Genomic DNA, 55867 nt, shown 5'->3' with positions numbered 1-55867 from the left:
TCGCCCGCCATGTCGAGAAACGGCTCGGCCGGCTGGATGATCGGCGTATCGACCCGATCCGTCCTGCGGGCGGCAAATTCAGCAATGAGATCATTGGCGAAATCGGGAAGATTGATCAGGGGCATTTATTCCGCCCTCTTGCGATCTTCTGCCTGCGCCGCCAAAATCGCCTGCACCTTGGTGACCAGATCGGCCTCGGGCACCATCTCCTGCGCAACGCGGGCTTCGCGCCAGCTGGCATTGTCCTCGATTTCACCGGAGAGGCGCTTGCCTTCGATCAGGTCCTTGAGTTGCACGACGCCCTCTGCGCGCTCGTCGCCACCCTGGATGATGGCGATGGGGCAGCCGCGGCGGTCGGCATATTTCAGCTGGTTGCCGAACTTCTTCCAATTGCCCTGGAACATCTCGGCACGAATGCCGGCGGCGCGCAGCTGCTGCGTGAAGCGCTGGTAACGGCCCATGGCCTCGACATCGCCGTCCATGACGGTGACGAGCACGGGCGCGATCACCTCGTCCTGACCAAGCTTGCCAAGATTTTTCAGCGCCGTCATCAGGCGCGATACGCCGATGGAGAAGCCCGTCGCTGGAACCGGCTGACCCATGAAGCGCGAGACGAGCCCATCATAGCGTCCGCCACCGCCGACGGAGCCGAAGACGACCTTCTCACCCTTTTCGTTGGTGACATCGAACATCAGTTCGGCCTCGTAGACGGGGCCGGTGTAATATTCGAGGCCGCGCACGACGGAGGGATCGATCTTAATGCGGTCGGACTGATAGCCGGCGCTGGTGACGAGGCTGCCGATGAAGTTCAACTCCTCCACGCCTTCGCCGCCTTTGGACGTGCCGGCGACCAACTCGGCGAGCTGGACAGCGCTTTCAGCATAATCCTTGATACCGACGAAGAAGAGCACCTTGCCGATCTGCTCGGTATTGAGCCCGGCGCCCTTGGTGAAATCACCGGATTCGTCCTTGCGGCCGGGACCGAGCAGCAGCGCGACCCCTTCCGGGCCGAACTTGTCGAGCTTGTCGATAGCGCGCAGCACATTCAGACGCTGGCCGGCCTTGTCGTCGCCTCCGAGGCCGATGGCTTCCAGCACGCCATCCAGAACCTTGCGATTATTGACGCGGATCACATAGTCGCCGCGCTTGATGCCGAGCGCTTCCAGCGTGTCGGACATCATCATGCACATTTCGGCGTCAGCCTGCACGCCCGGCGCACCGACGGTGTCGGCATCGAACTGCATGAACTGGCGGAAGCGGCCCGGACCGGGCTTTTCGTTGCGGAAGACATAGCCGGCACGATAGGTGCGGTAGGGCAACTGGATCTCGTTGAAATTCTCAGCCACATGGCGGGCAAGCGGCGCCGTCAAGTCGTAGCGCAGCGACATCCACTGCTCGTCGTCATCCTGCAGCGAGAACACACCCTCGTTCGGGCGGTCGCTATCAGGCAGGAATTTGCCGAGCGCATCGGTATATTCGAACAGCGGCGTTTCGACCGGATCGAAGCCATAATGCTCATAGACAGCCCGGATCTTTGCGGTCATCTCGTTGACGGCGCGAATATCGCTCGCCGAACGATCGACAAAGCCACGCGGCAGGCGGGCCTTGAGCTTTTGTGGTTTCTTCTGTTTGTCGCTCATTTGCTGGATAATCCGGTACGGGAACAGTGGCGGTTAACTAGCGGATACAGCGGGATGCGGCAAGGATTGTTGTATGATGTCGTTCGACAAAACCGACAGTGACCGAAGATCAAGGATAGAAAAGTGACGGCCTACGCAATCAGCCTGAAATGCACGAACGATACCGCCAACCCGGTTCTCGATCTCTGGCGCGAGGCAAGCCGCTTCGAAACCGTCCCATCGATGCAGGCTTTGAACTACCCGCCGCATCTGACGCTTGCCATCTACGGAGGCATCGCACCGGAACTGCCTCTTAAGGCCGTGCGCAAGATCTTTCGCGACATGCCGACACTTTCAGTTGAATTTGCAGGCATCCACCATTTTCCAAATCAGACGCTGGTGCTTTGGGCACGCCCGGTCGATGACAGCGCCTTGCGCCGCATGCACCAGGCCATTCATCAGGAGATTGATCCTATGTTGTGTCATGAGCATTATCGCCCCGGCCATTGGCAACCGCATTGCACGATCGCCATGAGCATTCCGAAGGAGGCGGCGACGGCGGCGCTGAGATGGGCGGCTGAAACATCGGCAAGATTTGCCGTGACGTTCGATGTTGCCGATTGCATCGGATTTCCCCCTGTCGAAATCCTGGAAGAGGTCAAATTGCTGCCTTGATACCGCGCCAGGATCGGTGCAGTGCAATTTGCACTTGCCTTTCACGGGCATGCACTTAGGGTTTACCCATGCGCGTCTTCGCCACTCTGACAATGCTGATTGCCTGGCTGATCTACGGTGCCATGCCCGCACTGGCGGCCTGCCCGATTTGCGATGCCGAGATGCCGGTTGCTGTAAGCATGGCCGAGGATAACGCAATGGCCGGCATGGATCATGGTTCGATGGCCATGCACGCCGACTCCGTGATCCCCGACGAGAAACCGGACAATCCCTGCGCCGGCGGCATGGCGCATGTACCGTCCTGCGCGGCCTGTCTTGCTGTTGCGCCTGCGCTGACGCTGGATGACGGCCGTGTGCTGGCATTCTCCTATCCGGCACCCACGCATGGTCAACGGCTCGCCGATTCCCGCCCCGCGCCGACGGCACCCCCTCCCCGCTTCACCTGATACGCATCTGACTTCATCCCACTTGCGAAGCGATCCTTCGCCAGAAACTCAGATACCGTTTTGAAACGGAAGGAACTCACATGTCTATTTCCAAATCCATCATCCTCGCCGGCGCTCTCGCTCTCGCGCTCGCCTTCTCCATCCCCGCCCTTGCCGAAGACATGCATAACATGGACATGAGCAAGCCGATGGGCGACCAGGGCGCGTCCAGCAAGGCATTCAACGATGCCATGGGCAAGATGCACAGCAACATGATGATCACCTATAGCGGCGATGCCGACACGGATTTCGTCCGTGGCATGATCCCGCATCATCAGGGCGCCATCGACATGGCCAAGATCGAGCTCAAATACGGCAAGGATCCTGAACTGCGCAAACTGGCGGAAAACGTCATCAAGGCGCAGGAAGCCGAAATCAAGGGCATGAATGCCTGGCTGAAGACGCACGGCAAATAAACCGGATTGAAACAGAACGAGGGGCGGCATTTCCGTCGCCTCTCATCGCCGCTAGGCCTTTGGGCGATGCAATACCTGGTCCAGCCATGTGGCAACCGCCCGAATGCGGGCGGCGTTTCGAAGCTCGGCATGGGTCAGCAGCCATACTTCCCGCACCGGCAAGCTCTTGTCGTCGGTTTCAACGCGATAAAGCCCCCGACGCGCTCGACCAGAATTGTGGGTAGTAGTGCCCGCCCCAATCCGGCGACGGCAGCCTGAAGCAGGGCTTCCGCATCATTCACGGCGAGAGCGCTGCCGCCTGATTTTTCCGCCTGCGCGGCAATCCAGCGGGCGTGCGGCAAATGCATCATCCCCTCCTCATAGACCAGCCAGGGAAGCCTTTCCCCATCGCCCTGTTTCCCGGCTGCGACGTAGATTGCGTAGTCAAGGCTCGCGATCCTCCGCGCCACGACTTTGCTGTTGGCGATATCGGCAGGCCGGGCAAGCCGGATCGCCATATCGGCCTCGCGGCGGGTCAGATTGAAATTACGGGCATCGCCGATGAGTTCGAGCTGCAGCCCGGAATGCTGCGACAGAAGCTCGGCCGCAGCCGGGATCAACAAGCGGCTGATGAAGGAAGGCGGCGCCGTCAGGCGCACCTTGCCGAGTGCCGTGATATCCGCGGCCTCCAGTGCCCCTGAAAGCGCCATCACCTCCGCCTCGACCGCCTCGGCCCGCGCGATGGCGATTTCGCCCACAGGCGTCGGCGTCATTACGCCGCCCGCGTCGCGCTGAAAGAGCGCTACACCGAGCCTTTCCTCCAATATGCGCAAGCGGCGGCCGACCGTCGTCGCGTCCGTCTTGATCTCGCGGCTCGCCGCCGCAAAGGAGCCACCCCGCGCCACGGCGAGGACATAGCGCAGATCGTTCCAATCGATATCGTGCATTTTTGCAGCCTTTATCCGCAATCTTACCGCATGCAATCGCATTATTGCAGCCATAGGCTCCGAAGGTCCAGCAAGGAGGCTACAATGACATTATTCGCTGTTTTGTTTGAAGACGATCGGCACCACGCCGCCGAGATACGGCAGAAATACCTGGAACGTCATTTCGACTTCCTGCGGGCGAATGCGGCCCGCATCAAGACGGCCGGCCCACTCAGTATAGAGGGCGAAGCGTTTGCGGGTGGCCTGTGGCTTGTCGAGGCACAGGAAGCTGCCGAGGTCGACCGGCTGGTGAAAGCGGATCCGTTCTGGTCCGCCGGGCTCCGGAAATCGGTGCAAATCCTGGTCTGGAACCGGGTCTTTGCCGATGGTGCCCGCTTGCCACGATAATAGAAGCCGCCGCCTTCCGTTACTCCATGACCTGCGGCAGCCGGGCGGCGAGCAGATCGATGACCGCGCGGGTCTTGAGCGGCAGGTGCGGCGTCTGCGGCCAGACCGCATGGGCATGGAAGGTCAGGCCGGACAGATCCGTCAGCACAGTCGAAAGATTGCCGGCCAGCACCTGACTTCGTATCAGCCAGCAGGGTAGCAACGCGGCTCCCATTCCAACGGCGGCGGCATCGGCCATCACCTCGAGATCGTCGAACCGCAGCCGCGTCTTCGGCATATATTCGATGTCGACACCATTGGCCTGTGGGAAGGTCCAGCTCTTCACCTCGCCTGCGCGCGCGTAAGCGATGAGATCATGATCTTCGAGGTCGGCGATCGCCTGCGGTGTCCCCCGCTTTGCGAGATAGGCGGGCGATGCGCAGACCACCATGCGATGCCGTGCCACACTGCGCGCCGTCAGCCCGGTGCTATCCCGCAGCGGGCCGTTGCGGATGGCGAGATCGAAGCCCTCGTCGAGCAAGTCCACAATCCGGTCGCTGAACGAAAGATCGAGTTCGAGGTTCGGATGGGCACGCGCAAGCTCCATCAGCAACGGCGCGATACAACGGCGGCCGAAGAGCACGGGCATCGAGATGCGCAAGCGTCCCGCCACCTCGCGCTTGCCCGATTCCAGCATCGCCTCGCCCGACTGTATCTCGTCCAGCGCCCGGCGGCAGCGCTCGTAAAAGGCTTGGCCCTCATCCGTCAGGCTTTGCGTGCGGGTGGTGCGGTGAAATAGCCGAACGCTCAGGCGTCTCTCGAGCTTGGCGATGGTCTTGCCGATCGCCGAGCGCGACAGGTTCATGCGGGCCGCTGCCGCTGAGAAGCCGCCGGCCTCCACCGCCTCCACGAATTCCGGAATGCCGTTGAGCATGTCATTCATCGCTATTGTTTCCAAAGAGGAACCAGTCAGTGGAAATCATATCGCCACTGGCGACCAGTGCGCAACGATATAGTGGCCTCCGTGCTTTCAATTTCTCGCAGGAGATCACTATGACGAAGACCATGCGGCGCTGGACACTGGGCACCGTCGGCATCAATGCCCCTCTCAGCCTCACCGAGACCGAGGTCCCCTCGCCCGCCCGAGGCGAAGTCCTGGTGCGGGCTAAAGCCGTTTCGCTGAACTATCGCGACAAGTTGATGCGGGAAAGCGGCATGGGCCTGCCCATCCAGTTTCCTTTCGTGCCCGCTTCCGACATGGCAGGTGTGGTGGAAGCGGTTGGCGAAGGCGTGACGCGATTTGCGCCCGGCGACCGGGTCATCTCCACCTTTTCTCCCGACTGGATCGACGACAAGCCGCTCGGCACTGCGCGCAATCCACCCTATCGAACGCTCGGCGGCTTTTATCCCGGCGTGCTCTCAGAATATGTCGCCTTTCCAGAAGACTGGTTCGTCGCCGCGCCGACAAGCATCGACGATGGCGAGGCAAGCACCTTGCCCTGCGCCGGCCTGACGGCCTGGTTCGCGCTGGTCGAACGCGGCAAGATCAAGCCCGGCGACACCGTGCTGGTGCAGGGAACCGGCGGGGTATCGATGTTCGGGTTGCAGATCGCGGCGGCGCAAGGTGCCGACGTCTTCGTGACGTCATCCGGCCCCGAAAAGCTGGCGCGGGCAAAGGCGCTCGGCGCCCGATATGGCATTGATCGCAACACCGGCGACTGGGTGGAGGAAGTCTATCGCCTCACCAACGATCGCGGCATCGACCATATCTTTGAAATCGCCGGTGGGCCGCATCTCGGCCAATCGCTGAAAGCGGTGGCCGTGCATGGCCGGATCTCGGTCATCGGCGTGCTCGAAGGATTTGACCTGTCGGGACCGGCCGGACCGCTGCTGCTGAAGTCTCCGGTCATTCAGGGCATCTCTGTTGGCCATCGCCGTGCGCTGGAGGACTTCGTTCGCGCCGTCGACCGGATCGGCCTGAAGCCGGTCATCGACCATCGCTACGCCTTTTCCGAGGTTCCCGCCGCCTTCGATCACCTCGATCGCGGTGCCTTCGGCAAGATCGTCATCGAGCTGTGACCAACAACGCCGCCGCCTCACCCATCGCGAGGCGGCGGCGCTTTCATTTCTGGCTCAGGCCTTCGGTTCGAAAGGCTGCGGCACGCGAGCAGCGCCCTGGCGGGCGAGCATCCAGCCGGGATATTCCGGAGCAAGCGCGCTGACCTCGTCAAGCTTGGCGATATCCTCGGCATCGAGCTTCAGCTTGACGGCGGCGAGGTTCTGGTCGAGCTGATCGAGACGCTTGGCACCGATGATGATGCTGGTGACGAAGGGCTTGGCCAGGATCCAGGCCAGCGCCACCGTGGCGACGCTGGCGCCGCGCTTTTCAGCCACTTCGCGCATGGCGGCGACGCAGGCCCAGGCGCGGTCCTTGTCGACCGGCGGGAAGTCGAAGCTGGCGCGGCGGCCTTCGCCATTGCCCGGCGCACCGGGGCCGAACTTACCGGACAGAAGACCGCCAGCCAGCGGCGACCAGACCATCAGACCGAGCTTTTCCTCCGCCATCAGCGGAACGATCTCGCGCTCGAGATCGCGACCGGCGATGGAATAATAGGCCTGCACCGTCTCAAAGCGAGCAAAGCCGCGGCGTTCGGAAATGCCGAGCGCCTTGGCGATACGCCAGGCCTGCCAGTTGGACACGCCGACATAGCGCACCAGCCCACGCGAGACGAGATCGTCCAGCGCCCGCAGGGTTTCATCGATGGGGGTGACCGTATCCGTGGCGTGGATCTGGTAGAGGTCGATATGGTCGGTCTGCAGCCGCTCGAGGCTTGCCTGGACCGAATCCATGATATGGCCGCGCGAGGCGCCGCGATCGTTGGGCTTGTCGCCCATGACGCCATAGACCTTGGTGGCGATGACGACCTCCTTGCGCGGCACGCCGACATTCTTCAGCGCCTGACCAAGCAGCTTTTCCGAATTTCCGAAGGAATAGACGTCGGCGGTGTCGATAAAGTTGACGCCGGCGGCGAGCGAGTTTTCAACGATCTTGTCGGCCAGTGCCTGGTCGACATCGGCGATGGCGCCCCAGTTGCTATTGGGATTGGCTTCGCCGAAGGTCATGGTGCCCAAGCAAAGTTCGGAGACGAATAGGCCGGTATTACCGAGCTGGTTATAACGCATCTGAGAAAATTCCCTTGTGGTCCGCCGGAAGATGGCTTCCGGCCGGTGAATCCTGATCTCTTGGTTATTGGCCTCGGCATGACAGCCGCTCATCCGCGCTGTCTTGGGGAGGTCCGGAGATGATCGTCGAGGGGCGGTCCTGCCGCTACCTTGATGATATCGACATAATGCACCGAAATCCGATTTCAACGCGAGACCCGGCGCCGATCACAATGCGGTGACCGGCGCTTTGTTCTTGCCTCCACATCAGTGTGGGATAGAATCCCACCTTCATCCAATCCGCAAGGACGGACAGGCCCATGCCGCAACGCCCGTTGACCACGATCGGCTTCGATGCCGACGACACGCTCTGGCAGAACGAACAATTCTACCGGCTCACCGAACGGCAGTTCGCCGAACTGCTTGCCGACCATGCCGAGAGCGAGAATATTTCCGAGACACTGCTGGAAGCCGAGAAGCGCAATCTGAACCACTATGGCTTCGGCATCAAAGGCTTCACGCTTTCGATGATCGAGACGGCGATCGAGATCACCAAGGGCGAGGTGCCGGCAAGTGTGATCGCGAAAATCCTCGACATCGGCCGCGATCTGCTCACGCATCCCGTCGAAACGCTTCCCGATGTTCGAGAGACGCTTGAAACGCTCTCTGGCAACTATCTGCTGGTGCTGATCACCAAGGGCGATCTGTTCGACCAGGAGCGCAAGCTCGCGCAATCCGGCCTCGGCGACCTCTTCGATGCCGTCGAAATCGTCTCCGACAAGAACGCCTCCACGTATCGCCGCATCTTCTCCAAGGTCGGGGATGGGCCGGAAAGAGCGATGATGGTCGGCAATTCGCTCAAATCCGACATCGTGCCCGCGCTTGCCGCCGGCAGCTACGGTGTCTTCATTCCGCACGAACTCACCTGGATCTTCGAACATGTCGAGGAACCGACGCAGGCGCCACGCTTCCGCAAGATCGGATACCTCGGGGAACTACACGGTATCATCGAGGGGCTATCCTGAAGCCCTCACTGTCCCTGCTTCGACCTCGGCGGGAATAATGACGGGCCCTGATCGGCAGGCTTGTCCTGCTGCTGCCTGGCTGGCGGATTGGGATCGATGAGAATCTCATAGGGTGCGCCGAGGCCACGGCGGCGGGTGACGCGGGAATAATAGGGCTTGATCAGCCATGTCGTGTCTTCGTTGATGGTGACATCGGCGGTCATGCCGTCCTCGTCCGTGCCGAAGAAGGATTCGTCGTCGTTCGAGGAGAGATCGAAGATCGCCATGAAGGCGTATTTGCTCTTCGAACTGAAGGTCACCCGGACGTGCTGGCCCTTCTTCAGCGGCAGCGTATAGACCTTGCCCTTGCCGAATTTCGTCCAGCCGGTGAGCTTCTCCAGCACGGCGGGGAAACCAAGCTTTTCCACGGTCTCGCCACGGTCGAGCTGCGGAAGCTGGAGCGGCGGCTCGCCACTCTTCGGGCTGTCGTTGCTCTGGGCCGCCTGCGCATGGGCGGCCTGACCGACCGGCAGAGCGAAAGCGAGCAGGAAAAAAGCTAGAACCAGACGTCTCATGGTCGCACCAATGCGTTGCGCATCGCCTCCACCTCTTTCCGGCAATAGCAGCCCTCGATGTGATCGTTGACGAGGCCCATGGCCTGCATGAAGGCATAGACCGTGGTCGGGCCGACGAAGGTCCAGCCGCGCTTTTTCAGGTCCTTCGAAATACGCACGGAGACCGGCGTCGTCGGATTGGCGGCGATGGTCGCATAGTCAACCAAGGCGGGGCGCTCCGCGACCGTCGGCTCAAAACCCCAAAAATAGCGGGCGAGCGAGCCGAATTCGGCACGCAGTTCGATGGCGCGGCGGGCATTGTTGATAGTGGAGACGATCTTGCCGCGATGGCGAATGATGCCGGCATCAGCCACGCAGCGCTCGATATCGGCATCGCCAAACGTCACCACCTTGTCGAAATCGAAGCCGGCGAAGGCCGCGCGGAAATTCTCGCGCTTGCGCAGGATCGTCAGCCAGGACAGGCCCGACTGGAATCCCTCCAGGCAGATCTTCTCGAACAGCCTGATATCGTCGATGACGGGCCTGCCCCATTCCTGGTCATGATAGCGCAGATATTCCGGCAGATTGCCATGCCAGTGGCAGCGATCCTTGCCGTCCTCACCAGTGATGATGCCCGTTCCGGCCATATTCGTGTTTCGTCCCCTATTTCAGAGCGTGATCGCGAAAACAGCCAAACAGCTATCGGATAAGATCAGGCCAATCAAATGCTTAAGATCGAAAGGACGATTCGAAGGCAAATCATCTCGATTCACGGTTTACCATTTGCAAACCGTCTTTCCAAACCAAGTCGTAACCCTGACAAAAGGTTTATCGGTTTCGCGGCATTTTGATGAACAGGCATTTACCATTCGCTGGCGCGCAAATGTCACCATATTCGGGACCGGGCGCAATTACGCCCATCCTCGGCCCATTTGTAGAGAGTTTGTCCGATGATGAAACAATGTATTTTACTCGCCGCTGGCGCCCTGACCCTGTTTGCATCCGGCGCTTTCGCCAATGATCGCTACCAGTCGCGCCCGCCCGTCATCGTCAGCCCCGACCTCACCGCCCCGTGGGTGATGCAGCTCGGCGGTGGCAGTGTTCAGCCGGCTGTCTATCCCGTTCGCCCGGCGGCGCGGCAGGCGGCCAACCCGCAGGGCCAGCGCGTGATCCAGCAGCGCGGCCTGTTCGCACGCCCCGCCGTCCAGCAGGTGGCCGTCGTCCGGCCGCAATATCCGGCGATCCGTGGCCAGCTCGATCCGCAGTTCCTGCCGCAGGTGGTCGATTACCAGACCAAGGAAAAGCCGGGCAGCATCGTCATCGATACCAATAATCGCTTCCTCTATCTGGTGATGGATGGCGGCCAGGCGCGGCGCTACGGCGTTGGCGTCGGCAAGCCGGGCTTCGAATGGGCCGGCGCCCATACCGTTACCCGTAAGCAGGAATGGCCGGACTGGACACCGCCATCGGAAATGGTGGCCCGTGAAGCGGCCAAGGGCCACTATCTGCCGGCGCGCATGGATGGCGGCGAAGCCAACCCACTCGGCGCCCGCGCCATGTATCTCGGCTCTACCCTTTACCGTATCCACGGCACCAATGCTCCCTGGAGCATTGGCAGCGCCGTATCCTCCGGCTGCATCCGCCTGCGCAATGAAGATGTCATTGACCTTTACAACCGAGTGAAAGTCGGGACGCGGGTCATCGTCATGTGATCGGCAACAAGATTGCTGCAAATGCGGAGTTGATCTCGCCCTTGGCGGGCGAGATAGGTCTCGGCATCCACAGCAAAGATATCTTCCATTATTGGGCACTATATTATCCCGACAATAAGCTAACACTCGTCGGAATAGACAGCCGTTCTCGCGGCGCGGTCTTTATCATACGCAATTTGATCTTGATCCTCTCCCGCGTTTCGTTACTTTCTTAGCGGGGTAAATTGAGAGGGGAATCACGGATGAAATCAATACTACCGGTCGTGGCGGCGGCGGGCATCGCCTTGTCGTGTCTCACGGCGGCGTCGGATGCTGCGGCCTTCACAGCCTCTGCGCCTCATGCCGCACAGGCGCTGCCCAGCAATGTGATCCGCGTATCGACTGCACCGCAAGGGCAGATCAAGCCGCAGTTTCAGCGGCGAATGGTGCGGCTGGTAACCAACGAGGCACCGGGGACGGTCATCGTCGATACCAACAACAAATTTCTCTATCTCGTCGAGGGCAGCAATCGGGCGCGGCGCTACGGCATCGGCGTCGGTCGTGATGGCTTCGGATGGTCGGGGGTCGTCAAGGTCGGCCGCAAGGCGGAATGGCCGGGCTGGACGCCACCACCCGAAATGCGCATCCGCGAGGCCAAGAAAGGGCATAAGCTGCCCGCCTATCAGGAGGGTGGCGAAGACAACCCGCTCGGCGCCCGCGCCATGTATCTCTATCGCAACGGCAACGATACGGCGTTTCGAATCCACGGCACCAATCAGCCCTGGAGCATCGGCCTGAACATGTCGTCCGGCTGCATCCGCATGATGAACAAGGACGTCACAGATCTTTACGAACGCGTCCCCATCGGCACCAGGGTCATCGTCGTCGGCCCCGGCAACAAGCAGGGCGAAATCAGCTACGAGGATCGCGGCGTCGACATCTTGCGGACGATGTTCGGTGGGTAATTAAGCGACGGAGTGGTCGCATACCAGTGCGGCCACCCCACTGTTGCGCAGGTGTAACATCCCCAAACTTATCGGCTGAGAGACCCGCAAGACGGCCCGTTCCATTCAGTCCGATGTCAGTTTTCGCGCCTAAGCCGACGCAAGCCACAGCGCGCCACAATAGAACTGTCACAGAAGCACGCTTAGATGGCGGCATCCGCATTCGGGGGCCTCATATGCGTCGTGCATTTCGCATCAAACAGCCGGCTGTTGCCGCGCTTGCGCTTTCAGCTTTTGTCTTCGCCGCCAATTCTGCTTCGGCGGAAATGCAATTTTCAGCCTATGGCGGCATCCAGGGGGCGACCGGCAGCAACGTCAAGACATCGGATGGTGCCAATTTTGATCCCGACTGGTCGGGAAAATCCTTCAAGATGCCGCCCTATTTCGGCTTTCGCGGCATCTTCTGGCTCGACGACTTCAACAAGTCGAACTGGGGTGTCTCGCTCGACTACACCCATGCCAAGGTCTATGGCGATCTCGGCAATACGCCCGGCTGGTCGCATTTCGAGTTCACCGACGGCCTGAACATGCTGACGCTGAATGCGCTCTATCGCTTTCAGGATCCGAGCCGCAAGTGGACGCCCTATGTCGGCCTCGGCGCCGGCATCAACGTGCCGCATGTCGAAGTCACCCGCGCCTCCGGACGGACCTTCGATTACCAGTTCGGCGGCGCCTCGTTGCAGGCGCAGGCCGGCGTCAGCTATCAGATCAGCCAGCATTGGGCGACCTTCGTCGAATACAAGGGCAATTACAATTTCGTCGACAATGTCTCGATCGACAGCGGCGACACGTTGAAGACCAAGGTCTTCACCAACGCCATCAATTTCGGTGTGTCATTCAACTTCTAAAAAATTTGACCACGCGCCCTGCCTGACCCCCAAAGCGATTCCCGCCTGGGGGTTCCTATGCTAAGCAATAGCGCATGAGCTTTTCCTATTACCAGTGCGACTGGATTCATCCGGAAAACGATGAACCCGTCATGATCTATTACGAGGTGGACGACGCAGGTGTCGTTCCCCGGCTGATCGACGTGTTCGCCGACGGGCGCCGGCAGTGCATGTCTGTCACCGACTTTTCCGGGCAGAAATACAAGACGGCCAGCATCACCAGCCTGGTGGAAGGCTCGTTCTATGACGGTGTCGCCGGCTTGCTCGATGGCACCTTCTTCGAGGAGGGGCAGGACGGAATAAGCCTGACGCCCATCGGCGCCGACGTTTTCGAGATGGAGTGGCAGTCGCACCGGCCGTCTTCGTCGCACTAGATATTCTAGGTAGTCGGCGTCAGCCCTTTCAGTTTCGCGGGCATCTCGCCGCCATAGGCCCATTCGAGCAGTTCGACCGTATGCAGGATCGGTATGCCCGTTCCCGTGGCGATCTGCGTGATGCAGCCGATATTGCCGGTGGCGATGACATCGGCCTTCGTCGCCTCGAGGTTCCTCACCTTGCGCGCCTTCAACTCGGCGGAGATTTCCGACTGCATGATGTTGTAGGTGCCAGCCGAGCCGCAGCAGAGATGCCCTTCCGCCGGCTCGCGAACGGTGAAGCCCGCCGTCTTCAACAACTGCTTCGGCGCCATGGTGATCCTCTGGCCATGCTGTAGCGAGCAGGCGGAATGATAGGCGACGGTGATGCCGCGCGGCATGTGCGCAGGCAAGTCGAGGCCGGCGAGATATTCGGTGATGTCCTTGGCAAGCGCCGAGATCTTCGCGGCCTTGTCCGCATAGGCCGGATCGAGGCGCAGCTTGTGGCCATAATCCTTGATCGTCGTGCCGCAGCCCGAGGTGGTCACGATGATGGCGTCGAGGCCACCGGCCTCGACCTCGCGCATCCAGACATCGACATTGGCGCGCACGCTCGCCAATGCCTGCTCCTCGCGGCCCATATGATGCACCAGCGAGCCGCAGCAGCTCTCGCCTTGCGGCACCACCACTTCGACGCCAAGGCGGGTCAGCAGCCGGATGGTGGCCTCGTTGATCCCTGGATCGAGCACCGGCTGGGCACATCCCGTCAAGATAGCCACCCGCCCGCGCCGTTCCGCCTGCGGCTGATGCAGCCCAGGCTTGGCAAAAGGCGACGGTGCCGGGATGGAGCGCGGCGCGAGATCGAGCATGGCGGCGAAGGGTTTCAGGGCCGGAATGCGCTTCAGCAGACCCTTTAACGGCCGAGCTAGCCGCGCGAGGTTGAGCGCCAGACGGAAACGGCCGGGATAGGGCAGAACCGCAGCCAGCATGTTGCGCGTCAGCCGATCGAGCAAAGGCCGCTTATAGGTTTCCTCAATATGGGCGCGGGCGTGGTCGATCAGATGCATGTAGTCGACGCCGGAGGGACAGGTGGTGACGCAGGCGAGGCAGGACAGACAGCGGTCAATATGCGTAACCACTTCCTCATCCGCCGGCCGGTCGTTTTCCAGCATGTCCTTGATCAGATAGATGCGGCCGCGCGGACTATCGAGCTCGTTGCCGAGCGTCACATAGGTCGGACAGGTGGCGGTGCAGAAGCCGCAATGCACGCATTTGCGCAGGATAGCCTCGGATTCGGCCACATGCGGATCGGCAAGCTGGGCAAGGGTGAAATTGGTTTGCATCAGGCAGTCTTCCCCATCACGCCATCTTCCCCGGATTGAAAATCCCCGCCGGATCGAATTTTTCCTTCACGCGCGCCGACAGCAGCGCCACGGCCTCCGGCTGCGGCTCAAAGGCCGGTGTCGTTGCACGAGTGGCAGCTGTGGCGCGCAGCAAGGTCGCATGGCCGCCGCCGAGGGCGTGGATATAGCGGCGGAGGAGATCGCCTTCGGGCTCCGCTTCCATCCGCATCCAGACGAGGCCGCCCTGCCAGTCGTAGTAGGCATCGACGCCGGCATCGAGGCGAAGTGCGGCGACAAGTTGATGCCCGATGCTCGGGGCGACGGAAACGCGCCAGACGGGGCGCATCGTGCCATCGGCATAGGGCTTTACATCGCGGATCTCGCGCCAGAGCCGGCTGCTGTCCACCGCGGCAAGCCGGGTCACCGGGCCGAGACGGCCCATGGCGGCGGCAAGTTTTTCCGCCCTGACCGAGACCGAACCGGCCAGGCCCTCGATACGCAACACGGTCGCCTCGCCTTCCGGCAGCTTGCCGTCGAGAAAGGTCCAGCGGACGGTCAGCGGCAGATGCGCGGCGCCCGATATGTCGAGCGGCAGCGCCATAACCGCCGCCATGGCATTTGCCGCCTCGGCGTCATTGAGGCCGGAAACGACAATCGTCTCCTCGGTCTTCGGTCGCGGCGGTACGCGGAAGGTAACCTCGGTCAAAAGGCCGAGTGTGCCGTGCGAACCGGCCATCAGCTTGACCAGATCAAGGCCGGTGACGTTCTTCATCACCCGTCCGCCGGCCTTGACGATCTCGCCCTTGCCATTGACAAAGCGGACACCAAGCAGGCTGTCGCGCGCGGCACCGTTTATGAAGCGGCGAGGACCGGAGACATTGGCGGCGATGACACCGCCAATCGTCGGCTCGCCTTCGGTCGCCATCAATGGCCGGTGATCCATCGGCTCGAAAGCCATCATCTGGCCGCTCTCGGCAAGCGCGGCCTCGACTTCGGCAACGGGCGTTCCCGCCCGCACGGTCATCACCATCTCGCCGGGATTATAGGCGACGATGCCGGTAAGTCCTCGCGAACATAATGTTGCGTTGGCGGCGACGGCATTGCCGAGGCCCGAGCGTGTATTGCCGCCGATGATCGCCAGGGCCGCACCACGGATCGCGTGGTCGCGGACAATGGCCGCCGCTTCGTCTTCCGTCTTCGGCAGAAATTCACTCATGCTGCGTTACGTCCATCCAGCGGGAAGACCTTGGAGGGGTTCAGGATCCAGTCGGGATCGAAGGCGGCGCGCACCGACATCATCTGGGCGAGATCGACCTCCGCATATTGGTGCCGCATCAGATCGCGCTTCTCGATGCCAACGCCATGCTCACCCGTCAGGCAGCCGCCAGCATCGACACAGAGCCGGAGAATATCATTGCCCGCCGCTTCCGCCTTGGCGGCGTCTTCGGGGTCGTTGGCATTGAACAGGATCAGCGGATGCATGTTGCCGTCCCCTGCATGGAAGACATTGGCGACGCGCAGGCCATAATGATCAATGATCTCCGTGGTCTTCTGCAGGACATAGGAGAGTTGGCTGAGCGGCACGGTTCCGTCCATGCAAATATAATCGGCAATACGGCCGGTGGCGCCAAAGGCGGATTTACGGCCTTTCCAGATCAGCGCCGCCTCGGTTGCCGATTGGCATTCGCGCACGGTCTTGACGTTGTGGGCACGGGCGATGTCGACGATGCTTTTCAGCATATCGTCCATCTCCGCTTCCGAGCCCTCGACCTCTACGATCAGCAGCGCGCCGACATCAAGCGGATAGCCGGCATGGGCGAAAGCCTCGCAGATCTCGATCGCCTGTTTGTCCATGAATTCGATGGCGACAGGGACAATGCCGGCGGCAATGACATCGGCTACACAGGCGCCCGCCTGTTCCGACGTATCGAAGCCGAACAGTACTGGCCGCGCGCCCTCCGGCTTGGCGATCAGCCGCACCGTCGCTTCCGTAACGATGCCGAGCTGCCCCTCCGAGCCGCAGACGAGACCAAGCAGATCATAGCCCGCCGCATCCAGCGCCTTGCCGCCAAGATCGATCACCGTGCCGTCGGTCAGCACCAGCTTGACGCCGAGCAGGTTGTTGGTGGTGACGCCGTATTTCAGGCAGTGCGCACCGCCGGAATTCATGCCGATATTGCCGCCGATGGTGCAGGCGAGCTGCGAGCTCGGATCAGGCGCATAGAAGAAACCGTCCGCTGAGACGTTTTCGGAAATATTCAGATTGGTGACGCCGGCCTGTACCGTCGCCGAACGGTTGGCGAAATCGATGTCGATAATGCGGTTCATCTTGGAAAGGCCGAGCACAACGGCATCTTCCTGCGGAATGGCACCGCCGGAAAGTGATGTGCCGGCGCCGCGCGGCACGACGGGAATGCCGTAGCGGTGACAGTATTTCATCACGGCGGCGACCTCCGCCGTCGAGCGCGGCAGGGCGACGGCGAGCGGCATGCGGCGATAGGAGACAAAAGCATCCGTCTCAAAGGGCATCAACTCGCGCGGCTCGTGGATCAGGCATTCCGGGGCAAGAAGATCGGCAAGATCGGCCACAATCTCGCTGCGGCGGGCCAGGACATCCGCGCGCGGCGCCAGAAATGAAATGGCCTCGGCCATGGCGTTCTCCTCCTGCATCCAAATCGGGATACAGCCTCTTTTTAACGCCATATCACGGTTATCACTTTCCCGAAATCGGCGCAAATGATAAGCATTTATGCCAAAAGAGGAACAAGTTACGCCATGACCAACCTCGGGGATCTCGAAATCTTCGCCAGCGTCGTTGCGACGGGCAGCATGTCGCTGGCCGGCCGCGCACTCGGTTTCTCGCCAGCCGTCATTTCCAAGCGCATCAAGCGTCTGGAAGACAGGCTCGGCACGCGGCTTTTGCAGCGCACGACGCGGCAGATTTCGCTGACGGAGGCCGGCCAGGGCTTCTATGATCGGGTGCTTGCCATCCTCGCGGGACTGGAGGAGGCCGAAGCCTATATTGGCGGTCGCTCAGCGCAGATGCAGGGCACGCTGAAGATTTCCGCCCCAACTTCCTTCGGCCGGTTGCATATCGCCCCGCATCTGAAAACCTTCATGCAGGCGCATCCGGACCTGGCGATCAATCTCATCCTGACCGACGAGTTCACCGATATCGTCGGCGGTGGTTACGATCTTGCCATCCGCATTGCCGAGCTCACCGATTCCAGCCTCGTTGCGCGACGCCTGGCGCCGGTGCGCCGCGTACTCTGCGCCTCGCCCGCCTATGTCGCCGCCCATGGCATGCCTGGGGATATCGACGATCTGCGCCGCCACATCTGCCTGCCGGCGCACAATCACGATCCGTGGCGGCTGGATGGGCCAAAAGGTGCCTTGACCTTCCGGCCGGAGGGCAGGCTCATCACCAATTCCAGCGAGGTGATCCGCGAGGCCGTCATCGCCGGCCTCGGCATCGCGCTGCGCTCCACCTGGGACATCGGCCCCGAGCTGAAGGACGGCCGCCTGCTGCAGGTGCTGCCCGCCTATGAAGGTTCGCACAATGTCACGCTCTCGGCCGTCTATCCAAGCCGCCAGTTCCTGCCGGCGAAGGTCCGCGTTTTCATCGATTTCCTGGCGGAGCTTTACGGGCCGGTGCCCTATTGGGAGCGATAGGGCTCAGCTACCGCGCCAGATCGAGATAGGCCGACGCCACCATGGCGTCGATATCCGCTGGCACGGGGACAAGACAGGCTTCCCTGCCGAGCCTACCCTTTGCCACACGTTCCAGGCAGCGGGCTTGCAGCGCGAAGCCGAGATCCATGGATTCGACGGTATTGCCGAGCGGACGCGGGCCGGCGAGGTTGGCCATGTGGCCGGCACCGAGGATGTGGAAAGAGCGGCCGTCCCGCATGCGGATGGTCTCGATATGCTCAGCCTCGTAGCGATCGACGCCGGCGATATCCGGGCTGTTCCGGAAGCCTTCGACATAGATCTCATGCGGGAAATGGCCGCCATTCATCAGGATCGCGCCATCCTTGATCAGCGATAGATCCGCTGCGGTTATGATCGCGGGATAGCCCGTGACGGTGATCAGGATATCGGCGGAGCGGATCGCCTCAGCGCGCAAAGGCGTGACGAAGCCATCGAGATGCGCCTCAAGCGTTGTCACGGGATCAATATCGACCACGCTGACGGTGGAAAAGGCATTTCGGAAACAGGCGGCCGCTCCCCTGCCACAAGCGCCGTAGCCGAAGATGGTGACACGCTTGCCGTTGGTCGAACGGTTGGTGAAGCGCAGGTAGCTCTCGAACAGGCTCTGACCGACGCCATGCTTGTTTTCGGCAAATTGCTTGATCGGGCTGTCATTGATGACGAGGATCGGCTTGGCCAGCTTGTCACGCATCGGCAGCAATCGCGTGCGGCCCGATGTCGTTTCCTCGGTGCCACCCAGCAGGTTTGCATAGGGGCGCTCAGCGGCGCGCGCAAAAAGATCGCCGCCATTGTCGAGCAGCAGATCCGGTTTCTCCGCCAGGATGGCATCGAGGCTGGCCCCATGCTCGTCGGTGTCGGTGGTCTGGGTGGCAAAGACGGTTACGCCCTGCGCACGGAGATAGTCTACGGTTTCCGGCTGGGTGCTGTTGAGATTGCCAGTGCAGACAAGGTGAGCGCCGCCGGCGCGCAATGTCATCAACAACGCTACCGTCTTTGGCTCGAGATGAATGCCGGTGCCGATCGTCAGGCCGGCAAAGGGTAGAGTCTCACGAAACTCCGCCGCCGTGGCCGCAAGCAGCCGGCAGCTCCGACCAACCCAGTCGATACGGGAAAGAGAGGAAGGCTGGTCCATCTTGCACTCCTGGCATTGGTCTGTGGTGCTGCGATTTCTCACGGAGAATGACGTGGTGTCGATGGACATTGGAATGAACGATAGGGCAGAAAATCTGCCATAGGCGTTCAACGGGATGCGTAGGTCTCGCCGGAATTATCAGGCCAGGACTGTCCCTGCCGCGACCAGCCAGTCTGCCAGCCCAATCAAAGCCACGTCCTGCACGTCGCCACTGCGGACGCTGAGACTGTATCCCGCCGGTCTGCGGATGAAGCCATAGGGTGCCGTCAATGTGCCGCGATCGATATCCTCGCCGACAGCCGTGCGTGGGGCGATGGCAACGCCGACACCGGAGCGGGCGGCGCCGATCGCCAGAAGCAGGTCTTCGAACTCACGATTTCGAGCGAAGCGAATGGGAGCCCGGCCGCTTTCGGCAAACCAATCGTCCCAAAGACCCGGCGCGGAACGGCTGGTCAGGGCGACAGCGCCGGCAAGAGCCTCCACGCCGGTGACAAGGCCGAGGCGTATCGCAAGGTCGGGCGTCGCCACCGGGCCGAATTCATCCTCCATGAAACGAATGGCGGTGATGTCTGGCGCCGGCCGATATTCGCCGCCCATGATCACCGCGTCGAGATCGGGATGGCGCGCCAGCGGCTCGACCGTCGTCATGGGAATGATGTCTATATCGATATCGGGAAGCGCCACCTGCAGATCGGCGACGCGCGGCATCAGCCACCAGACGGCGAAAGCGGAGGGAACGCCAAGACGAATAGTGCGTCGATCATCCGCCGTGAGCGTGCTCGAAGCCCGCGTCAGAATGCCGAAAGCGACGCCGACGGCATCGGCAAAGGCCCTGCCCTTTTCCGTCAGCACCAGTCGCCGGCCATCGCGCCGGAACAAAGCAACGCCGAAATGGCTCTCCAATACGGTAAGCTGTTGACGCACGGCGCCGCGCACGACACCGAGTTCGTCCGCCGCCCGCAATATGCTGCCGCGACGAGCAACAGCATCGAAGGCGCGTAGCGCGTTCAGCGGAGGAAGGCGTTGCAACGGGAGGCGTTCGGACATAACGAAGATTTATCTTGTTTTCCAGCATGATAGGAAGAGCAGCCCAGCAATTGCGCCATCTGCGGCATGTAAACCGCACCCGATGTCGTTTACAGCACAGTCACTGGCGAATATCAGAGGCCGAATCAGCGCATTTTTTCCTAAACAACACTCAATAAAGATGTGAAGAAATACCATATGTGTTCATATGGAATGCGCAATTTTTCCACACAATGCTAATGTATATCCGATTCTCAACTCAAGCTCTTTATGGTGACACGACTCTTGGCCATTCTCACCCGTCTTGCAAATGATGTGCAGCTAATGTTTCGGCGCCCGCCGCGACAGCAATATGCTGCTCTCTGCTATCGGGTGAAGAAGAAGACGGGTGAGCTGGAAGTGCTGTTGCTGACCAGCCGCGACACCGGTCGCTGGGTCATTCCCAAGGGCTGGCCGATGCCGGGCAAGCTGTCGCATGAAGTGGCGGCCCGCGAAGCTTACGAAGAGGCCGGCGTGCATGGGACGGTGGAAACCGAGCCGCTGGGCGCATTCAGCTATGACAAGGTTCTGAAGGACGGCATCCAGGTGCCCTGCCGGGTTCAGGTCTATGCGCTTGATGTCAGCAATCTCGCCAAGAATTTCAAGGAAAAGGGCGAGCGCTCGATCGAGTGGGCGTCCTGCAATGAAGCCGCCAAGCGTGTCCGCGAGCCGGAACTGCGTGACATCATCCTTGCCTTCCAGGACCGGATGACGGCAAGATCTGCCACAGCGCAGTCAAAGTAAGCTGCTAGATATTCCCAACAAATAAATTGTGCTGGAATGATCGCCGGCCCCATTGCCCGGCGCTCGGTGCAGCGTAAGACTATACGTTTCGATTCAGAGAATGGCATGCCCGAAGACCGACCGGTAACACTGACAAAACGGACGCTAGACAAGGATCTCGACAAACTCACCTATGTCGAGGATGCGGCCAACCATGTCACGAAACGGCTGATCGCTCCCGGCCTTGGCCTGATCTTCCTTGGCTTCGCCATGTTTGTCGCCGGTATTTACGTGCTGGACCGACCTGGCGCGACGCTGGTCATCGCCGCCGTTGCACTTGCCGGCTACATGGCCATGAACATCGGCGCCAAGGACGTCGCCAACAATGTCGGGGCGGCGGTCGGCGCGCGCGCCATTACCATGACGCAGGCCCTGGTCATGGCGGCCATCTTCGAAATTCTCGGCGCCACGATCGCCGGTGGTCCTGTTATCAAGACCGTTTCGACCCATATCGTCGATACCGACCGGATCATCAGCAGCGGCAAGCTCGCCTGGTTGATGATGGCGGCGCTGCTGTCAGCCGCGCTCTGGATCAATTTCGCCACCTGGCTGAAAGCGCCCGTCTCAACCACGCATGCCATCATCGGCGCAGTGGTGGGCGCAGGCGCCGCCGCCGTCGGGCCGGACATGGTCAACTGGCATGTGCTGGCAGCGATCTCCGCCGGCTGGGTGGTGACGCCCTTCCTCGGCGGCACGATCGCCGCCGGCATGCTGTTTTTCATCAAGACCTTCATCATCTATCGCAACGACAAGATAGCCGCGGCCAGGTACTGGATCCCCATTCTCATCGGCCTGATGGCCGGCGCCTTTGCCGCCTATCTTGTCCTGCAACTCGCTTCAAGGGATACGGTCGCCGGCCTGCCTACCCTTGCGATCGGTATCGGCATCGGCCTGTTGACCTGGCTCTGTGCGAGGCCGTTGGTGGCGGCGCAGTCCGTCGGGCTGGAAAACAAGAACAGCGCATTGCGCAAGCTCTTTCGCCTGCCGCTGATCTGTTCGGCGGCGCTGATGTCCTTTGCGCATGGGGCCAATGATGTTGCAAACGCCATCGGCCCGCTGGCGGCGATCGTGCGCAGCATCCGCCAGGGCGACAGCCTCAGCATCGTCGCCGACGCAGCCGGCCAGACCGTGCCCTTTTGGGGTCGTGCTGATCGGCGGCTGCGGCATTTCCGTCGGCATCCTGCTTTACGGCCCGCGCCTGATCGGCCTCATCGGCTCGCAGATCACCAAGCTCAACCCGATGCGCGCTTATTGCGTGGCGCTATCGGCGGCGCTCACCGTGATCGTCGCCTCCTGGTTCGGCCTGCCCGTCAGCTCCACGCATATTGCCGTCGGCGCGGTCTTCGGCGTCGGCTTCTTCCGCGAATGGTACACCAGTCGCTCGAAACAGCGGCTGGACTATATGCGGCAGAAGGCCGAAGCCTCCGGGATCGTCTGGAGCGATATGGAAGAGGCGGACGAACATAACCCCGACGAGATCCATCGCCGGCGCCTCGTAAGGCGCTCGCATTTCATGACCATCATCGCCGCCTGGGCCATCACCGTGCCGGTTTCGGCCCTGCTTGCAGCCACGGTATATTGGGCTATGGTCGCGCTCTTCATTTAAGAGGTTCCCCATGCGCGCCAATTTCCGCATGCAACGGCTGTTCGTGGTTTCGGATATCAAGGCAAATGCCGGCATCGAAGCCGATCAAGAACAATTCAACTATCTCGCCAATGTTCTGCGCATGGAGGACGGCGCGGCGCTCTTGATCTTCAACGGCCGTGACGGCGAGTGGAGAGCGAGCATCTCCTTTCCCTCACGCAAGCGCATCCTGCTGACCCCGGTCGAGGAAACGCGGCCGCAGCCAGCGCCTTCCGATCTCCACTATCTCTTCGCGCCGCTAAAAGTCGGGCGGCTCGATTATCTCGTGCAGAAGGCGGTGGAGATGGGCGCCGGCCTGCTGCAACCGGTGATGACCCAGCATGTGCAGGGCAAGATCACCAATCTCGACAAGGTCAGGGCCAATGTCATCGAAGCGGCCGAGCAATGCGGCATTCTTGGCATTCCCGATGTCGCTGAGCCGGTGAAACTGGCCGACCTCCTTGAGCGCTGGCCGAGGGACCGCCGCATCATCTATTGCGACGAAGGCGATGCTGGACAAAACCCGCTGCCGCTTCTGGCGAAGATCAAGGAGAAGCATCTGGCGCTGCTGGTCGGCCCGGAGGGCGGTTTCTCGGAGGAGGAACGCGCCCTGCTGCGCAGCCTGGATTTCGTCACCGCCATTCCGCTCGGCCCGCGCATATTGCGCGCCGACACGGCGGCGGTGGCGGCAATGGCGGTCATCCAGGCAGCGATCGGCGATTGGAATTGAGGTGAACATCTCTCCTCCCATGGGGAGCAGGGGTGCCGGATAGATGATCCTATTTTTTTGAACGGCCCTTGAAAGAAATTCACTTGCACCGTACCTCAATTCGCTGCAATCACCCATCCAATCGGCCCACGGCTTGCGCGGGCTTCTTTCCGAGATCAAGGTAATACCATGGCGCGCGATACTACCGACCAGACTCCGCTCTCCTCGGTCTCGGACATGACGGCTTATCTGGCCGCCGGCAACAAGCCGGAGGAGCAGTTCCGCATCGGCACGGAGCACGAGAAATTCGTATTCTTCCGTGCCGACAACAGCCCCGTGCCCTATGCGGGTGACGCCAGCATTTCCGCGCTCCTCAAGGGCCTGCAGGACAAGAGCGGCTGGGATGCGATCCTCGACCGCGACAACATCATCGGCCTGGCCGAGCCGACCGGCATGGGCGCGATCTCCATCGAGCCCGGCGGCCAGTTCGAACTCTCGGGCGCCCCGCTCGAAACCATTCACCAGACTTGCAAGGAATCGAACCAGCACCTGGCGACGCTGCGCGAGATCGCCGAGCCGATGGGCATCCGCTTCCTCGGCATTGGCGGCAGCCCGAAATGGACGCTGGCCGAAACGCCGCGCATGCCGAAATCGCGTTACGACATCATGAGCCGCTACATGCCGAAGGTCGGCACCGAGGGACTCGACATGATGTATCGCACCTGCACGATCCAGGTGAACCTTGACTTCTCCTCCGAAGAAGACATGCGCCGCAAGATGCGCGTGTCGATGAAGCTGCAATCGCTGGCAACGGCGCTGTTTGCTGCCTCGCCCTTCACCGAGGGCAAGCCGAACGGCCTCTCCTCCTGGCGCGGCGAGATCTGGAAGGACACCGACAACCGCCGTGGCGGCCTGCTCGATTTTACCTTCCGCGACGATTTCGGCTTCCATGACTATGTCGAATGGGCGCTCGATATTCCCATGTATTTCGTCGTTCGCGACGGTCACTATCACGACTGTACCCATGTCACCTTCCGGCAGTTCATGAACGGCGCGTTGAAGGGCGAGATCGCCGAGTGGGAACCGACCATGGGCGACTGGACCAACCATCTCTCCACCCTCTTCCCGGATGTGCGCCTCAAGCGCTTCCTGGAAATGCGCGGTGCCGACGGCGGCCCGTGGCGGCGCATCTGTGCATTGCCGGCCTTCTGGGTCGGCCTGCTCTACGACGACGCGGCCCTTACTGCTGCCGACGAACTGACCAAGGACTGGACCTTCGAAGAGGTCAATGCGCTGCGCGATATCGTGCCCGTGCAGGGCCTGAAGTCCGTGATCAAGGGCCATAGCCTGTTCGACATCGCCCGCGATGTCATCGGCATTTCCCGCAATGGCCTGAAGAGCCGTGCGCGGCTGAACAGCGACGGCCAGGACGAAAGCGTCTTCCTGGCGCCGCTCGAGGAAGTGCTCGCCAAGAAGGGCACGCTCTCCGACGACCTGCTGATGCTCTATCACGGCCGCTGGAACCAGTCGGTCGAGCCGGTCTTCGAGGAATATCAATACTGAGGGCTGGCTCCAACTCGGCAATGATCGACCGATAGAAACCGGTATGCGCCCTCTTTTTTCCCGCTATACTATCTGAATCAAGCGCCGCATGATTCAGAAGCGGCCTCATTGCGGGGGAAGGAACTTCGATGCTGCCACTCTTCGACATGATGATGCAGGCACAGAACGGCGCAGCCACCGAGGCGATGGCAAAGCAGTTCAACCTCGCGCAGGAACAGGCGACCAAGGCCATTGCGGCGCTGATGCCCGCCTTTTCTTCCGGGTTCAAACGCAGCGCGAGCGACCCCTACAACTTCATGGGCGTGATGCAGGACATCACCTCCGGCAATTATGCCAAATATTTCGAAGACATGAGCAAGGCCTTCACACCGCAAGGGATTGCCGACGGCAATAACGTGCTGGGGCGCCTGTTCGGCTCCAAGGAGGTCTCGCGTGCCGTAGCCGCGCAGGCCGCGCAGATGACCGGCATCGGCCAGGATATCTACAAGCGCATGCTGCCGGTCATGGCCGACGCGCTGATGGGCGGCCTGTTCAAGGAAACCAGCGGCCAGATGCCTCAGATGGCCAATCCTTTCCTCAACGCGCCGATGGGCGAGATGATGCAGAACTGGCTGCAGAGCATCGGCTTTGCGCCAAAGCAGCAGCCAACGCCGCAGGCGAGCATCTTCGACAATCCCTTCACCCAGGCGATGGAACTGATGTTCGGCGCGCAGGCGGCCCAGCGCGAAAAGCCCGCTGTCGCCAATCCCTTTCTCGACAATCCCTTCGCCAAGGCATTTCAGGACATGATGCGCAACACCTCGACGGCTCCAGAGCCGCCGAAGGAAGAGCCCAAAGCCAAGCCTGCGGCCCCCGGCGTCGACATGGCCGCCTATACCGAGATGTTCAACGCCATGTTTGACAGTGGCCTGGACGTGCAGAAGAACTATCAGAAGAACATGGAAGCGATCTTCGACAGCTACAAGCCGGCGGAAAGTAAGTCCGCGCCGAAATAGGCGTGAAGATTGGCGGGTCTCGCGGTAGAAGACATGGCCACAAAGTCGTTTCTGCAATGCAATCTTCGTTGGAAAAAGACGGATGATGCGGAATTCGTCTTTACGGCTGTCGATCCATGCGAAGGGGCGCTGGTCATCCGGTTGAACGACCTCCCTGCAGAGCCACTGTATACCCTCCCATGTGACACAGTGCCGATCGAGAGCTTCGATGATTGGCCTCAGTCTTGGCAAATTGATTGAGTCTTGCCGAAACTCTTGTCCGTCCGAAGCTTATGACGCTTCCTCGGTTACCTCCGCGTGCCACCGCTGGAGTTCCGCATCAACGACAAAATGGCAAATAACTGTGGCCGACAGACGTCAGGCCGAGCCTGCATGGCGTTTGTGGCCGTGTACGCCGCCAGCCGAAATTCCGGCTTCACGGATTTGCATATGATTTACGCAAGCAAAGGATAAAACAAAGCAACGAGACTAGTTTTTGTGCAAATCTCTTGACTTTTTTCATGTGCGGACAACAATATTGATGAAGGCAGAGAAATATACTCCAGCATACTGACGGTTGCCTTTCGATCTTTGCCGGTAATGGATTTTGACCATAAAATTGGAGGGTAATATGGACAATTTCTTCATCACGAGAGACTTCGACTGGCAAATACGGCGATCGTCCAACATCGACAGGTTTCTCAATTTGCTCACGAGGCGGTTGGGGATTAACGCCAACACTGCCGATATGATCGACCGATCGATCTACAAATTCACCGGCCTTAAATTTTCGCCGACCCGTTCGGGAATTTCCACGAATGTGGAGCAGAGAATAAACATGTACCATCTCGTTTCTCAGGCGCTTGCCTATGACATAGATGGAGATCTGGTCGAGGTTGGCTGCAATGAGGGCCAATCATCCGTGCTCATCACAAAAGTCATAAACAGCTTCAATTCCGATAAGAAACTGCATGTTTATGACAGTTTCGAGGGGCTTCCGTCCGCTCGAAGCGAAGATGGAAACTCCTACAAGAAAGGCGATCTGGCAACATCGCAGGATGTGCTGATCAATAATTTTGCGGCCCATGGCCTGGAGCCGCCTGTCATCCACAAAGGATGGTTTGAGGACACTCTCTCACAAGGCTTGCCGGAGACGATATGCTTTGCGTACCTGGATGGCGATCTCTACGATTCGATATTGGTTAGCCTGAAATATGTGTATCCCCGCCTTTCCAGAGGAGCCGTTTGCCTTATTGACGATTACTGCGATCCAAGCATCAATCCGGATGGTTGGAACCATTTGCCCGGGGTCAAAAAAGCTTGCGACGAATTCATGGCGGATAAGCCCGAGAAGATTTGCTATATCTATTCCGGCTCGTTCACGCATGCATATTTCCGGAAGAGCCTGAATTAGACCGCGCCGACAGCTTCAGCCGACGCGAGATCCCGATACTCTCCAGAAAAACCTCATCATGGCTGACGACCAGAAGCGCGCCATCATAGGCACGCAGCCCCACTTCAACGGCGGCAATGGAATCGATGTCGAGATGGTTTGTCGGTTCGTCGAGGATCAACAGTGAGGGCGGAGTCGGTCCGCCAAGGACGCAGGCCAGACCGGCGCGCAGCAATTGCCCGCCGCTGAGCGTGGAGACCAACTGAAGTGCCGCATCCGCCCGGAACATGAAGCGCGCAAGGGCAGCGCGGCAGGCATTTTCATCCGCTTGCGGGTTGATCCGCCGGAAATTATCGCGGATCGAGAGAGACGGATCAAGCAAGCTGACCCGCTGGTCGAGCATGGAAAGCGTCGTCATTGCACGCACCGTCCCCGTCCAGGGTTTAAGCTCTCCGGAGATCAGCACCAGCAACGTGGTCTTGCCCGAACCATTCGCGCCGGTGACAGCGATCCGCTCCGGGCCCGTGATATCAAAGGAGAGATCGCCGATGATCGGTTGGTCCGGCCGATAGCCGGCGGTTACGCTGTCTATCTTCAGGACGATCTTGTTGGCCGGCAGCCCGGTCGGCGGAAGCCTGACGGACAAAGGCTGGAGGATTTCGATGCGACGACGGGCGGCAGTGGCCTCCTCAAGCACTTCCACTCGCTGGCGTTCGGCAAGACGCGCATGTTCGCCGCTCGTCATTTCGCTCCGCTCTTTCCTTCCGCCCAACAGGATGCGCGGAATGCCACCCTTGGCGGCCTTCTTCTTACCCATGCGATCTTTTCGCGCCTGCCGCTCCACCGTCGCCTGCGCAGCGCGGGCAACCTCAGCGACGCGCTTTTCGGCATCGGCAAGATCGTGTTCCGCTGCTGCGAGTTCGAGTGCCTTGCTCTCGCGGTAGCGGCTCCAGTTACCGCCATAGCGCGTGGCACTGAGCGAGGTCAGTTCGACGATGACATCTACCGTGTCGAGCAATTCCCGGTCATGGCTGACGACGATCGCCCCGCCGCGCCAGCTTGCAAGCAACGCGATCACGGCCTCCCTGCCCTCACGATCCAGATTGTTGGTCGGCTCATCGAGAACGAGAAAATCAGGCTCAGTGAAGATCAGCGCCGCAAGGCCGGCGCGCGTACGCTGGCCGCCCGACAGCGTCGCAAGCCGTGTCTGAGGCTCCGCATCCAAGCCGGCGCGATCGAGCGCGAAGGCGATCCGCGCTTCCAGCGTCCAGTCCGCTAGAGCCAGCTCCTCGGCCGTTGCCTCGCCCGCGTCTGCACGACGCAGAACGGCTAGCACTTCTCCTATATGGAAGAGATCGGCGATGGTTTCATCAGGCTCGATCTGGACGCTCTGGCGAAGGACGCCGAGGTTGCCCGCGAAGGATATCACCCCGGATTGGGATCGTAGCTCACCGGCAATGAGCTGGAGAAGCGTCGTCTTCCCGACGCCGTTGCGGCCGACAAGGCCGGTGCGCTCGGCGCCGAAACTCAGATCGAGATTGGAAAAAAGCGGTCGGCCGTCAGGCGTAGACCACGAAAGATTGGAAAGTGTGATGGATGCAGGCATGGATATGGAATTCCCCGGTAACAAGGCTGGAAGGCATTGTGATCGGGTTAAAATCCATTGCGGCACACATCCTGTTCGAATGACGGGTGCCGATAATTTAAGCGACAACCATTTTCAGTTCAAGCCTAGGTCTCGATGGTGTCGAGGAAGCTGAGGACACGGCTCCATGTCAGATCAGTCGCCTTGGCATCATAGTCGGGCAGGCTGGCATCGGTATAAAGGTGGCCGCCGCCGGGATAGGTCAAGATATCGGCGGAAATCCCGGATTGTGCGGCAGCCGACCGCCAGGCGGCGACATCCTCCGCCGGCTCGAAAGGATCGGGGTTGGCGAGATGAAGCTGCAAGGGCAGGCCCTTACGAGCATTGCCCGCAATCTCGGCAATACCATGCAGGAAGAGGATACCCGCAGTCTGAGGTCGCTTTGGCCAGAGACTTGCCGCAACAGCGGCGCCCATGGAAAATCCGCCCAGGACGGTTGAGGCGGGCAAGCCGGCGATCGCCCATTCGGCGCGCTCGCAAATGGTCGCCCAGCCGATCTCGTCCTTGAGCTTGAAACCTTCATCGATCGAACGGGCGACCAAACCATCATAGAGATCGGGCGCAAATGCCTTGTGACCGGCGGCCTGCAAGCGCTCGACGGCCTCGTGCTCAAGGGAGCGCAATCCATAGACGGAATGAAAAAGGATTACCGTCGCCATTGTCATAGCCTCCCGCGTCTTAGATCGGTCGTAACATAAGGCATTCGAAACACATGGCAATTTCCGCGAGTGTCTTTTCGTCGTTCGAAGCTGCTCTCTAAAAAGAAAAAACCCGGTGTCGGCACTGGGCCGAACACCGGGCAAGAAGCAGGGCTCATTGGCTATCACCCTGCGGGGAAACGTTTGACCGGCGTCAACGACGGATGGCGTCGAGGCCGAAGAGGCGCGCGCGGTGACGCGCTGAATTGCTCAAATTGCAAGATGGATCCTCGAAGAAGGTCGAGGTGGCCAGAGCCGATCTCAGCTCCTGCCGCGTCAGGCCGATATCCATCAGCTGGCTGTCGTTCAGATCATGCAGATAGTTGATCTCGCGGCGGTTGCGGTATGCGCGCCAGACCTTAGCCATCTTTTCGAAAGCAAGCGTCAGGCGTGCCGTCAGGGGCAGCGACGGCCTTGCGTGGCCGAGATGTAGTGTCCGGTCTGTCGTGCTCATTTCAAGGTCCTTTCCTTCAGGCACGGGCTAGCCGAGCCCCTTCCCGGTGGGGCGGGAAAGGGGTTGGCTGGGAGGAATTCAGCAGGAAGTCTGTCGATTGGTATGCTGATTTGCATTAGGAGGATGCCAAATACCTATTGATCAGTCCAACGAATGTTTCTAATGGTAAACATCAAACTCTCTTATAGGTGAGCCCATGTCCGCGCCGCTTGATAACGATCAGTTGCAGACCTTCATCGCCATCGTGGATTCCGGCAGCTTCACCAAGGCCGCCGATCGGGTGTTCAAGACGCAGTCGGCGGTTTCCATGCAGATGCGCCGGCTGGAAGAGCGCGTCGGCAAGCAGCTGTTTATCAAGGACGGCCGCGGCAACCGGCTGACGGCCGAGGGCGAAAAGCTGCTCAACTATGCCCGCCGCATCATCCGCCTGAACAACGAGGCGATCGCCGCCTTCGACGATAACCGGCTGGAGGGCACGCTGCGCATCGGCACGCCCGACGATTATGCCGACCGCTACATGCCGGAGATCATCGGTCGCTTCGCAAAGACGCATCCGAATGTCGAACTCTATATCGTCTGCGAACCCTCCGCCGATCTTTCCGAGCGCATGCATCGCGGCGAGCTCGATATCGCGCTGGTGACCCATAATCCGCGTGAGAGAATGTCGGATGTGGTGCGGACCGAGCCGCTCTGCTGGGTTGGTTCGGCCAATCATCCCCTCCGCGATGACGCGCCCATTCCGCTCGCCGTTGGACGACGGGATTGTCAATGGCGGCAGCTTGCCTGCTCGGCGCTCGATGCCAGCGGTCGCGACTATCAGATCCTGTTCACAAGCTGGTCCTGCACGGTAGTCGCCGCGGCGGTGCTTGCCGGCATGGCGGTTTCGGTGATGCCGGAATCGGCGCTGCGCACCGGTATGAAGGTGCTCAATCAGGCCGACGGCTTCCCGCCCCTGCCGCCAGTGCAGATCGGCATCATGAAGCGGCCAGGCGTCTCTGTATCATTGATGAACGCCATCACCGCCCATATCTCTGCCTGCCTCGATAACATCACGCCGGCGGCGATCGACGATGATCTCGATGGCGAGGTGAAGACCTTCACACGCTCCTATCCACGCCTGCGCGCAGGGCATATTCTCCCGGGCTGGTGAGAATTATAGGCAGTAGCTCAAACCCTACTGCCTACTGCCTACTGTTGGCTCCGTAAGCAGCGTCGCCCGGATTACCTGCTTCCATTCGTTGAGCATGCGGACCGCCAGCCCCTTGTCGCTCATGATGGCGAGGCGGACGGAAGCGCCGATCAGGTGGCTGAAGAGCTGGGTGCGGGCCTGAAGATCGATGGAACTACTGGTCGGGAGGAAGGGTTCGATACCCTCGAGAAAAATCTCGGCGACACGATTGCTGTGCTGAATGTTGAGTTTCAACAAATCCCCGTCCATTTCCGTCCCAAGCCACACGCCCATATAGGTCGGATCACCACGGAACTCGCGGTAGTACCAGTCGACCATGCCGCAAACGAGATCAACGGCATGATCGAGCGATCTCACGCTGGCGAAGGCTTCCGTCGTCTTCTGCTGCACAAGAAGCGCGTGGCGTTCGAACAATGCCGTGACGATCGCCGCCTTTTCAGGAAAATACTGGTAGACGGAACCGATCGGCACGCCGGCCACGGCCGCAAGCTCCGTCATCTTCATGGCGCTAACGCCTTTTTCCGCGATAAGCTGCGCGCCCGCCGCCAGGATGATATCGACGCGCTGAATGCTGCGCTCCTGTTTCGGCTGCTTGCGAAATTCGATGCGGGCAGGTTTTTCCGGGTTCATGCATTTCCCGTTTCATTGTCACGAAAGCGACGCCCGAAGACGCAGGCAAGATATGCCACAGGCATACCCAATCAACGTAAGGGGGAAAAGTCCAATTTTACATGCGAAATGTAATAATGCACGCCCACAGAGCCGACAAAGGCTGCTGCAGGACGCCAGCCTTTTTATCCGGAGAAATAGCGCTGCTGGCGGCTCAGGCCGGCATTGTCTGCGTGACGGCGATCCAGATGGCAAGCCAGGCCCACATGCCGCCAAGGACGATGTAGCCGAGAGCAAAGAGCGCGCTGCGATAGCGCAGATTATTGCTGGTGACATGCACATAGGCGTGAGCATAGCGCGTGGCGACGAAGATCCAGGCGAGGATCACCGCCGGCAGATTATCCGCCTGAGCGATGAAGAGCGTGATGCAGCAGGCATGGAAAAGGACGGGGAGTTCGAACTGATTGGCGATGCAGTTGCGCACCACCAAGCTCTCCGTCGCCTCATTGGCGGCATGGTTCTCGCGAAACTGCGATAGCCGGATCTTACCCGCCTTCACCAGGTTGCGGCGGCGCAGGCCCAGTAGTGCGTAGAGAATATAGACAAGCCCCGCATGGGCCACCATGGGCCACAACATTTCATAACCAGTCACGCCGCCAACTCCTTTGCGATTTCAAAGCGGCTGAAGCGACCGTTTAGGACGGCTTGGATCCGCCGGGAGACAGGTAGCGAAAAATCGAGAAACGGGCCAGCAGAATGATGGTGATAACCAGCGACAGGAACTTCAGCCGCACGATGATCGGCAGCAGGCCCGACAGCAGCGTCACCGTGCCGTCCGACGGCGTGGCCGGCGGATAGAGCAACAGGCCGGCAATATTCTCCGCATAGTCCATCGCGCCATAGACGATCGGCAGGCAGAAAATGACTGCGGTCGCGCCCGGCGGAATGGGGCGACCGAAGAAGAAACCGCCAGGGCCGATCAGGCGCATCAGGCAAAATAGCAGTCCGGCCAGTACCAGTGGAAAGACCAGTTCCGGACCCAGATACATGGAATGCAGGATGGCGGCAGGGTCCGGGTGATCCTTGAGGTAGCGCACCATAGCGACGACATCTTCTGCCTCGTAGCCGCCGATGCGCGCGTCCAGCATCTGCTGGCCCGCCGCCGCATCGCGAAAAGCCGTGACGAAGCCCGCATAGATCCAAGCGAACAGCGCCAGGGACAGGGCGGCGAGCACCGCCGTCAGGCCCTGTAGGGACCTGACATTGCCTTTAGCGCTATCTCGCATCGATCAGCCGCCGGAGCCGGGATAGTTCGGGCTTTCGCGGGTGATGGTGACGTCATGGGCATGGCTTTCGCGCAGGCCGGCGCCGGATATGCGCACGAAGGTGGCGCGATCCTGGAAGTCCTTGAGATCGGCGCCGCCGACATAGCCCATGGCCGCCTTGAGGCCGCCGGCGAGCTGGTGCAGCACGCCCGAGACCGGGCCCTTGTATGGCACCTGACCTTCGATGCCTTCCGGCACCAGCTTCAGTGTATCGCGCACCTCGGCCTGGAAATAGCGATCGGCCGAGCCGCGCGCCATGGCGCCGACGGAGCCCATGCCGCGATAGGCCTTGAAGGAACGACCCTGGTAGAGATAGACCTCGCCCGGGCTTTCATCCGTGCCAGCCAGCAGCGAGCCGATCATGGCGGCCGATGCGCCGGCGGCGATGGCCTTGGCCAGGTCGCCGGAGTACTTGATGCCGCCATCGGCAATGATCGGGATGTTCTGGTCCTGCGCGGCCTGGACCGCCGACATGATGGCGGCCAGCTGCGGCACGCCGACGCCGGCGACAATGCGGGTCGTGCAGATGGAGCCGGGGCCGATGCCGACCTTGACGGCGTCCGCGCCGGCATCGATCAGCGCCCGCGTACCGTCATAGGTGGCGACGTTGCCGGCCATGATGCGAACCGAGTTGGTGAGCTTCTTGACGCGGGTGACGGCGTCGAGAACGCGCTGCGAATGGCCATGGGCGGTATCGACGACCAGGAGGTCGACGCCAGCCTCGATTAGGCGTTCGGCGCGCTCGAAACCGTCGTCACCGACGCTGATGGCGGCAGCGGCACGAAGGCGGCCCTGCGCATCCTTGGAGGCACTCGGGTTGAGCTGCGACTTTTCGATGTCCTTGACGGTGATCAGGCCGATGAGGCGGCCTTCGCCGTCCACGACCAGCAGCTTCTCGATGCGATGCGTATGCAGCAGGCGCTTGGCCTCCTGCTGCTGCACGCCGTCGGCAACCGTGATCAGGTTTTCGTGGGTCATCAATTCGTGGATCTTCTGCTCCGGATTGGAAGCGAAGCGGACGTCACGATTGGTGAGGATGCCGACCAGGCGCTGCGACTTCTCGACGACAGGGATGCCGGAAATGCCGTGGGATTTCATCAGGCCGAGCGCTTCGGCCAGCGTCGCGTCGGGGCCGATCGTCACCGGATTGACCACCATGCCGCTTTCGAACTTCTTGACCTGGCGGACCTCTTCGGCTTGCTGCACGGGGGTCAGATTGCGGTGGATGACGCCGAGGCCGCCGGCCTGGGCCATGGCGATGGCGAGACGGCCTTCCGTCACCGTGTCCATGGCGGCAGACATGATCGGCAGGTTAAGCTCGATGTCCTGGGCGATGCGGGTGGCGATATTCGTCTGGCCGGGCATGACCTCGGAGTGTCCCGGTTGCAGGAGCACGTCGTCGAAGGTAAGGGCGTCTAAACCGGTTGACGTTTCGATAATGCGAGCCATGGCCAATTCCTTCGTCTTTAAAAAACAGGAGAGCCCGGAACGAATCGTCTACCGGGCGATCTTGCAAGTGTTGCTTGGAAGTTGGCGAGGGCTGGTAACACGTCTATGACAGGAAGGGAATAGTAAAATGCGCCAGATGGCCGCAGGCCAGCCCAAGTGTAAATGCATAGCCAGTCTTAGAACGAGTTTCCCATCATTCCTGCGTCAAGCCGCCCTCACAGGTCGAACTGATAGGTCTTCGGCACATAGCGGAAACCGTCCGGCTGCTTCTCGACGAAGCCGACGGCTGGAAACGGCATGTGGAAGCCGAGGAACGGGATGCGGTCCGTAGCGATCATGTCGAAGACCCGGCGGCGGGTCTTGGCGGCCAGCGCCTTGTCGGCATCGAAGCGCACTTCCCAATCCGGACGCCCGAGCGACAGGATATAGTGGTTGGCCGTATCGCCGGTCATGACCAACTGCTTGCCATCCGATTCGAGGTGGAAAACGAGATGGCCGGGCGTGTGGCCCGGCGCATGCATTGCGGTCATACCGCTGACGATCTGGTCGCCATCCTTGAGGAAGGTCATCTTCTCGGCAAAGGGCACGACATTGGCAAGCACTGCCTTATGGCCACCTTCGGCCGGCGTTCCCTCACGGGCCTTATCGGTCCAGAATCCATATTCGATCTCGCCGGTGACATAGCGGGCATTCGGGAAGGCTGGAGCACCCTCCTCCAGCAGCCCGTTGATGTGATCGCCATGCAGATGCGTCAGGGCTACGACCGTCACCTGTTCCGGCGTATAGCCGACGGCCTTCAGCCCTTCGCGAAAACGGCCCAGACCACGAGCACGACCGGCGGCGCCGAAGCCGGTATCGACGACGATGACGTCGGAGCCGGTGTCGATGATGGCGGGCGCATAGCTGTTGACGAATGTCTCGGTCGGCAGGAAATTCTGCGCCAGGAGCTTGCGCACCGCATCCGGCGTGTGGTTCGAACCGAAGGTTTCCCAGGGATTGTCCATGGTGTTTGCGCCATCCTTGACGACGGTGACAGTGCAGGATCCCAGCCTGAACTGGTGGGTTTCGGGCGGCAGAACAACACTCATGATCTCATTCTCTCCACTGATGGCAGCGTAAGCCGCGCCTGTCGTCGTCATCGGCCATTGCAGGCTGGTGCACGATCTTTCTCAGTCGGCAATTTAGCCATGACATATCCAGCCAAATCCGCTAATACACCGAACGACGTTTTATGCGTTTAGCATTTACATGCGTTTAGCATATGTCAAACTTGGTAACCTATACCGAGCCGGATCAAGCATCACGAAGACGTGATGCCTGGGAGGCCACGCGGTAGATTCGAGGATTGGCAGAGACAGTACATAGGACTACAGAGCGGGTGTTCGCCCCACAGGCGGGCCCATTTCCGAAGACACGACCCACTAGGGCATCTGCCTATGAATCGTATCGTTCCCCTGATCCTTGCCGTTGCGCTGTTCATGGAGCAGATGGATTCCACGGTGATCGCGACCGCACTGCCGGCCATTGCGAATGATCTCCATGTCGGTCCGATCACGCTGAAGCTGGCGCTGACCTCCTACATGGTGTCGCTGGCGGTGTTCATCCCGATCAGCGGCTGGATGGCGGATCGCTTCGGAGCGAAGAACATCTTCCGGATTGCCATCTGCGTCTTCGTTGTCGGCTCGATCATGTGCGCCGCCTCGGGTGGCCTCTTCGAATTCGTCGCCGCCCGCTTCCTGCAGGGTGTCGGCGGCTCGATGATGACACCGGTCGGGCGTCTGGTCCTGGTGCGCACAACACGGAAGAGCGACCTGGTCTCGGCCATGGCGCTGCTGTCCATTCCAGCTCTTGTCGGGCCACTGGCCGGCCCGCCGCTCGGCGGCTTCATCACCACCTACGCATCCTGGCACTGGATCTTCCTGATCAATGTTCCCGTCGGCATTGCCGGCATCATCCTGTCGTCGATCTTCCTGCCGGAGGTCGAGGCAACGAAACCACCGAAGCTTGACTTCATCGGCTTCCTGCTGACGTCCTTTGCGGCCTCCGGCGTTGTTTTCGGCATGTCGGTCATCAGTCTGCCGGCGCTGCCGCCGGCGATCGGCATCTCGGCCATCACCATCGGCTTCGTCTGCGGCTTCCTCTATATCGGCCATGCGCGCCGTCACCCGGCGCCGATCCTCGATCTGACACTGTTGAAGAACGCCACCTTCCGCGCTTCCGTCACCGGCGGCACGCTGTTTCGTATCTGCATCGGCGCCATGCCGTTCCTGACGCCGCTGATGTTGCAGCTCGGCTTCGGCCTCAATCCGTTCCAGTCGGGCCTGATCACCTTTGCCGGCGCAATCGGCGCGATCTCGACCAAGTTCATCGCTCGCCGCGTCTTCACCGCCGTCGGCTTCAAGACGGCGCTGTTGTCGGCAGCAGCCATCACGACGGTCACCACGATCTGTATCGGCCTGTTCCAGCCCACGACACCGCATCTCACCATCATCGCGGTATTGCTGGTCGGCGGCTTCTCGCGCTCGTTCTTCTTCACCGGCATCAACGCGCTCGCCTTTGCCGACATCAACGACAAGCAGGCAAGCCAGGCGACCTCGATGAGCTCGGTCATGCAGCAGATCAGCCTGGCGCTCGGCGTTGCCGTCGCCGCGATGATCCTGGAAACCTCGACCTTCTTCAGCGGTGCGGAACTACAGGTCAGCGACTTCCACATGGCCTTCTACTGCATCTCGATCCTGACCGTGCTTGCCACCATTCCCTTCATCCGCATGGACCGCAATGCCGGCGCCACAGTCTCCGGCCACAAGGCTGGCCTGAAGCGCGCGGCAGCGACGGAGCCGCAATCCGTGGTGAAGTAGTTTTCCTATTTGGCAGGGAAAAGCTGAAGCCTATTCAGACTTCTCGCAGACAGCGCTGAGCTTGTTGCCGTCGGGATCTCGCACGTAAGCCGCATAGAAATTGGCGTGGAACGACCGCAGTCCGGGCTTGCCTTCATCCGTGCCACCATGGGCAAGGGCTGCCGCGTGAAAAGCATCGACATCGGCGCGGCTTTCCGCATGCAGGGCGACCATCGAGCCGTTGCCGATCGTCGCGGCGCGGTGATCATAGGGGATCACCACCCAAAACCTGCAACGGACATCGCCATCGGCGGCATAGCCGATTTCCTCATCCGATTCGCGTTGACGCCGGTAGCCGAGGATAGGCAGAACCGCGTCATAAAATATGCCGGCGCGCGGAATATCGTTGGAACCGAGCGTGACGTAGAGAAGCATGGTGATGATGCGCCGCCTTCAGTATCGAGGGGACTGCATCATCGACCAAAAGCGACTGCTAAATCAAGCGCTTATTGTGCCGTGATCGACATTGCGTCCCTTGAAGCCTTTTGCCAGCAGGAACATTTCGACCGATTCCGCCCTGGATGCGCCCGGCTTTACATGGACGACCTGGCGGAAATTCTGCTTCAGCATGTTCAGGAGGTCGCGTTCCGTGCCGCCCTGGAAGGTCTTGGCGAGGAAATGTCCGCCTTCAGCCAGAACTTCGACGGCGAAATGCGCAGCGACCTCGCAGAGATGCATGGTTCGCAGATGATCGGTGCGGTGATGGCCCGTTGTCGGCGAGGCCATATCCGAAAGGACGAGATCCGGCTCGCCGCCGACCGCCTCGACCAGCCGCTGCGGTGCATCCGGCTCCAGAAAGTCGAGGTGAAGGATGGTAACGCCCGGCAGATGCGCCATTTCGAGAAAGTCGATGGCCGCGACGCGGATATCATCTTCCGTCGATCCGGTCACCTTGGCAGCGATCTGCGACCAACTTCCCGGTGCAGCACCCAGATCGATGATGCGCCGCGCACCCTTCAAGATCCCATGCTTCTCGTCGATCTCCAGCAGCTTGAAAGCGGCACGGGCGCGATAGCCTTCGAGCTGGGCGCGCTGCACATAGGGATCGTTGATGTGCCGATGCAGCCACTGCCGCGAGGAGGCCTTCATCTTCTTGTTCTTCACACGCTGGCCGAGCTTTCGGCCGGTGCGGTTGCCGGCGATCGTTGGCTTTGTCATGCCTGTGGTCCCTTCATATCCCTCGGTCTATGGCTGCGGCGCGAACGGCCGCGCCGCCACACACCGTCATCCGCCATCATATCGGTCAGCAGTCCTTCGCGCAGGCCACGATCGGCGACGCGCATGCGCGGGCTCGGCCATCGGCGGCGGATCGCCTCAAGAATGGCGCAGCCCGCCAGCACCAGATCGGCACGATCCGGTCCGATGCAGGGATTGGCGGCGCGGCCGGCAAAATCCCAGGAGAGCAGCTTGGCCTGCATCGCGGTTACTTCATCGTCCGACAGCCAGACGCCATCGACCCTGCGCCGGTCGTAACGCGGCAGGTCGAGATGGACGCCGGCAAGCGTCGTCACCGTGCCGGAGGTACCGATCAGATGGAAATCGTCGCTGTCGCGCGTAGCGCCTTGCACCGGCGGGCAATCGAAGCGTTCGAGCATGCCCTCGACTTCGCGCACCATGGCCTCGAACAGGTCTGGCGTGACATCGCGGCCGCCATGTCGCTCCGAAAGCGTGACCACACCGACGGGCAGCGAGGTCCAGTGGGTGATGTGGTTGGCAAGCCGGCTGGAACGGTTTTCACCGATGCGGATGATGGCGATTTCCGAGGAGCCGCCGCCAATATCGAAGAGCACGACGGAGCGCGCCTCGGGGCCAACCAGCGACGAGCAGCCGGAGACGGCAAGCCGTGCCTCGGTCTCGCGATCGATGATTTCAAGCTGCAGGCCGGTCTCTTCGATGACGCGGGCGAGGAAGACCTCGCCATTTTCCGCCGCACGGCAGGCTTCCGTCGCGATCAGCCGCATGCGGCGGATCTCGCGGGTCTTCAGTTTGGCGGCGCAGATACGCAGAGCCTCGACGGCCCTGTCCATGGCGTCGCCCGACAACCGGCCGCTGGCGCCAAGCCCCTCACCGAGGCGAACGATGCGGGAAAAGGCATCGACGACACGGAATTGTCCGGGACGCGTCGGCTGCGCGATCAACAGGCGGCAATTGTTGGTGCCGAGATCCAGCGCGGCATAGAGATCCAGCGGACGGGAATCTGTGTCGGCCTGATGTTGCGGCACAGAGCCATCGCGGCGCTGCGGATGCCGATGATCATTGTGAGCAGGAGCGCGCTCGGCTGCGATGACGGCTGCAGGAGCGACGAGCTGCGCAGTCTTCTCATGCGCCAGCGGCCGGCCCTGCAGGCCGCGCTTGCTACGTTGCTTGCGCCTGTTCTTGCCACTCTTGTTCGACGACGCATGGCCATGCTCGCCCGGAGCGCGTTGATCCGGCGCGGCGGAGGCCTGTGACTGCTGTGTCGGGGAGGAATGCTGCGCACCATCCTGCGCTCCGCCACGAGAACGGCGTCTGCGCTTGCGCTTCTTGGCCGGAAAACCGGCGTCCTGGTCTGCTGGGCGTGTCGCCACCGGGCCGGACTTGCCGATCTGGTTGGCCTCCGCAGACAAAGCGTTCGGACGGGCATTACCGCCACGCTTACGCTTAGCACGCCGGGAGGATTTACCCTTCCTGCGCTCTGCTACCGACGCCCCGTCTGCTTGCGGCGCTCTGCCGCTGTCGGGGTCACTCACGTATCTTTTCCACCGCGCCGCGCAAGGCCGAGAGGCATGCAGCAGGCGCTCATTTGATTTTCGTTGGCCAGAGGATATCAGCAGGAACAGTTTTCGCCAAATTCTTTTTGAATCGCGCGATTTTAGGCTGTTCGGTCGCAACCGTGGCCAGTCGTCCCTGTGGCCCGAAATTGCTGCTATCAGGTTCGAAGCAGGTTCTCCGCCATGAACTTTACAAAGGCTTGTATTTTTGGGGACAGCTGACGGCTCGACGGCCAGAGGACGCGGAATTCGCCGACATCCTCGATATGGTCGGCCAGAACGGAGACGAGCTTTCCATCCGCAATTTGCCCGCCGATGGTAAAGAGCGGCAGACAGGCAACACCGAGCCCAGCCTCGACCATATTGATCAGCGGCTCGAGCGTGCTTGCCATCGACGATACAGGCAATTCCAATTTTCCCGCCCCGACATCGTAGCGCAACGGCCAACGTTCCAGCTTGCCGGTCGACGGATACTTGTGGTGAAGACACAGGTGCGTGGACAGGTCCTCCGGCCTTTTGGGAACTCCGAAGCGGTCGAAATACTCCTTGGACCCGACAACGCGGTGAGAAAACCTCCCCAATGTTCGCACCATCAGGCGGCTGTCGGTGATTTGGCCCGTTCGCACGACTGCGTCGAACCCCTCTTCGATCACATCGACCAGCCGATCGGTGAAATCGAGGTCGATCATCACGTCCGGAAAGGCTTGCATGAACTTGGTGATCGTCGGCATGAAAAGCATGCCGGCAAGGGGCAAGCTCACGCGGAGCCAGCCACGGGGCGCCGCGATAGTTTGCGACAATTCCTGTTCCGCGGCTTCAATCTCGGAGAAAATCCGCCGGCAACGCTCCAGGAACATGATGCCCTCGGCCGTGATCGCGATGCTGCGGGTGCTTCGGTGAAACAGACGCACGCCTAGTCTTTTCTCCAACCGGGCCATGGTTTTGCCGACGGCGGACGAGGAGACGCCAAGCGCCTCTCCTGCCCGAACGAAACTGCGGGTTTCCGCCGCAATCACGAACACATTCAACGCGGCGATATTGTCCATGGCGAGAAATCCAATTGCGGACGTCAATGTCCGTTATCTACGGATTACTAGCCTATTCTTTCGGCCTTTGTCGCGAGCTATCTCTTGCAACGGCGGCAAATTCCGCCGGACAATCCTTTGAACGGAGATCACGTGACCCATCCCCAAAAAGCCGAATTTGAGTTCGCTTTCCAGCCCACCGTATTCGTCGTGAACGTCATTCATGCCCATCCGGGCAAGCAGGAAGAAGCATTCAAAATCATCCAAGACGTCGTGCACTATGTTGCGGAACGGAAGGAAGGATTTCTATGGAGCAACCTGTCGAAAAGCACGGACGGCCAAACCGTCGTGAACATTGAGGCGATCCGCGACGAGAACAATGTCGACGAATTCTTTTCCGATCCAGCCTTCGTGGAAAAATTCAAGAAACTGGACGCCGTCTCGAAAAGCGAGTTTCACATCTACAAGGTTTCCGACCTCGTGCTTCCGCGTCAGCTCCTAGGATAGGCGTCCCGGATTCTTGCGATTAAACATCAGCGCAAAACTGCTGCTTGCGCTGATGGGCAGCTCTTCACCACAGGCTGGGGGTAAATCTCAGGCCGTCAGCCTGCCCCGAACGTCGTCCGCCAACGCCTTCATCCGGTCGATCGGCAAATGGCCGATCAGCATGAAGGCGTGCGCGGCATCCGACCAATAGACGACATTCATGCCGCGCCGGTTTTCCATATCCGGGGCAGAAGCGCCCGTGGTGGAAGCGGTGATGCAAAGCGCCATCGGGCCGCTCTCCGGATCGAGATAAGCGATCTGTGCCAAAGGCTTGTCATCATAATTCAGCAATATGGCGCGCTTGAAATCGATACCCGGGATCGCAACGGCTTCGGGTGTCAGAGCGAGACCTATCTTCGAGCCGACCTCGCTCAATTGCGCAACCTGCTCAGTTCGATCGCCAGCCGGTCCGCTCAGCGTATCCGGCGTATAGAGGGAAAGATATTGCGCAACCACGGCACGCCATTCGCTTCCCTCGTCCGGCTTGGCAAGGCGATGGCTGATGCCGATCACGGCGCGATCGATGGCAATGCCCGCGACCAGGCAGGCGGCAATCGCACCCAGGAAGCCACGGCGGCCGATGCCGGAAGCGGCTTTCGTCTGCTCCGCGGAAGAAGGGATTGCGGCCAGCATCGCCTCCAGCTTCGCGCTTGGGGCGGCAGCAAGCAGCGGCTCGAATGCCTCGTGGAAAGGCAGATCGCTGCGCGACAGGAGATCGAAGCGTTCCGCCACCCTGGCGTCGCTTTCGATCAGTCTTTCGATCCTGTCATGCTCGACAGCCTCCAGTTCGCCGTCGATGAAAGCGGTGAGCTGTTCGTCCGAGGGCATGTTTCTGTTGTCCTGTTCACTCATGTCCGTTCCCCAGTCGTGCCTCGTCCATCGCTCCCATGCCATCGGCGAGCTTGGCCCGCGCCGCCGCCAGCCGGCTCATCACCGTTCCGATCGGCACATCCAGAACCTGTGCCACCTCGCGATAGGACAGTCCTTCGACATAGGCGAGGAAGACGGCAGTGCGCTGCGCTTCCGGCAGCGCCTGCACCTGCTTCAGCACCTGCCCCGCCAAGATATGCGTCTCCGTCTCGCGCGCACCGTCGAAGACCAATGCCTCATCGGCATCGACGAAGCCTTGACCCATGCGCACCCGGCGAGAGCGGATCTCGTTCAGCCAGATCGAATGCAGGATCGAAAACAGCCAGCGGTCGAGCCGCGTACCGGCGATGAACTGATGCGCGCGCTCCAGCGCCCTGACGCAGGTTGCCTGCACCAGATCATCCGCCACGTCGCGTTGACGCGACAGCACGACGGCATAGCGCCAGAGCCGCGTCAGATGCTGCGACAGGCCCGCCCTGATATCCTCTTCGCTGGCGATGACACCCTCCGCGAGGTTCTCGTTCTTGGGAACCGCCGGCCTTGCCGACGGTTCCGATCGTGTCCGACTATAAGCAGAAATCGTGGAATGAGCGACTGACACTCTGATATCCCTCTCAATACTCACTGCTTATGCCGGCCATCTCAGGTCCGACCCTGAAATCAGAGGCTCGACGGATTCTGGATGGCGCTGTTCAAATCCTGATATTCTTCGCAGGACGTGTTGCCGCAGAGCGCCTTGATGGTGCTGAGCTGATCCTTGGCGAGGTCGATCTGGCCCTTGATGACGTAGGCTTCGCCGAGATATTCGCGAACCAGCGTGTATTTCGGGTCCATGGCGACGGACCTCTTATAGTAGGAAATACCTTCATCCGTGCGGCCGAGCTTGCGGGTGACATAGCCGCGATAGTTCAGCGCTTCCGCCGTATTCGGGTTCTGCAAGGTGTCGAGAACGGCCAGCGCTTCTTCATAGCGATGATCCTTCTTGGCCAGCGAATAGGCATAGTCGGCGCGGTTTTCGTCGGTGATATTCGCGCCCTGCTGCTTCACGCATTTTTTGGTCTTCTGGTCGTAGATCTCGCCCTTCTTGCAGGTCGGCGTCGTGCTCGAATCGTCGCCGGCTGCGAAGACGGGAATTACGAAAGCGCCGAGGGTAAGGCAGGCACCGAGAGCGGCCGAGGCCAGGCGGAAAGCGGTGGTGGTCATGGGATTGCTCCTTGGCAAAATGAACGTTGCGATGGGAGAACACGCCATCCGTTCATTTTATTCGCAGCCATCAGATATTTTTTCTCGCGACCGGATTTCCTCCGGGCCATCACTCCTTCGTGACCGACGGGTTCCGAATAAGTGCTGACGATGGCGTGTTTCCTCCTGCGTACCCCGCCGAGGGTCGCCAAGGAGAACCGAGTGACCAATACCGTCAAGCTTGTCAGTCTGGCCGTCGCCACGCCCGATAATATCATCCACCAAACGGAAGCCGCCGAGACCGCCGGCCGCCTGTTTTCCGATCGGTTCCGCGATTTCAAACATCTTGCCCGCGTGTTCGAAAGCGCCGGCATCCGTAAACGCCATGCCGCCCGTCCGCTCTCCTGGTTCGAACAGCCGCATGGCTGGCAGGACCGTATGGAAGCCTATGCCGAGGTCGCAAGCCAGCTCTTCAAGGAGACAACGACCAAGGCGCTGGAACGCGCCGGGCTTCGGGCTGAAGAGGTCGATTGCATCGTCACCGTATCCTCGACCGGCTTTGCGACACCGAGCCTAGAGGCGCGGCTTGCGCGCGAAATGGGCTTCCGTTCCGATATCGAGCGCGTGCCGGTCTTCGGGCTGGGTTGCGCGGCCGGCGTCTCCGGACTTGCCATCGCCTCGCGCATGGCGAAGAGCCGTCCGGGCGCCGTCGTGCTCTTCGTTTCCATCGAGCTCTGCTCCCTCGCCTTCCGGCTGGATGAGCTGACGCGGCCGAACATTATCGCCACGGCGCTGTTCGGCGACGGCGCGGCCGCTTGCATCCTGCGGACCGGCAAGGAGGGGCTGGCCGAGATCGAATCGACAGGCGAACATCTCTTTCCCGATACGCTCGGCATCATGGGCTGGAAGATCGACGATACCGGCTTCGGCATTATCCTGGAACAATCGCTGCCGCCCTTTGCCGAGGCGAACATCAAGCCCGCCGTCGCCGGCATTCTCGACCGCGCCGGCCTTGATATCTCCGATATCGACCGCTTCATCTGCCATCCCGGCGGCACCAAGGTGCTACAGGCACTGGAGACCGCCTTCGGTCTCGAGCCAGGCTCGCTGGATATCGAGCGCGAGGTAATCGGCGACTATGGCAACATGTCGTCACCGACGGTGCTCTTCGTACTGGAGCGCGCCATTCTTGCCGGCCTGCCGAGGCGCTCGGCCATGGTCGCCATGGGTCCAGGCTTCACGGCGAGCTGCATCACGTTGAAGAGGGTTGCCTGATGCTCTGGCCGTCCATCGCACTTCTGACCTTCGTCACCCTGCAGCGGCTTGCCGAACTGATCCATGCCCGGCGCAACACCGCTGCACTTCTCGCGCAGGGTGGCCGGGAGATCGCGCCGGGGCATTATCCCTATATGGTGGCGATGCATGCCGCCTGGCTCATCAGCCTGTGGCTCTTCGCGACCGGGCAACCGGTCGTCCCTGTCTGGTTCATCACCTTCATGGTGTTGCAAGGCTTGCGCGTCTGGGTGCTTGCAACGCTGAAAGGTCGCTGGACCACCCGGATCATCATACTCCCGGGAGCGCCGCTGGTGGTAAGCGGACCATACCGCTTTCTCAGCCATCCGAACTATGCCGTGGTGGTCGGCGAGATCGCCGTATTGCCGCTTGCCTTCGGCCTGCCGCTCCATGCCGTCATCTTCTCGCTGCTCAACGCCGCCATCCTCGCGATACGCATTCGCGCCGAGAATGCGGCCCTGGATCAGGCCATGGCGTGATCGCATTTTTCATTTGCACCGCAGCATTTTGGCAGGCATTTTCAATGCTTGAAGCCTGATCCCGGAAGGGGCCGAGCGTCTTTCGGGATCAGGCGCAGAAAAACAAGCATGCGGATAGCAGGGGATCATGACAAAAGACGCAATCGTGCTCGGCGCGGGCATTGTCGGCGTATCGACAGCCATCCACCTCCAACGGCGCGGACGCCAGGTCACCCTCGTTGACCGCAAGCCGCCCGGTCAGGAAACCTCGTTCGGCAATGCCGGCCTGATCCAGCGCGAGGGCGTTGTTCCCTACGGTTTTCCGCAGCAATTCGGTCTGCTGCTGCGTTATGCTTTCAACAACCGCATCGACGCGCATTATCATCTCAAGGCCTTGCCGAGCCAGATCGCCTTTCTCGCGCGCTACTGGTGGAACTCCAATACCAAGCGGCATGAGATGATCTCGCGCGCCTATGCGCCACTGATCGCGCATTCAATCAGCGAGCATAATGATCTGATCGAGGCCTCGCATGCAGAAGAGCTTATCCGCAAGGACGGCTGGATAGAGCTTTACCGCTCGAACGAGAAACGCGATGCGGAATTCGCCGAGGCTGAGCGTCTCAGCCGCGAATTCGGCATCACCTCCGACGCCTTGACCGGCGCGGACGTGGCAACATCGGAGCCGCATCTCAAGGACAGTTTCGCGGGCGCCCTGCGCTGGCGCGATCCGTGGTCGGTGCTCGATCCACATGGGTTGACCGCCGCCTATCGCAAATATTTCGAAAGCATCGGCGGCCGCGTGACGACCGGCGACGCCGTCTCGCTCGGCCTGTCCGGCTCAAGCTGGAAGATGGTGACGGCGGAAGGCTCGATCGAGGCCGAGGATGTCGTCGTCGCACTTGGCCCCTGGGCGGATCAGGTGACGAAGCGTTTTGGCTACGCCTTCCCGCTCGGCGTCAAGCGTGGGTACCACATGCATTACGCCGCCGAGGGCAACGCCGTCCTCAACAATTGGGTGCTGGATGCGGAGCGCGGCTACCTGATGGCGCCGATGAGCCGCGGCATCAGGTTGACGACCGGGGCCGAATTCGCGTTGCGCGACGCACCGAAAACACCGGTGCAGCTCGACCGCGCCGAAGCCGTTGCCCGCACCGTCTTTCCGCTCGGCGAGCGGCTCGATGCGGAACCCTGGATGGGCGCTCGCCCCTGCACGCCGGACATGATGCCGATCATCGGCAAGGCGCCGCGCCATAACGGGTTGTGGTTTGCCTTCGGCCACGCCCATCACGGCCTGACGCTCGGGCCGGTGACCGGCCGCGTTCTTGCCGAACTCATCACCGGCGAAACGCCCTTCATCGATATCTCGGCCTATGCGCCGGACCGGTTTGCGCCCTGATATTGCAAGGCTTCAACGGATAGCGGCAAGGCCCTTCAGTGCAGCCTCGACGATGCCGTCGATGGTATCATCGATGCTGACGGTGACCACGCCGGGCTCGCCGGTCGGCACTTCCAGCGTGCGGAGCTGGCTTTCCAGCAGCGACGACGGCATGAAGTGGCCCTTGCGTTCGCCCATGCGCCTGGTCAGCAATTCCTTCGAGCCGTCGAGATAGATGAAATAGAGGTGTCCGCCGGCGGCAGCCCGCAGACGCTCGCGATAGACAAGTTTCAATGCCGAGCAGGAAACGGCGATGCCCTCGCCTTTTGCAAGGCTCGCGGCGATCTCCTGACCGATCACATCGAGCCAGGGCCAGCGATCCTCGTCCGTCAACGGGATGCCCTTGCTCATCTTCTCGACATTTACGGCGGGATGCAGCGCATCACCCTCGACATAGTGCAGGCCGAGCCGAGCAGCCATCTTTTCGCCGATCGAGGATTTGCCGCTGCCGCTGACGCCCATGACAATGATGGCGAGGGAAGTGCTTGATGTATCGCTCATTGAATTCGCCCTGAATGAATAATCATCAATCGGACACGGCCAGAAAGACCGGCCATGCCCGATTCGCAACTTGGATCAATCCAGCGGGAAGAAGCAAGAAAACTTGTGCGTCCCCTCGCCCGTCAGTTCCGGCATGACCTGACGGCATTTATCCTGCGCACGCCAGCAGCGCGGATTGAAGTGACATCCGATCGGCGGATTGAGCGGCGATGGCAACTCTCCCTGCAGGCGGATGCGGTTCTTCGCGCGATCCGGATCGGCGATCGGCGTCGCCGACAGGAGGGCTGCCGTATAGGGATGGCGCGGGCGGGTGAAGACCTCTTCCGCCGTGCCGGTTTCCACCGGGCGGCCGAGGTACATCACCATGACGTCGTCGGCGATGTGGCGTACTACCGAAAGACCGTGCGAGATGAAGAGATAGGCAAGGCCCATCTCCTTCTGCAGGTCCATCAGAAGGTTCAGCACCTGCGCCTGGATCGACAGGTCGAGCGCTGAAACCGGCTCGTCCAGCACCAGCACCTTCGGGTTCAGCATCAGGGCGCGGGCAATGGCGATGCGCTGGCGCTGGCCGCCGGAGAACATATGTGGATAGCGGTCGTAATGTTCCGGACGCAGACCGACGCGTGCCATCATAGCCTCTGCCTTGCCACGGCGGGTGGCGGCATCATCATCGGTGTTGATCTTCAGCGGCTCCTCGAGGATGGAACCAACCTTCTGGCGCGGATTGAGCGAGCCGTAAGGATTCTGGAAGACGATCTGCACAGCGCTGCGCAGGCTACGGTCGCCAATCTTCGCCGGCTTGCCGTCGATCAGCAATTCGCCGGATGTCGGATGTTCGATCATCGTTACCAGACGGGCGAGCGTCGACTTGCCGCAACCGGATTCGCCGACAACGGCGAGCGTGCGGCCCGACTGCAGGCTGAAGCTGACGCCGTTCAGCGCCTTGACAGTCGCCTCCGGTTTGAAGCTGCCGCGCTTGACGGTGTAGAAACGGGCGAGATCGCGCCCTTCGAGAACAGCGCCGGTCATGCGGCACCTCCTGCTGTTTGCGTGGCGACAAGGCCGGGATGACCGAGCGGCTTGCCGTGTTCCAGCGGATAATTGCAGAGCGTTACGCCGAGTTCGATGCCCTGGCGCTTGACGCCGCGATCGCATTCGGGCGTCGCGAACGAACAGCGGGGCGCGAAAAGACAGCCCGTGGGACGGTCATGCTGGCCGGGAACGACGCCGGCAATCGACGGCAGGCGCTGGCCGACGATGGCCCGCTCCGGCAGAGCCGAAAGAAGTGCCGCCGTATAGGGATGATGCGGATCGCGGAACAGCGCCTTGACCGGCTGCTCCTCGACCTTCTGGCCGGCATATTGCACCTGCACGCGCTCGGCGGTCTCGGCCACCACGCCCATGTCATGGGTGATCAGCACCAGCGCCATGCCCTGCTCCTGCTGCAGGCGCACGAGCAGGTCGAGGATCTGCGCCTGGATGGTCACGTCGAGTGCTGTGGTCGGCTCGTCGGCGATCAGGAGTTTCGGATTGCAGGCAAGCGCCATCGCGATCATGACGCGCTGGCTCATGCCGCCCGACATCTGGTGCGGAAAATTCGACAGGCGATCTTCCGGCGCCGGGATGCCGACGAGATTCAGAAGCTCGATCGAGCGCTCGCGGCGCGCCTTGCGGTCGAGGCCCATGTGAATGCGCAGGGTCTCGCCGAGCTGGAAGCCGACCGTGAAGCACGGATTGAGGCTCGACATCGGCTCCTGGAAGATCATCGCCATGTCCTTGCCGACGATCTTGCGGCGCTGCCGCGAAGAGATGCCGCGCAGGTCCTTGCCATCGAACATCATGCGGTCGGCGGTAATCTTCGCCGTCCAGGGCAGAAGCCCCATCAGCGCCAGCATGGACACGGACTTGCCGGAGCCGGATTCGCCGACGATCGAGAGGATTTCCCCCTTGTCGCAGGTGAGCGAGACACCGTCCACCGCCCGGAACAGGCCGGATGCGGTCTGGAATTCGACGGTGAGATTCTGAATATCGAGAAGCGCCATTACGACCTCTTCAGCTTCGGGTCGAAGGCATCGCGCAGGCCGTCGCCCATCAGATTGATGGCGAGAACCGTGATCAGGATGCAGAGACCGGGGAGAGTGACCAGCCAGGGGTTGCTCTGGAAGAATTCGCGCGAATCCGCCAACATCGTGCCCCATTCTGGTGTCGGCGGCTGTGCGCCCTGGCCGAGAAAGCCGAGGGCGGCGGCATCGAGGATCGCGGAGGAGAAGGCAAGCGTCGCCTGCACGATCAGTGGCCCGAGACAGTTCGGCAGGATGGTCTTGAACATCAGACGCAGCGGGCCGGCACCGGAAACGCGCGAGGCAATGACATATTCCTTGTCACGCTCGGCCATCACCGAAGCGCGCGTCAGGCGGACGAAATGCGGCTGGTTGACGATCGAGATCGCAATCATCGCGTTGGTCAGGCCAGGCCCGAGGATCGCCACCAGCACGAGGGCAAGCAGCAATGAGGGGATGGCAAGGATGATGTCCATGACGCGCATGATGATCGTATCGGTGCTACCGCGGACATAGCCGGCGACAAGGCCGATCAGGATGCCGGCGAGCGCCGAAAGCGAGGCGACCACGAGGCCGATGAACAGCGAGAACCGCGTGCCGTAGATCAGGCGCGAGAGAAGGTCGCGACCATTGGCGTCGGTACCGAAAAGGAAGCTGCTATTGCTGCCTTCAGTCCAGAAGGGCGGCAGGCGCTGCATGGCGCTGCCATAGGCGGCGTCCGGATCATGCGGGGCGACGATGCCGGCGAAGATCGCCAGGAACAGCACGAAAACGAAGATCGCCAGCCCGATGACGGCGCCCTTGTTTCGCGAGAAATAATACCAGAACTCCGCAAGAGCGGAGGGGCGGTCGGACTTGACACTGACCGTGCTCATGGGCCGCTCCTAGTGACGAATACGTGGATTGATGAAGCCGTAGAGCAGGTCGACGGCAAGATTGACCAGCATGACGATACCGGCGATCAGAAGAAGGCCGCCCTGCACTACGGGATAATCGCGCTTGGAGACGGCATCGATCATCCACTTGCCGATACCCGGCCAGGAAAAGATGCTTTCCGTCAGGATGGCGCCGCCGAGCAGCACGCCGACCTGCAGGCCGATGGTGGTGACGACGGGTATCATGGCGTTTCGCAGCGCGTGCACGGAGACGACGCGCAGCGGCGAGAGGCCCTTGGAGCGGGCAGTGCGGACATAATCCTCGCCGAGCACTTCCAGCATGGCCGAGCGCGTCTGCCGAGCGATGACGGCAAGCGGAATGGTGCCGAGCACGACCGTCGGCAGGATCAGCGAGTTGAGCGCGGAGGCAAAGGCGCCCTTCTGACCGGACAGCAGACTGTCGATCAGCATGAAGCCGGTGATCGGCTTGAAGAAATAGATGAGGCCGATGCGGCCCGAAACCGGCGTCCAGTGCAGGTAACCGTTGAAGACGATGATCAGCAGCAAACCCCACCAGAAGATCGGCATGGAATAGCCGACGAGGGCCACACCCATGACGCTCTGGTCGAACCATGTGCCACGCTTGACGGCGGCGAAAACGCCGGCCGGAATGCCAAGACAGATCGCCAGGATCATGGCGCAGATCGATAGTTCCAGCGTTGCCGGGAAGAAGGTGAAGAAGTCGGTCAGCACATCACGCTTGGTGGTGATCGAGGCGCCGAGATCGCCGTGCAGTGCCTTCCAGATGTAACTGCCGTACTGGACGACCATCGGGCGGTCATAGCCGAGATCATGGGAGATCTGCGCATGTCGCTCCGGCGACATGACCCGTTCGCCCGAGAGCAGCATGACAGGATCGCCCGGAAGCAGCCGGATGAGGGAGAAGGCGATAATCGATACGCCGAGGAATGTCGGGATCAGCACCGCAAGACGGCTGAAAAGAAATCGCAACATGACAGGTGTCCAAATTTTTCCGGCGGTCAGGCACTTTGCCTGACCGCCGGGTCGCCCGGTCTTAGCCGGGCATTCTCACAGGTTTTTTGTTATTCGGCGATATCGACGCCGTCGAAGCGGTGAACGCCGACCGGATCCTGAACGTAGCCGGAGACATTCTTCGTCATCGGGATGAATTCTTCCGAATGGTCGATGGTCATCCACGGAGCTTCCTTCTTGAAGACGACCTGAGCCTCTTCATAAAGCTTGGTGCGCTCCTTGACGTCGGCGGTCTGCTTGGCCTTCTTCACGAGAGCGTCAAATTCCTTGTTGCACCACTGGGCGCGGTTGTTGCCGCCGACGGCATCGCAGCCGAGCAGCGTATCAAGGAAGTTGTCCGGGTCGCCGTTGTCGCCGGTCCAGCCGAGGATGGCCGCACCATCGCGGTCCTTGGCAGAGGAGAGCTTCAGGTACTGAGCCCAGTCATAGGTGACGATCTCGACCTTGACGCCGATCTTGGCAAGGTCCGCCTGCATCAGCTCGGCGGCGCGGCGCGCATTGAGCATGTAGGGACGCGACACCGGCATCGCCCAGATCTTCATGCTGAGATCCTTGACGCCAGCCTTTTCAAGCAGCTTCTTGGCTTCGTCGGGGTTGTAAGCGTCGTCCTTGACGTCCTTGTTGTAGGACCACATGGTCGGCGGGATCGGGTTCGTCGCAACCGACGCGGAGCCCTGGAAAACCGCGTCGACGATCGCCTGCTTGTTGACGGCCATGTTGATGGCCTTACGCACTTCGACCTTGTCGAAGGGCGCGACCAGCGTGTTGTAGGCAAGATACGACACGTTCAGGCCGGCCTGCTCGAGAACCTTGAGCTTCGGGTCGGCTTTCAGATCCTTGATGTCGGCGGCGTTCGGGTAAGGCATGAGGTTGCATTCGCCGGACTTCAGCTTCTGCGCGCGAACGGAAGCATCCGGTGTGATCGCGAAAACGAGATCGTCGATCTTTTCCTTGCCCTTGAAATAGGTTTCATTCGCCTTGTAGCGGATGACGGCGTCGGGCTGGTAGGCGACGAAGGTGAACGGGCCAGTGCCGAGCGGCTGCTGGTTCATCTGCGCCATCTTGCCGTCGGCCTGCAGCTTGTCAGCATATTCCTTCGAGAGGATCGAGCCGAAATCCATGGCGAGGTCGGCAATGAACGGTGCCTCCGGGCGGTTCAGCACGAACTTGACCGTGAGATCATCGACCTTGTCGACCGACTTGATAAGGGTCGGGAAGCCCATGCCCTCAGCATATTCATAGGAGCCGCCAGCGACATACTTGGCCCAGGGGCTATCCGACTTGAGCTGGCGCTCGAACGAGAAAATGACGTCGTCGGCATTAAGCTCGCGCGTCGGCGTGAAGAAATCGGTCACCTGGAACTTCACGCCCTTGCGGAGCTTGAAGGTGTATTCCTTGCCGTCGGGAGAAACAGTCCAGCTTTCAGCAAGACCCGGCTCAACCTCGGTGCTACCGTGTTTGAATTCGACGAGACGGCTGTAGACCGTACGCGAAGAGGCATCGAACGTGTTGCCTCCGGTATAAATTCCCGGATCGAAACCTTCCGGCGAGCTTTCCGAGCAATAGACAAACGTTTTCGACCAGGCGGACGTCGCCATGACCGTAGTCAAAGCGGTCACTGCCAAGAGGACAGAGATCTTTTTCATGATGTCGTTTCCCAGGTTTGTTCTTCTTTTGAAGCCGTGGTTCCTAGAAGGTCCCTATCCGGATCGTGGGCGATGGAACGCTATTTAATGTATGAAAGCAACATGGGCCGCCCAAATTTTTTCCAAATTATGGAGTTTGGAAATTTTTGCATAAAAAATGCGCCGCGTAGGCAATAATCCGGATAGGTCATTCGTATTTTGGATATTTTTTCCGAACAATTCGGCATTTTCTTCTTCGAAATCACCAATGCCCGGCACAATATTACGCGACAATACAAACAAAAATCCGCGACTGCCTCAGGCAACCGCGGATTGAAAACATACTCGACCTAAAAAGCGCGATCAGGCAGCCGGTGCCGTGATCGGCATCTTCTTGGCGATACCCCTGTGGTCCAGGTGGTCCAGGCCGAGCAGGAAGTTGATCTGCGGGCGGGCCTTGACGAGGTCATCGATGGAATATTCCGCCAGCACGTCGAAGAAGGCATTGAGCGCCTTGCGCAGCGCCGAATTCAGGCCACAGCTATCCACCAACGGGCATTCGACGGCACCGTCTTCGAAGCATTCCGCCATGGCGAAACTATCCTCGGTCACCCGGACGACATCAAACAGGCTGATATCGGTCGGCGGCTTGCCCAAACGCACGCCGCCATTGCGACCACGCACGGTTTCCACCAGGCCAGCTTTGGTCAGCGGCTGCAGAATCTTGAACAAAAACAGCTCGGAAACACCATAGGCCTTGGCGATTTCCGGAATCCGGCTCAAGTAGCCTTCGTTGGCGGCGCAATACATGAGCATGCGCACTGCGTAGTTGGTCTGCTTGGTCAGGCGCATGCCGATCTCCTGGAATCGAGGCCGCAAAGGACGGATCGAGAGCTATATAGTGCTTTTCTTAGTTTGGAACAATTCCAAAATATGAAATTTACATTCACGTTATTCTGACGAACCCGACCGGATCAAGAGCGGTTTTCACGACTGCACCTTTTTGTCTCTAAGCTCCCTGGCATAGTCGAGGATTGCCTGCTTGCGTTCGGGTGTGCCCGGATGGGTCGACAGCATGCTGGTATCGGAATGATCGTTCAGCTTGGTCTCCAGGGTATCGAAGAAACGTGACAGCGCCGTCGGGTCCATGCCAGCCGCCTGCATCAGTTCGACCGAACGACGATCTGCCTGGGCTTCGGCCGAACGGGAATAGGAAAGCGCCAAAAGGCCGCCGCCCTGGGTCAGCACATCCTGTACCCCGGAGCCGACGTCGCCGGCAATCAGCATCACCAGGCCGGCGACACCGGCGGCGCGATAAAGCTGGCGGAGACTGTGCTTGTATTCGACGTGGCCGATCTCGTGGCCGAGAACGGCGGTGATCATCTCTGTATCGTTACCCGCAAGATCGACCAGCTGATCGGTGAGGACGAGATTACCATCTGGCAGCGCGAAGGCATTCGGACCGATGATACCGCCATCGCGGAAATTCAGCTTGTAGCGACCGGCGCCGCCTTCGGCCTGGGAGGCGATTTTTTCGAACCGATCCGAGATGTCCTTGCGCCTGTCCTCCGGGAGCTTGCTCGGGCTGAGCGCCGTCTGGTCCAGCGTCTTCAGCGTGCCCGCCGACATGATCTCCGGCACCACCGGCGGCGTCACCAGCACCGCAACCTCTACCAGCCCCGGCAAGGCATAGTGATAGATGACAGATGCGAGCACGATCGTCGCGACGGCAAAAGCGATCATCCGCGGACGGACGATCTCCAACCGGTGCACGAAACCGCTGCGCTTTTCGCCGCGACCTTGGAGATAGGCATCGACCGCGTCATTGTCGCGCGTTTCGAAAACGGATTCGTTTCCGAACACGATACGGCGGGGAACGGAGCCGACGCGCGGGCTGATCTCGATGTCGGAACGGATGCCCCAGGCGAGACGCTTGTCCTTCTCATCGTCCTCGTCCGAGAGCACGGTCAGCGACCCGCCGATGTCGACGAGCCGCGCCGGAATAGCGCGGCTGGAATGCGGCGGATGCCAGAGGCCCGCCGCGATCGCTGGTCCATCAGAAGCCAAAGTCGAAACCGTCGACATCGAGATACTCCGCGCTAATCACTCCGCCGCTCGAGCGGACCTGATCGATCACCACGCCGATGTCACCATCGACATGGATGGCGGTATGCTCCGCGAGATAACGTTGCAGACGCACCGCCGCCCAGGGGCGCATCAGGCCGAGGGTTGCAAATGTGACGATCACGTTGGAGATCGCAATCCACGCATACCGCCGACGGCTAAGATCGCTAAGGAGACTATGCCGGCGGTCGATCATGGTCGCCGACCACACGATATTGCGCACCATGGCCCGATAGAAAAGCCCTGCAACGGCATAGACGATCACAAATCCAATGATGGCCCAATGCCAAACGCTCACCCTACCCATCGATCCGGACATGGCAGCCTCGGGCGATGTCCCTGAGATCGCGAAAGCCAAGCCGGCG

At 60.7% G+C, this 55867-nt stretch carries 58 protein-coding genes and 1 pseudogene (2 of these 59 running past the window's edge); 23 read left to right on the top strand and 36 right to left on the bottom strand.

Translation table 11 applies throughout. The features are described 5' to 3' along the window. Positions 1–125, bottom strand: the beginning of a protein-coding gene (locus tag HB780_RS29545) for an ATP phosphoribosyltransferase regulatory subunit (RefSeq protein ID WP_183691574.1). 994 nt of this gene lie to the left of the window's left edge; the window shows 125 of its 1119 coding nt (coding positions 1–125); the start codon lies at positions 123–125; its stop codon lies off the left edge, out of view. Continuing rightward, a complete protein-coding gene (hisS, locus tag HB780_RS29540; RefSeq protein ID WP_183691572.1) occupies positions 126–1640 on the bottom strand; it encodes a histidine--tRNA ligase in 1515 nt (504 codons plus the stop codon). Positions 1641–1763: 123 nt separating this feature from the next. Between hisS and HB780_RS29535 the strand changes: the two genes are divergently transcribed. The 3 genes from HB780_RS29535 to copM all read left to right on the top strand — a co-directional run bounded on the left by HB780_RS29535 (position 1764) and on the right by copM (position 3195). Beyond that, on the top strand, positions 1764–2294 hold the full coding sequence (locus HB780_RS29535; protein ID WP_183691570.1) for a 2'-5' RNA ligase family protein: 531 nt from the start codon (positions 1764–1766) through the stop codon (positions 2292–2294). A gap of 68 nt (positions 2295–2362) precedes the next feature. Continuing rightward, the gene (locus tag HB780_RS29530) at positions 2363–2740 is read left to right on the top strand and encodes a hypothetical protein (protein WP_183691568.1); all 378 of its coding nucleotides are present in this window, start codon (positions 2363–2365) and stop codon (positions 2738–2740) included. Between the two features lie 80 nt (positions 2741–2820). Beyond that, on the top strand, positions 2821–3195 hold the full coding sequence (copM, locus tag HB780_RS29525) for a CopM family metallochaperone (RefSeq protein WP_183691566.1): 375 nt from the start codon (positions 2821–2823) through the stop codon (positions 3193–3195). Between the two features lie 134 nt (positions 3196–3329). Here copM and HB780_RS29520 read toward each other — a convergent pair whose 3' ends face one another. Further along, positions 3330–4121 (bottom strand): LysR family transcriptional regulator, encoded by a 792-nt coding sequence (locus HB780_RS29520; RefSeq protein WP_286203087.1) that lies wholly within the window; start codon positions 4119–4121, stop codon positions 3330–3332. An 84-nt stretch (positions 4122–4205) separates the two neighbouring features. On the opposite strand from HB780_RS29520, the gene HB780_RS29515 reads away from it, so the two are divergent. Then, entirely contained in the window at positions 4206–4508 is a 303-nt protein-coding gene (locus tag HB780_RS29515; protein ID WP_183691564.1) for a YciI family protein, read from the top strand. 19 nt (positions 4509–4527) lie between these two features. On the opposite strand, the gene HB780_RS29510 is transcribed toward HB780_RS29515, so the two are convergent. Further along, on the bottom strand, positions 4528–5430 hold the full coding sequence (locus tag HB780_RS29510) for a LysR family transcriptional regulator (protein WP_183691562.1): 903 nt from the start codon (positions 5428–5430) through the stop codon (positions 4528–4530). Positions 5431–5540: 110 nt separating this feature from the next. Between HB780_RS29510 and HB780_RS29505 the strand changes: the two genes are divergently transcribed. Beyond that, a complete protein-coding gene (locus HB780_RS29505) occupies positions 5541–6566 on the top strand; it encodes a zinc-dependent alcohol dehydrogenase family protein (RefSeq protein ID WP_183691560.1) in 1026 nt (341 codons plus the stop codon). Positions 6567–6620: 54 nt separating this feature from the next. Here HB780_RS29505 and HB780_RS29500 read toward each other — a convergent pair whose 3' ends face one another. Then, positions 6621–7670 (bottom strand): aldo/keto reductase, encoded by a 1050-nt coding sequence (locus tag HB780_RS29500; RefSeq protein ID WP_183691558.1) that lies wholly within the window; start codon positions 7668–7670, stop codon positions 6621–6623. 299 nt (positions 7671–7969) lie between these two features. Between HB780_RS29500 and HB780_RS29495 the strand changes: the two genes are divergently transcribed. After that, entirely contained in the window at positions 7970–8674 is a 705-nt protein-coding gene (locus HB780_RS29495; protein WP_183691556.1) for an HAD family hydrolase, read from the top strand. Between the two features lie 5 nt (positions 8675–8679). On the opposite strand, the gene HB780_RS29490 is transcribed toward HB780_RS29495, so the two are convergent. Both HB780_RS29490 and HB780_RS29485 read right to left on the bottom strand, forming a co-directional pair. After that, positions 8680–9228, bottom strand: a complete 549-nt coding sequence (locus tag HB780_RS29490; protein ID WP_183691554.1) for a hypothetical protein — start codon at positions 9226–9228, stop codon at positions 8680–8682. Then, positions 9225–9854 (bottom strand): DNA-3-methyladenine glycosylase I, encoded by a 630-nt coding sequence (locus HB780_RS29485; RefSeq protein ID WP_183691552.1) that lies wholly within the window; start codon positions 9852–9854, stop codon positions 9225–9227. Before HB780_RS29485 ends, HB780_RS29490 begins: the two co-directional genes overlap by 4 nt. A 303-nt stretch (positions 9855–10157) precedes the next feature. Here HB780_RS29485 and HB780_RS29480 point away from each other — a divergent pair, with 303 nt between their 5' ends. From HB780_RS29480 to HB780_RS29465, 4 genes are all read left to right on the top strand, one after another. Beyond that, positions 10158–10919, top strand: coding sequence for a L,D-transpeptidase (locus HB780_RS29480; protein WP_183691550.1), 762 nt, complete (start codon positions 10158–10160; stop codon positions 10917–10919). Positions 10920–11161: 242 nt separating this feature from the next. Beyond that, positions 11162–11863, top strand: a complete 702-nt coding sequence (locus tag HB780_RS29475; RefSeq protein ID WP_183691548.1) for a L,D-transpeptidase — start codon at positions 11162–11164, stop codon at positions 11861–11863. Positions 11864–12078: 215 nt separating this feature from the next. Continuing rightward, positions 12079–12750, top strand: a complete 672-nt coding sequence (locus HB780_RS29470; protein ID WP_183691546.1) for an outer membrane protein — start codon at positions 12079–12081, stop codon at positions 12748–12750. A gap of 74 nt (positions 12751–12824) precedes the next feature. Continuing rightward, on the top strand, positions 12825–13163 hold the full coding sequence (locus HB780_RS29465; protein ID WP_047463702.1) for a DUF6881 domain-containing protein: 339 nt from the start codon (positions 12825–12827) through the stop codon (positions 13161–13163). Between the two features lie 5 nt (positions 13164–13168). Here the strand turns inward: HB780_RS29465 and glcF are convergent, their stop codons facing one another. Genes glcF through HB780_RS29450 form a run of 3 tightly spaced genes read right to left on the bottom strand, consistent with a single transcriptional unit; the run spans position 13169 to position 17137 of the window. Then, a complete protein-coding gene (gene glcF, locus HB780_RS29460) occupies positions 13169–14485 on the bottom strand; it encodes a glycolate oxidase subunit GlcF (RefSeq protein ID WP_183691544.1) in 1317 nt (438 codons plus the stop codon). A 16-nt stretch (positions 14486–14501) separates the two neighbouring features. Then, positions 14502–15701, bottom strand: coding sequence for an FAD-binding protein (locus tag HB780_RS29455; protein ID WP_183691542.1), 1200 nt, complete (start codon positions 15699–15701; stop codon positions 14502–14504). Next, on the bottom strand, positions 15698–17137 hold the full coding sequence (locus HB780_RS29450) for an FAD-binding oxidoreductase (RefSeq protein ID WP_183691540.1): 1440 nt from the start codon (positions 17135–17137) through the stop codon (positions 15698–15700). The genes HB780_RS29455 and HB780_RS29450 overlap by 4 nt, the downstream gene beginning before the upstream one ends. 123 nt (positions 17138–17260) lie before the next feature. Here HB780_RS29450 and HB780_RS29445 point away from each other — a divergent pair, with 123 nt between their 5' ends. After that, positions 17261–18157 (top strand): LysR family transcriptional regulator, encoded by an 897-nt coding sequence (locus HB780_RS29445; protein WP_183691539.1) that lies wholly within the window; start codon positions 17261–17263, stop codon positions 18155–18157. Positions 18158–18164: 7 nt separating this feature from the next. Here the strand turns inward: HB780_RS29445 and HB780_RS29440 are convergent, their stop codons facing one another. After that, complete coding sequence (locus tag HB780_RS29440; RefSeq protein ID WP_183691537.1) at positions 18165–19328, bottom strand: adenosylhomocysteinase; 1164 nt, start codon at positions 19326–19328, stop codon at positions 18165–18167. A 138-nt stretch (positions 19329–19466) separates the two neighbouring features. Further along, positions 19467–20375 (bottom strand): LysR substrate-binding domain-containing protein, encoded by a 909-nt coding sequence (locus tag HB780_RS29435; protein WP_183691535.1) that lies wholly within the window; start codon positions 20373–20375, stop codon positions 19467–19469. A gap of 264 nt (positions 20376–20639) precedes the next feature. Between HB780_RS29435 and HB780_RS29430 the strand changes: the two genes are divergently transcribed. The 6 genes and pseudogenes from HB780_RS29430 to HB780_RS29405 all read left to right on the top strand — a co-directional run bounded on the left by HB780_RS29430 (position 20640) and on the right by HB780_RS29405 (position 27460). Beyond that, the gene (locus HB780_RS29430; RefSeq protein ID WP_183691533.1) at positions 20640–21137 is read left to right on the top strand and encodes an NUDIX hydrolase; all 498 of its coding nucleotides are present in this window, start codon (positions 20640–20642) and stop codon (positions 21135–21137) included. Positions 21138–21242: 105 nt separating this feature from the next. After that, positions 21243–22782 (top strand): annotated as a pseudogene (locus HB780_RS29425) (inorganic phosphate transporter). A gap of 10 nt (positions 22783–22792) precedes the next feature. Next, on the top strand, positions 22793–23530 hold the full coding sequence (locus HB780_RS29420) for a 16S rRNA (uracil(1498)-N(3))-methyltransferase (protein WP_183691531.1): 738 nt from the start codon (positions 22793–22795) through the stop codon (positions 23528–23530). A 168-nt stretch (positions 23531–23698) separates the two neighbouring features. After that, positions 23699–25072: a glutamate--cysteine ligase gene (locus HB780_RS29415; protein WP_183691529.1), complete on the top strand. Its 1374-nt coding sequence runs from the start codon at positions 23699–23701 to the stop codon at positions 25070–25072. Between the two features lie 128 nt (positions 25073–25200). Further along, positions 25201–26067 carry a DUF937 domain-containing protein gene (locus HB780_RS29410; RefSeq protein ID WP_183691527.1) on the top strand — a complete coding sequence of 289 codons (867 nt, stop codon included), beginning with the start codon at positions 25201–25203 and terminating at the stop codon, positions 26065–26067. A 610-nt stretch (positions 26068–26677) separates the two neighbouring features. Continuing rightward, a complete protein-coding gene (locus HB780_RS29405; protein WP_183691525.1) occupies positions 26678–27460 on the top strand; it encodes a TylF/MycF/NovP-related O-methyltransferase in 783 nt (260 codons plus the stop codon). Here HB780_RS29405 and HB780_RS29400 read toward each other — a convergent pair. The 3 genes from HB780_RS29400 to HB780_RS29390 all read right to left on the bottom strand — a co-directional run bounded on the left by HB780_RS29400 (position 27426) and on the right by HB780_RS29390 (position 30236). Next, positions 27426–29045, bottom strand: coding sequence for an ABC-F family ATP-binding cassette domain-containing protein (locus HB780_RS29400; RefSeq protein ID WP_183691523.1), 1620 nt, complete (start codon positions 29043–29045; stop codon positions 27426–27428). The genes HB780_RS29405 and HB780_RS29400 overlap by 35 nt on opposite strands. Before the next feature lie 125 nt (positions 29046–29170). Next, positions 29171–29743: a dienelactone hydrolase family protein gene (locus HB780_RS29395; RefSeq protein WP_183691521.1), complete on the bottom strand. Its 573-nt coding sequence runs from the start codon at positions 29741–29743 to the stop codon at positions 29171–29173. Between the two features lie 193 nt (positions 29744–29936). Further along, positions 29937–30236: a DUF1127 domain-containing protein gene (locus HB780_RS29390; RefSeq protein WP_183691519.1), complete on the bottom strand. Its 300-nt coding sequence runs from the start codon at positions 30234–30236 to the stop codon at positions 29937–29939. A gap of 196 nt (positions 30237–30432) precedes the next feature. Here HB780_RS29390 and HB780_RS29385 point away from each other — a divergent pair, with 196 nt between their 5' ends. After that, positions 30433–31386: a LysR substrate-binding domain-containing protein gene (locus HB780_RS29385; protein ID WP_183691517.1), complete on the top strand. Its 954-nt coding sequence runs from the start codon at positions 30433–30435 to the stop codon at positions 31384–31386. A 24-nt stretch (positions 31387–31410) separates the two neighbouring features. Here HB780_RS29385 and HB780_RS29380 read toward each other — a convergent pair whose 3' ends face one another. From HB780_RS29380 to HB780_RS29360, 5 genes are all read right to left on the bottom strand, one after another. Next, on the bottom strand, positions 31411–32055 hold the full coding sequence (locus tag HB780_RS29380) for a TetR/AcrR family transcriptional regulator (RefSeq protein ID WP_183691515.1): 645 nt from the start codon (positions 32053–32055) through the stop codon (positions 31411–31413). Between the two features lie 193 nt (positions 32056–32248). Then, positions 32249–32686 carry an MAPEG family protein gene (locus HB780_RS29375; RefSeq protein ID WP_183691513.1) on the bottom strand — a complete coding sequence of 146 codons (438 nt, stop codon included), beginning with the start codon at positions 32684–32686 and terminating at the stop codon, positions 32249–32251. A 43-nt stretch (positions 32687–32729) separates the two neighbouring features. Continuing rightward, positions 32730–33320, bottom strand: coding sequence for a hypothetical protein (locus HB780_RS29370; protein WP_183691511.1), 591 nt, complete (start codon positions 33318–33320; stop codon positions 32730–32732). A 3-nt stretch (positions 33321–33323) separates the two neighbouring features. Further along, on the bottom strand, positions 33324–34808 hold the full coding sequence (gene guaB / locus HB780_RS29365) for an IMP dehydrogenase (RefSeq protein WP_183691509.1): 1485 nt from the start codon (positions 34806–34808) through the stop codon (positions 33324–33326). Positions 34809–35023: 215 nt separating this feature from the next. Then, positions 35024–35947 carry an MBL fold metallo-hydrolase gene (locus HB780_RS29360; protein ID WP_353622958.1) on the bottom strand — a complete coding sequence of 308 codons (924 nt, stop codon included), beginning with the start codon at positions 35945–35947 and terminating at the stop codon, positions 35024–35026. A gap of 297 nt (positions 35948–36244) precedes the next feature. Here HB780_RS29360 and HB780_RS29355 point away from each other — a divergent pair, with 297 nt between their 5' ends. Next, positions 36245–37666: an MFS transporter gene (locus tag HB780_RS29355; protein ID WP_183691505.1), complete on the top strand. Its 1422-nt coding sequence runs from the start codon at positions 36245–36247 to the stop codon at positions 37664–37666. 30 nt (positions 37667–37696) lie between these two features. Here HB780_RS29355 and HB780_RS29350 read toward each other — a convergent pair whose 3' ends face one another. The 4 genes from HB780_RS29350 to HB780_RS29335 form a co-directional block, all read right to left on the bottom strand. Further along, positions 37697–38080: a VOC family protein gene (locus tag HB780_RS29350; protein WP_183691503.1), complete on the bottom strand. Its 384-nt coding sequence runs from the start codon at positions 38078–38080 to the stop codon at positions 37697–37699. Between the two features lie 63 nt (positions 38081–38143). Continuing rightward, entirely contained in the window at positions 38144–38863 is a 720-nt protein-coding gene (locus HB780_RS29345) for an RlmE family RNA methyltransferase (protein ID WP_183691501.1), read from the bottom strand. Further along, positions 38860–40434: a Ppx/GppA phosphatase family protein gene (locus HB780_RS29340; protein ID WP_183691500.1), complete on the bottom strand. Its 1575-nt coding sequence runs from the start codon at positions 40432–40434 to the stop codon at positions 38860–38862. Before HB780_RS29340 ends, HB780_RS29345 begins: the two co-directional genes overlap by 4 nt. Positions 40435–40613: 179 nt before the next feature. Beyond that, complete coding sequence (locus tag HB780_RS29335; protein ID WP_183691498.1) at positions 40614–41501, bottom strand: LysR family transcriptional regulator; 888 nt, start codon at positions 41499–41501, stop codon at positions 40614–40616. Positions 41502–41633: 132 nt separating this feature from the next. Here HB780_RS29335 and HB780_RS29330 point away from each other — a divergent pair, with 132 nt between their 5' ends. Next, positions 41634–41987: an antibiotic biosynthesis monooxygenase gene (locus HB780_RS29330; RefSeq protein WP_183691496.1), complete on the top strand. Its 354-nt coding sequence runs from the start codon at positions 41634–41636 to the stop codon at positions 41985–41987. A gap of 87 nt (positions 41988–42074) precedes the next feature. On the opposite strand, the gene HB780_RS29325 is transcribed toward HB780_RS29330, so the two are convergent. From HB780_RS29325 to HB780_RS29315, 3 genes are read right to left on the bottom strand one after another with little or no spacing between them, the layout of a single operon-like run. Beyond that, positions 42075–42854: an anti-sigma factor family protein gene (locus HB780_RS29325; protein WP_183697598.1), complete on the bottom strand. Its 780-nt coding sequence runs from the start codon at positions 42852–42854 to the stop codon at positions 42075–42077. A gap of 16 nt (positions 42855–42870) precedes the next feature. Further along, complete coding sequence (locus HB780_RS29320) at positions 42871–43497, bottom strand: RNA polymerase sigma factor (RefSeq protein WP_183691494.1); 627 nt, start codon at positions 43495–43497, stop codon at positions 42871–42873. Between the two features lie 59 nt (positions 43498–43556). After that, positions 43557–44099, bottom strand: a complete 543-nt coding sequence (locus HB780_RS29315) for a tetratricopeptide repeat protein (protein ID WP_183691492.1) — start codon at positions 44097–44099, stop codon at positions 43557–43559. Between the two features lie 201 nt (positions 44100–44300). On the opposite strand from HB780_RS29315, the gene HB780_RS29310 reads away from it, so the two are divergent. From HB780_RS29310 to HB780_RS29300, 3 genes are all read left to right on the top strand, one after another. Beyond that, positions 44301–45353 carry a type III polyketide synthase gene (locus HB780_RS29310; RefSeq protein ID WP_183691490.1) on the top strand — a complete coding sequence of 351 codons (1053 nt, stop codon included), beginning with the start codon at positions 44301–44303 and terminating at the stop codon, positions 45351–45353. Continuing rightward, positions 45353–45850, top strand: coding sequence for an isoprenylcysteine carboxyl methyltransferase family protein (locus HB780_RS29305; RefSeq protein WP_183691488.1), 498 nt, complete (start codon positions 45353–45355; stop codon positions 45848–45850). Before HB780_RS29310 ends, HB780_RS29305 begins: the two co-directional genes overlap by 1 nt. 127 nt (positions 45851–45977) lie before the next feature. Continuing rightward, positions 45978–47225: an NAD(P)/FAD-dependent oxidoreductase gene (locus tag HB780_RS29300; protein ID WP_183691487.1), complete on the top strand. Its 1248-nt coding sequence runs from the start codon at positions 45978–45980 to the stop codon at positions 47223–47225. Positions 47226–47237: 12 nt separating this feature from the next. Here HB780_RS29300 and HB780_RS29295 read toward each other — a convergent pair whose 3' ends face one another. The 9 genes from HB780_RS29295 to HB780_RS29255 form a co-directional block, all read right to left on the bottom strand. Next, positions 47238–47765, bottom strand: a complete 528-nt coding sequence (locus tag HB780_RS29295) for a gluconokinase (protein ID WP_183691485.1) — start codon at positions 47763–47765, stop codon at positions 47238–47240. Between the two features lie 75 nt (positions 47766–47840). Next, the gene (locus HB780_RS29290) at positions 47841–48794 is read right to left on the bottom strand and encodes a peptide ABC transporter ATP-binding protein (protein ID WP_183691483.1); all 954 of its coding nucleotides are present in this window, start codon (positions 48792–48794) and stop codon (positions 47841–47843) included. Beyond that, positions 48791–49807: an ABC transporter ATP-binding protein gene (locus HB780_RS29285; RefSeq protein WP_183691481.1), complete on the bottom strand. Its 1017-nt coding sequence runs from the start codon at positions 49805–49807 to the stop codon at positions 48791–48793. Before HB780_RS29285 ends, HB780_RS29290 begins: the two co-directional genes overlap by 4 nt. After that, on the bottom strand, positions 49807–50700 hold the full coding sequence (locus HB780_RS29280) for an ABC transporter permease subunit (protein WP_183691479.1): 894 nt from the start codon (positions 50698–50700) through the stop codon (positions 49807–49809). Before HB780_RS29280 ends, HB780_RS29285 begins: the two co-directional genes overlap by 1 nt. 9 nt (positions 50701–50709) lie before the next feature. Next, complete coding sequence (locus HB780_RS29275) at positions 50710–51714, bottom strand: ABC transporter permease subunit (RefSeq protein ID WP_183691477.1); 1005 nt, start codon at positions 51712–51714, stop codon at positions 50710–50712. An 89-nt stretch (positions 51715–51803) separates the two neighbouring features. Beyond that, positions 51804–53399, bottom strand: a complete 1596-nt coding sequence (locus HB780_RS29270; protein WP_183691475.1) for an ABC transporter substrate-binding protein — start codon at positions 53397–53399, stop codon at positions 51804–51806. 342 nt (positions 53400–53741) lie between these two features. Then, entirely contained in the window at positions 53742–54230 is a 489-nt protein-coding gene (gene rirA / locus HB780_RS29265) for an iron-responsive transcriptional regulator RirA (RefSeq protein ID WP_183691473.1), read from the bottom strand. Positions 54231–54365: 135 nt separating this feature from the next. Then, positions 54366–55463 (bottom strand): M48 family metallopeptidase, encoded by a 1098-nt coding sequence (locus HB780_RS29260; protein WP_183691471.1) that lies wholly within the window; start codon positions 55461–55463, stop codon positions 54366–54368. Further along, positions 55435–55867 carry the 3' end of a YjgN family protein gene (locus tag HB780_RS29255; protein WP_183691469.1) on the bottom strand. 638 nt of this gene lie beyond the right edge of the window, so the window shows 433 of its 1071 coding nt (coding positions 639–1071); its start codon lies off the right edge, out of view — the gene reads right to left on this strand; its stop codon occupies positions 55435–55437. The genes HB780_RS29260 and HB780_RS29255 overlap by 29 nt, the downstream gene beginning before the upstream one ends.

Source organism: Rhizobium lusitanum (assembly GCF_014189535.1).
Taxonomy (GTDB): Bacteria; Pseudomonadota; Alphaproteobacteria; order Rhizobiales; family Rhizobiaceae; genus Rhizobium; species Rhizobium lusitanum_C.
This window is presented reverse-complemented; position numbering and strand designations above follow the sequence as displayed.

Bases quoted from the DNA above. Each gene is read 5' to 3' on its own strand.
- hisS (WP_183691572.1), bottom strand. From the start codon at position 1,640: ATGAGCGACAAACAGAAGAAACCACAAAAGCTCAAGGCCCGCCTGCCG.
- HB780_RS29530 (WP_183691568.1), top strand. From the start codon at position 2,363: ATGCGCGTCTTCGCCACTCTGACAATGCTGATTGCCTGGCTGATCTAC.
- copM (WP_183691566.1), top strand. From the start codon at position 2,821: ATGTCTATTTCCAAATCCATCATCCTCGCCGGCGCTCTCGCTCTCGCG.
- HB780_RS29520 (WP_286203087.1), bottom strand. From the start codon at position 4,121: ATGCACGATATCGATTGGAACGATCTGCGCTATGTCCTCGCCGTGGCG.
- HB780_RS29515 (WP_183691564.1), top strand. From the start codon at position 4,206: ATGACATTATTCGCTGTTTTGTTTGAAGACGATCGGCACCACGCCGCC.
- HB780_RS29510 (WP_183691562.1), bottom strand. From the start codon at position 5,430: ATGAATGACATGCTCAACGGCATTCCGGAATTCGTGGAGGCGGTGGAG.
- HB780_RS29505 (WP_183691560.1), top strand. From the start codon at position 5,541: ATGACGAAGACCATGCGGCGCTGGACACTGGGCACCGTCGGCATCAAT.
- HB780_RS29500 (WP_183691558.1), bottom strand. From the start codon at position 7,670: ATGCGTTATAACCAGCTCGGTAATACCGGCCTATTCGTCTCCGAACTT.
- HB780_RS29495 (WP_183691556.1), top strand. From the start codon at position 7,970: ATGCCGCAACGCCCGTTGACCACGATCGGCTTCGATGCCGACGACACG.
- HB780_RS29490 (WP_183691554.1), bottom strand. From the start codon at position 9,228: ATGAGACGTCTGGTTCTAGCTTTTTTCCTGCTCGCTTTCGCTCTGCCG.
- HB780_RS29485 (WP_183691552.1), bottom strand. From the start codon at position 9,854: ATGGCCGGAACGGGCATCATCACTGGTGAGGACGGCAAGGATCGCTGC.
- HB780_RS29480 (WP_183691550.1), top strand. From the start codon at position 10,158: ATGATGAAACAATGTATTTTACTCGCCGCTGGCGCCCTGACCCTGTTT.
- HB780_RS29475 (WP_183691548.1), top strand. From the start codon at position 11,162: ATGAAATCAATACTACCGGTCGTGGCGGCGGCGGGCATCGCCTTGTCG.
- HB780_RS29470 (WP_183691546.1), top strand. From the start codon at position 12,079: ATGCGTCGTGCATTTCGCATCAAACAGCCGGCTGTTGCCGCGCTTGCG.
- HB780_RS29465 (WP_047463702.1), top strand. From the start codon at position 12,825: ATGAGCTTTTCCTATTACCAGTGCGACTGGATTCATCCGGAAAACGAT.
- glcF (WP_183691544.1), bottom strand. From the start codon at position 14,485: ATGCAAACCAATTTCACCCTTGCCCAGCTTGCCGATCCGCATGTGGCC.
- HB780_RS29455 (WP_183691542.1), bottom strand. From the start codon at position 15,701: ATGAGTGAATTTCTGCCGAAGACGGAAGACGAAGCGGCGGCCATTGTC.
- HB780_RS29450 (WP_183691540.1), bottom strand. From the start codon at position 17,137: ATGGCCGAGGCCATTTCATTTCTGGCGCCGCGCGCGGATGTCCTGGCC.
- HB780_RS29445 (WP_183691539.1), top strand. From the start codon at position 17,261: ATGACCAACCTCGGGGATCTCGAAATCTTCGCCAGCGTCGTTGCGACG.
- HB780_RS29440 (WP_183691537.1), bottom strand. From the start codon at position 19,328: ATGGACCAGCCTTCCTCTCTTTCCCGTATCGACTGGGTTGGTCGGAGC.
- HB780_RS29435 (WP_183691535.1), bottom strand. From the start codon at position 20,375: ATGTCCGAACGCCTCCCGTTGCAACGCCTTCCTCCGCTGAACGCGCTA.
- HB780_RS29420 (WP_183691531.1), top strand. From the start codon at position 22,793: ATGCGCGCCAATTTCCGCATGCAACGGCTGTTCGTGGTTTCGGATATC.
- HB780_RS29415 (WP_183691529.1), top strand. From the start codon at position 23,699: ATGGCGCGCGATACTACCGACCAGACTCCGCTCTCCTCGGTCTCGGAC.
- HB780_RS29410 (WP_183691527.1), top strand. From the start codon at position 25,201: ATGCTGCCACTCTTCGACATGATGATGCAGGCACAGAACGGCGCAGCC.
- HB780_RS29405 (WP_183691525.1), top strand. From the start codon at position 26,678: ATGGACAATTTCTTCATCACGAGAGACTTCGACTGGCAAATACGGCGA.
- HB780_RS29400 (WP_183691523.1), bottom strand. From the start codon at position 29,045: ATGCCTGCATCCATCACACTTTCCAATCTTTCGTGGTCTACGCCTGAC.
- HB780_RS29395 (WP_183691521.1), bottom strand. From the start codon at position 29,743: ATGGCGACGGTAATCCTTTTTCATTCCGTCTATGGATTGCGCTCCCTT.
- HB780_RS29390 (WP_183691519.1), bottom strand. From the start codon at position 30,236: ATGAGCACGACAGACCGGACACTACATCTCGGCCACGCAAGGCCGTCG.
- HB780_RS29385 (WP_183691517.1), top strand. From the start codon at position 30,433: ATGTCCGCGCCGCTTGATAACGATCAGTTGCAGACCTTCATCGCCATC.
- HB780_RS29380 (WP_183691515.1), bottom strand. From the start codon at position 32,055: ATGAACCCGGAAAAACCTGCCCGCATCGAATTTCGCAAGCAGCCGAAA.
- HB780_RS29370 (WP_183691511.1), bottom strand. From the start codon at position 33,320: ATGCGAGATAGCGCTAAAGGCAATGTCAGGTCCCTACAGGGCCTGACG.
- guaB (WP_183691509.1), bottom strand. From the start codon at position 34,808: ATGGCTCGCATTATCGAAACGTCAACCGGTTTAGACGCCCTTACCTTC.
- HB780_RS29360 (WP_353622958.1), bottom strand. From the start codon at position 35,947: ATGACGACGACAGGCGCGGCTTACGCTGCCATCAGTGGAGAGAATGAG.
- HB780_RS29355 (WP_183691505.1), top strand. From the start codon at position 36,245: ATGAATCGTATCGTTCCCCTGATCCTTGCCGTTGCGCTGTTCATGGAG.
- HB780_RS29350 (WP_183691503.1), bottom strand. From the start codon at position 38,080: ATGCTTCTCTACGTCACGCTCGGTTCCAACGATATTCCGCGCGCCGGC.
- HB780_RS29345 (WP_183691501.1), bottom strand. From the start codon at position 38,863: ATGACAAAGCCAACGATCGCCGGCAACCGCACCGGCCGAAAGCTCGGC.
- HB780_RS29335 (WP_183691498.1), bottom strand. From the start codon at position 41,501: ATGGACAATATCGCCGCGTTGAATGTGTTCGTGATTGCGGCGGAAACC.
- HB780_RS29325 (WP_183697598.1), bottom strand. From the start codon at position 42,854: ATGCCCTCGGACGAACAGCTCACCGCTTTCATCGACGGCGAACTGGAG.
- HB780_RS29315 (WP_183691492.1), bottom strand. From the start codon at position 44,099: ATGACCACCACCGCTTTCCGCCTGGCCTCGGCCGCTCTCGGTGCCTGC.
- HB780_RS29305 (WP_183691488.1), top strand. From the start codon at position 45,353: ATGCTCTGGCCGTCCATCGCACTTCTGACCTTCGTCACCCTGCAGCGG.
- HB780_RS29300 (WP_183691487.1), top strand. From the start codon at position 45,978: ATGACAAAAGACGCAATCGTGCTCGGCGCGGGCATTGTCGGCGTATCG.
- HB780_RS29295 (WP_183691485.1), bottom strand. From the start codon at position 47,765: ATGAGCGATACATCAAGCACTTCCCTCGCCATCATTGTCATGGGCGTC.
- HB780_RS29290 (WP_183691483.1), bottom strand. From the start codon at position 48,794: ATGACCGGCGCTGTTCTCGAAGGGCGCGATCTCGCCCGTTTCTACACC.
- HB780_RS29285 (WP_183691481.1), bottom strand. From the start codon at position 49,807: ATGGCGCTTCTCGATATTCAGAATCTCACCGTCGAATTCCAGACCGCA.
- HB780_RS29280 (WP_183691479.1), bottom strand. From the start codon at position 50,700: ATGAGCACGGTCAGTGTCAAGTCCGACCGCCCCTCCGCTCTTGCGGAG.
- HB780_RS29275 (WP_183691477.1), bottom strand. From the start codon at position 51,714: ATGTTGCGATTTCTTTTCAGCCGTCTTGCGGTGCTGATCCCGACATTC.
- HB780_RS29270 (WP_183691475.1), bottom strand. From the start codon at position 53,399: ATGAAAAAGATCTCTGTCCTCTTGGCAGTGACCGCTTTGACTACGGTC.
- rirA (WP_183691473.1), bottom strand. From the start codon at position 54,230: ATGCGCCTGACCAAGCAGACCAACTACGCAGTGCGCATGCTCATGTAT.
- HB780_RS29260 (WP_183691471.1), bottom strand. From the start codon at position 55,463: ATGTCGACGGTTTCGACTTTGGCTTCTGATGGACCAGCGATCGCGGCG.